General features: G+C 41.9%; 75 protein-coding genes and 1 pseudogene (1 of these 76 cut by a window edge). 18 read left to right on the top strand and 58 right to left on the bottom strand.

Annotated elements, in window-relative coordinates:
* Positions 1–36: 36 nt before the first annotated feature.
* Positions 37–192 carry a hypothetical protein gene (locus PYW33_RS06410; RefSeq protein ID WP_004645309.1) on the bottom strand — a complete coding sequence of 52 codons (156 nt, stop codon included), beginning with the start codon at positions 190–192 and terminating at the stop codon, positions 37–39.
* A gap of 117 nt (positions 193–309) precedes the next feature.
* Here PYW33_RS06410 and PYW33_RS16880 point away from each other — a divergent pair, with 117 nt between their 5' ends.
* Complete coding sequence (locus tag PYW33_RS16880) at positions 310–693, top strand: Arc family DNA-binding protein (protein WP_004645310.1); 384 nt, start codon at positions 310–312, stop codon at positions 691–693.
* On the opposite strand, the gene PYW33_RS06400 is transcribed toward PYW33_RS16880, so the two are convergent.
* The 35 genes from PYW33_RS06400 to PYW33_RS06230 all read right to left on the bottom strand — a co-directional run bounded on the left by PYW33_RS06400 (position 690) and on the right by PYW33_RS06230 (position 20,441).
* On the bottom strand, positions 690–959 hold the full coding sequence (locus PYW33_RS06400; RefSeq protein WP_004645311.1) for a hypothetical protein: 270 nt from the start codon (positions 957–959) through the stop codon (positions 690–692). The two genes, PYW33_RS16880 and PYW33_RS06400, sit on opposite strands and share 4 nt — an antisense overlap.
* A gap of 2 nt (positions 960–961) precedes the next feature.
* Positions 962–1,441, bottom strand: coding sequence for a hypothetical protein (locus tag PYW33_RS06395; protein WP_004645312.1), 480 nt, complete (start codon positions 1,439–1,441; stop codon positions 962–964).
* 132 nt (positions 1,442–1,573) lie between these two features.
* Positions 1,574–2,512: a phage tail tube protein gene (locus PYW33_RS06390; RefSeq protein ID WP_004645313.1), complete on the bottom strand. Its 939-nt coding sequence runs from the start codon at positions 2,510–2,512 to the stop codon at positions 1,574–1,576.
* A gap of 72 nt (positions 2,513–2,584) precedes the next feature.
* Positions 2,585–3,109 carry a Rha family transcriptional regulator gene (locus PYW33_RS06385; protein WP_004645314.1) on the bottom strand — a complete coding sequence of 175 codons (525 nt, stop codon included), beginning with the start codon at positions 3,107–3,109 and terminating at the stop codon, positions 2,585–2,587.
* A 319-nt stretch (positions 3,110–3,428) separates the two neighbouring features.
* Positions 3,429–3,839: a hypothetical protein gene (locus tag PYW33_RS06380; RefSeq protein WP_004645315.1), complete on the bottom strand. Its 411-nt coding sequence runs from the start codon at positions 3,837–3,839 to the stop codon at positions 3,429–3,431.
* A complete protein-coding gene (locus PYW33_RS06375; RefSeq protein ID WP_004645316.1) occupies positions 3,836–4,210 on the bottom strand; it encodes a hypothetical protein in 375 nt (124 codons plus the stop codon). The genes PYW33_RS06380 and PYW33_RS06375 overlap by 4 nt, the downstream gene beginning before the upstream one ends.
* A 176-nt stretch (positions 4,211–4,386) precedes the next feature.
* On the bottom strand, positions 4,387–4,755 hold the full coding sequence (locus PYW33_RS06370; RefSeq protein ID WP_004645319.1) for a hypothetical protein: 369 nt from the start codon (positions 4,753–4,755) through the stop codon (positions 4,387–4,389).
* Entirely contained in the window at positions 4,755–5,132 is a 378-nt protein-coding gene (locus tag PYW33_RS06365) for a DnaT-like ssDNA-binding protein (protein ID WP_004645320.1), read from the bottom strand. The genes PYW33_RS06370 and PYW33_RS06365 overlap by 1 nt, the downstream gene beginning before the upstream one ends.
* Positions 5,133–5,134: 2 nt before the next feature.
* Entirely contained in the window at positions 5,135–5,335 is a 201-nt protein-coding gene (locus PYW33_RS06360; RefSeq protein WP_004645321.1) for a hypothetical protein, read from the bottom strand.
* A 10-nt stretch (positions 5,336–5,345) separates the two neighbouring features.
* A complete protein-coding gene (locus tag PYW33_RS06355) occupies positions 5,346–6,335 on the bottom strand; it encodes a hypothetical protein (protein WP_004645322.1) in 990 nt (329 codons plus the stop codon).
* Positions 6,336–6,352: 17 nt separating this feature from the next.
* A complete protein-coding gene (locus PYW33_RS06350) occupies positions 6,353–7,069 on the bottom strand; it encodes a hypothetical protein (protein WP_004645323.1) in 717 nt (238 codons plus the stop codon).
* A 78-nt stretch (positions 7,070–7,147) separates the two neighbouring features.
* Positions 7,148–7,375, bottom strand: a complete 228-nt coding sequence (locus PYW33_RS06345) for a hypothetical protein (protein ID WP_004645325.1) — start codon at positions 7,373–7,375, stop codon at positions 7,148–7,150.
* Complete coding sequence (locus tag PYW33_RS06340) at positions 7,372–8,493, bottom strand: minor capsid protein (RefSeq protein WP_004645326.1); 1,122 nt, start codon at positions 8,491–8,493, stop codon at positions 7,372–7,374. Before PYW33_RS06340 ends, PYW33_RS06345 begins: the two co-directional genes overlap by 4 nt.
* A complete protein-coding gene (locus PYW33_RS06335; protein ID WP_004645327.1) occupies positions 8,486–9,901 on the bottom strand; it encodes a DUF4055 domain-containing protein in 1,416 nt (471 codons plus the stop codon). Before PYW33_RS06335 ends, PYW33_RS06340 begins: the two co-directional genes overlap by 8 nt.
* Positions 9,902–11,392 carry a hypothetical protein gene (locus tag PYW33_RS06330; protein WP_004645328.1) on the bottom strand — a complete coding sequence of 497 codons (1,491 nt, stop codon included), beginning with the start codon at positions 11,390–11,392 and terminating at the stop codon, positions 9,902–9,904.
* Between the two features lie 15 nt (positions 11,393–11,407).
* On the bottom strand, positions 11,408–11,920 hold the full coding sequence (locus tag PYW33_RS06325; RefSeq protein ID WP_004645329.1) for a terminase small subunit: 513 nt from the start codon (positions 11,918–11,920) through the stop codon (positions 11,408–11,410).
* Positions 11,921–11,924: 4 nt separating this feature from the next.
* A complete protein-coding gene (locus PYW33_RS06320) occupies positions 11,925–12,431 on the bottom strand; it encodes a NinB/YbcN family protein (RefSeq protein WP_004645330.1) in 507 nt (168 codons plus the stop codon).
* Positions 12,412–12,690 carry a DUF968 domain-containing protein gene (locus PYW33_RS06315; RefSeq protein WP_034605837.1) on the bottom strand — a complete coding sequence of 93 codons (279 nt, stop codon included), beginning with the start codon at positions 12,688–12,690 and terminating at the stop codon, positions 12,412–12,414. Before PYW33_RS06315 ends, PYW33_RS06320 begins: the two co-directional genes overlap by 20 nt.
* On the bottom strand, positions 12,629–12,853 hold the full coding sequence (locus PYW33_RS06310) for a hypothetical protein (protein WP_004645331.1): 225 nt from the start codon (positions 12,851–12,853) through the stop codon (positions 12,629–12,631). Before PYW33_RS06310 ends, PYW33_RS06315 begins: the two co-directional genes overlap by 62 nt.
* Before the next feature lie 2 nt (positions 12,854–12,855).
* On the bottom strand, positions 12,856–13,050 hold the full coding sequence (locus tag PYW33_RS06305) for a hypothetical protein (RefSeq protein WP_141278881.1): 195 nt from the start codon (positions 13,048–13,050) through the stop codon (positions 12,856–12,858).
* A 220-nt stretch (positions 13,051–13,270) separates the two neighbouring features.
* Entirely contained in the window at positions 13,271–13,591 is a 321-nt protein-coding gene (locus tag PYW33_RS06300; RefSeq protein ID WP_004645335.1) for a hypothetical protein, read from the bottom strand.
* Positions 13,592–13,712: 121 nt separating this feature from the next.
* Positions 13,713–13,949 (bottom strand): hypothetical protein, encoded by a 237-nt coding sequence (locus PYW33_RS06295; RefSeq protein ID WP_004645336.1) that lies wholly within the window; start codon positions 13,947–13,949, stop codon positions 13,713–13,715.
* Positions 13,950–14,109: 160 nt separating this feature from the next.
* Positions 14,110–14,643 (bottom strand): hypothetical protein, encoded by a 534-nt coding sequence (locus PYW33_RS06290; protein ID WP_004645337.1) that lies wholly within the window; start codon positions 14,641–14,643, stop codon positions 14,110–14,112.
* Between the two features lie 10 nt (positions 14,644–14,653).
* Positions 14,654–15,166, bottom strand: coding sequence for a RusA family crossover junction endodeoxyribonuclease (locus PYW33_RS06285; RefSeq protein WP_004645338.1), 513 nt, complete (start codon positions 15,164–15,166; stop codon positions 14,654–14,656).
* The gene (locus PYW33_RS06280; RefSeq protein WP_004645339.1) at positions 15,159–15,305 is read right to left on the bottom strand and encodes a hypothetical protein; all 147 of its coding nucleotides are present in this window, start codon (positions 15,303–15,305) and stop codon (positions 15,159–15,161) included. The genes PYW33_RS06285 and PYW33_RS06280 overlap by 8 nt, the downstream gene beginning before the upstream one ends.
* Entirely contained in the window at positions 15,298–15,648 is a 351-nt protein-coding gene (locus tag PYW33_RS06275) for a hypothetical protein (RefSeq protein WP_004645340.1), read from the bottom strand. Before PYW33_RS06275 ends, PYW33_RS06280 begins: the two co-directional genes overlap by 8 nt.
* Positions 15,641–15,865, bottom strand: coding sequence for a hypothetical protein (locus PYW33_RS06270; RefSeq protein WP_004645341.1), 225 nt, complete (start codon positions 15,863–15,865; stop codon positions 15,641–15,643). Before PYW33_RS06270 ends, PYW33_RS06275 begins: the two co-directional genes overlap by 8 nt.
* Entirely contained in the window at positions 15,862–16,539 is a 678-nt protein-coding gene (locus PYW33_RS06265) for a hypothetical protein (protein ID WP_004645343.1), read from the bottom strand. The genes PYW33_RS06270 and PYW33_RS06265 overlap by 4 nt, the downstream gene beginning before the upstream one ends.
* Positions 16,536–16,988, bottom strand: a complete 453-nt coding sequence (locus tag PYW33_RS06260; RefSeq protein WP_004645344.1) for a hypothetical protein — start codon at positions 16,986–16,988, stop codon at positions 16,536–16,538. The genes PYW33_RS06265 and PYW33_RS06260 overlap by 4 nt, the downstream gene beginning before the upstream one ends.
* A complete protein-coding gene (locus PYW33_RS06255; protein WP_004645345.1) occupies positions 16,985–18,304 on the bottom strand; it encodes a replicative DNA helicase in 1,320 nt (439 codons plus the stop codon). Before PYW33_RS06255 ends, PYW33_RS06260 begins: the two co-directional genes overlap by 4 nt.
* Positions 18,304–19,050, bottom strand: coding sequence for a hypothetical protein (locus tag PYW33_RS06250; RefSeq protein WP_016807067.1), 747 nt, complete (start codon positions 19,048–19,050; stop codon positions 18,304–18,306). Before PYW33_RS06250 ends, PYW33_RS06255 begins: the two co-directional genes overlap by 1 nt.
* On the bottom strand, positions 19,043–19,213 hold the full coding sequence (locus PYW33_RS06245; protein ID WP_004645347.1) for a hypothetical protein: 171 nt from the start codon (positions 19,211–19,213) through the stop codon (positions 19,043–19,045). Before PYW33_RS06245 ends, PYW33_RS06250 begins: the two co-directional genes overlap by 8 nt.
* Complete coding sequence (locus tag PYW33_RS06240) at positions 19,210–19,902, bottom strand: phage regulatory protein/antirepressor Ant (RefSeq protein WP_016807066.1); 693 nt, start codon at positions 19,900–19,902, stop codon at positions 19,210–19,212. Before PYW33_RS06240 ends, PYW33_RS06245 begins: the two co-directional genes overlap by 4 nt.
* 5 nt (positions 19,903–19,907) lie before the next feature.
* Entirely contained in the window at positions 19,908–20,216 is a 309-nt protein-coding gene (locus tag PYW33_RS06235) for a hypothetical protein (RefSeq protein ID WP_004645350.1), read from the bottom strand.
* Positions 20,217–20,255: 39 nt separating this feature from the next.
* Positions 20,256–20,441: a Cro/CI family transcriptional regulator gene (locus tag PYW33_RS06230; protein ID WP_004645351.1), complete on the bottom strand. Its 186-nt coding sequence runs from the start codon at positions 20,439–20,441 to the stop codon at positions 20,256–20,258.
* Positions 20,442–20,520: 79 nt separating this feature from the next.
* Between PYW33_RS06230 and PYW33_RS06225 the strand changes: the two genes are divergently transcribed.
* Both PYW33_RS06225 and PYW33_RS06220 read left to right on the top strand, forming a co-directional pair.
* Complete coding sequence (locus tag PYW33_RS06225) at positions 20,521–21,201, top strand: LexA family protein (RefSeq protein ID WP_004645352.1); 681 nt, start codon at positions 20,521–20,523, stop codon at positions 21,199–21,201.
* A 49-nt stretch (positions 21,202–21,250) separates the two neighbouring features.
* A complete protein-coding gene (locus tag PYW33_RS06220) occupies positions 21,251–21,520 on the top strand; it encodes a hypothetical protein (RefSeq protein WP_016807065.1) in 270 nt (89 codons plus the stop codon).
* Here PYW33_RS06220 and PYW33_RS06215 read toward each other — a convergent pair.
* Positions 21,498–21,704 (bottom strand): hypothetical protein, encoded by a 207-nt coding sequence (locus tag PYW33_RS06215; protein ID WP_004645354.1) that lies wholly within the window; start codon positions 21,702–21,704, stop codon positions 21,498–21,500. The two genes, PYW33_RS06220 and PYW33_RS06215, sit on opposite strands and share 23 nt — an antisense overlap.
* Before the next feature lie 211 nt (positions 21,705–21,915).
* Between PYW33_RS06215 and PYW33_RS06210 the strand changes: the two genes are divergently transcribed.
* The 10 genes from PYW33_RS06210 to PYW33_RS06165 are packed head-to-tail and all read left to right on the top strand — an operon-like array spanning position 21,916 to position 26,418.
* Positions 21,916–22,263 carry a PWWP domain-containing protein gene (locus PYW33_RS06210; protein WP_004645355.1) on the top strand — a complete coding sequence of 116 codons (348 nt, stop codon included), beginning with the start codon at positions 21,916–21,918 and terminating at the stop codon, positions 22,261–22,263.
* Positions 22,260–23,063 (top strand): hypothetical protein, encoded by an 804-nt coding sequence (locus PYW33_RS06205; protein ID WP_004645356.1) that lies wholly within the window; start codon positions 22,260–22,262, stop codon positions 23,061–23,063. Before PYW33_RS06210 ends, PYW33_RS06205 begins: the two co-directional genes overlap by 4 nt.
* 1 nt (position 23,064) lies before the next feature.
* Positions 23,065–23,571 carry a hypothetical protein gene (locus tag PYW33_RS06200; protein ID WP_004645358.1) on the top strand — a complete coding sequence of 169 codons (507 nt, stop codon included), beginning with the start codon at positions 23,065–23,067 and terminating at the stop codon, positions 23,569–23,571.
* Between the two features lies 1 nt (position 23,572).
* Positions 23,573–24,520 (top strand): recombinase RecT, encoded by a 948-nt coding sequence (locus PYW33_RS06195; RefSeq protein WP_004645359.1) that lies wholly within the window; start codon positions 23,573–23,575, stop codon positions 24,518–24,520.
* A complete protein-coding gene (locus tag PYW33_RS06190) occupies positions 24,517–25,176 on the top strand; it encodes a hypothetical protein (protein ID WP_004645361.1) in 660 nt (219 codons plus the stop codon). Before PYW33_RS06195 ends, PYW33_RS06190 begins: the two co-directional genes overlap by 4 nt.
* A complete protein-coding gene (locus tag PYW33_RS06185; protein WP_004645362.1) occupies positions 25,173–25,403 on the top strand; it encodes a hypothetical protein in 231 nt (76 codons plus the stop codon). The genes PYW33_RS06190 and PYW33_RS06185 overlap by 4 nt, the downstream gene beginning before the upstream one ends.
* Complete coding sequence (locus PYW33_RS06180; RefSeq protein WP_004645363.1) at positions 25,403–25,660, top strand: hypothetical protein; 258 nt, start codon at positions 25,403–25,405, stop codon at positions 25,658–25,660. The genes PYW33_RS06185 and PYW33_RS06180 overlap by 1 nt, the downstream gene beginning before the upstream one ends.
* A complete protein-coding gene (locus PYW33_RS06175; protein WP_004645364.1) occupies positions 25,653–25,814 on the top strand; it encodes a hypothetical protein in 162 nt (53 codons plus the stop codon). The genes PYW33_RS06180 and PYW33_RS06175 overlap by 8 nt, the downstream gene beginning before the upstream one ends.
* Complete coding sequence (locus tag PYW33_RS06170; RefSeq protein ID WP_004645365.1) at positions 25,811–26,125, top strand: hypothetical protein; 315 nt, start codon at positions 25,811–25,813, stop codon at positions 26,123–26,125. The genes PYW33_RS06175 and PYW33_RS06170 overlap by 4 nt, the downstream gene beginning before the upstream one ends.
* Complete coding sequence (locus PYW33_RS06165; RefSeq protein ID WP_004645366.1) at positions 26,125–26,418, top strand: hypothetical protein; 294 nt, start codon at positions 26,125–26,127, stop codon at positions 26,416–26,418. The genes PYW33_RS06170 and PYW33_RS06165 overlap by 1 nt, the downstream gene beginning before the upstream one ends.
* Here PYW33_RS06165 and PYW33_RS06160 read toward each other — a convergent pair.
* The 9 genes from PYW33_RS06160 to PYW33_RS06120 form a co-directional block, all read right to left on the bottom strand.
* Entirely contained in the window at positions 26,411–27,430 is a 1,020-nt protein-coding gene (locus tag PYW33_RS06160) for a tyrosine-type recombinase/integrase (RefSeq protein ID WP_004645367.1), read from the bottom strand. The genes PYW33_RS06165 and PYW33_RS06160 overlap by 8 nt on opposite strands.
* 301 nt (positions 27,431–27,731) lie before the next feature.
* A complete protein-coding gene (locus tag PYW33_RS06155) occupies positions 27,732–27,953 on the bottom strand; it encodes a hypothetical protein (RefSeq protein ID WP_004645368.1) in 222 nt (73 codons plus the stop codon).
* 15 nt (positions 27,954–27,968) lie between these two features.
* Positions 27,969–28,505, bottom strand: a complete 537-nt coding sequence (locus tag PYW33_RS06150; protein ID WP_004645369.1) for a 3'-5' exonuclease — start codon at positions 28,503–28,505, stop codon at positions 27,969–27,971.
* Positions 28,506–28,514: 9 nt separating this feature from the next.
* Entirely contained in the window at positions 28,515–29,288 is a 774-nt protein-coding gene (locus PYW33_RS06145) for a hypothetical protein (RefSeq protein WP_016807062.1), read from the bottom strand.
* A 135-nt stretch (positions 29,289–29,423) separates the two neighbouring features.
* Entirely contained in the window at positions 29,424–32,063 is a 2,640-nt protein-coding gene (locus PYW33_RS06140) for a bifunctional aconitate hydratase 2/2-methylisocitrate dehydratase (RefSeq protein WP_004645371.1), read from the bottom strand.
* Between the two features lie 297 nt (positions 32,064–32,360).
* Entirely contained in the window at positions 32,361–32,630 is a 270-nt protein-coding gene (locus PYW33_RS06135; RefSeq protein WP_004645372.1) for a hypothetical protein, read from the bottom strand.
* Between the two features lie 184 nt (positions 32,631–32,814).
* Positions 32,815–33,516 carry an IS1 family transposase gene (locus PYW33_RS06130; RefSeq protein ID WP_004282341.1) on the bottom strand — a complete coding sequence of 234 codons (702 nt, stop codon included), beginning with the start codon at positions 33,514–33,516 and terminating at the stop codon, positions 32,815–32,817.
* A 119-nt stretch (positions 33,517–33,635) separates the two neighbouring features.
* Positions 33,636–33,995 carry a hypothetical protein gene (locus PYW33_RS06125; protein WP_004645374.1) on the bottom strand — a complete coding sequence of 120 codons (360 nt, stop codon included), beginning with the start codon at positions 33,993–33,995 and terminating at the stop codon, positions 33,636–33,638.
* 113 nt (positions 33,996–34,108) lie between these two features.
* Positions 34,109–34,543, bottom strand: a complete 435-nt coding sequence (locus tag PYW33_RS06120; RefSeq protein ID WP_004645375.1) for an I78 family peptidase inhibitor — start codon at positions 34,541–34,543, stop codon at positions 34,109–34,111.
* Between the two features lie 350 nt (positions 34,544–34,893).
* Here PYW33_RS06120 and xseA point away from each other — a divergent pair, with 350 nt between their 5' ends.
* Together xseA and xseB are read left to right on the top strand one after the other, a co-directional pair.
* A complete protein-coding gene (xseA, locus tag PYW33_RS06115; RefSeq protein ID WP_004645376.1) occupies positions 34,894–36,165 on the top strand; it encodes an exodeoxyribonuclease VII large subunit in 1,272 nt (423 codons plus the stop codon).
* A complete protein-coding gene (gene xseB / locus PYW33_RS06110; protein WP_004278752.1) occupies positions 36,155–36,349 on the top strand; it encodes an exodeoxyribonuclease VII small subunit in 195 nt (64 codons plus the stop codon). Before xseA ends, xseB begins: the two co-directional genes overlap by 11 nt.
* A 230-nt stretch (positions 36,350–36,579) precedes the next feature.
* On the opposite strand, the gene PYW33_RS06105 is transcribed toward xseB, so the two are convergent.
* From PYW33_RS06105 to PYW33_RS06075, 7 genes are all read right to left on the bottom strand, one after another.
* Positions 36,580–36,780, bottom strand: a complete 201-nt coding sequence (locus PYW33_RS06105) for a hypothetical protein (RefSeq protein WP_004278753.1) — start codon at positions 36,778–36,780, stop codon at positions 36,580–36,582.
* A 652-nt stretch (positions 36,781–37,432) separates the two neighbouring features.
* Complete coding sequence (locus PYW33_RS06100; RefSeq protein WP_004278754.1) at positions 37,433–37,720, bottom strand: hypothetical protein; 288 nt, start codon at positions 37,718–37,720, stop codon at positions 37,433–37,435.
* Positions 37,721–37,879: 159 nt separating this feature from the next.
* Complete coding sequence (locus PYW33_RS06095) at positions 37,880–38,020, bottom strand: hypothetical protein (RefSeq protein WP_004645377.1); 141 nt, start codon at positions 38,018–38,020, stop codon at positions 37,880–37,882.
* Between the two features lie 157 nt (positions 38,021–38,177).
* Positions 38,178–38,447, bottom strand: a complete 270-nt coding sequence (locus PYW33_RS06090) for a hypothetical protein (RefSeq protein WP_004278756.1) — start codon at positions 38,445–38,447, stop codon at positions 38,178–38,180.
* Positions 38,448–38,756: 309 nt separating this feature from the next.
* Positions 38,757–38,960, bottom strand: a complete 204-nt coding sequence (locus PYW33_RS06085) for a hypothetical protein (RefSeq protein WP_004278758.1) — start codon at positions 38,958–38,960, stop codon at positions 38,757–38,759.
* Positions 38,961–39,285: 325 nt separating this feature from the next.
* On the bottom strand, positions 39,286–43,806 hold the full coding sequence (locus PYW33_RS06080) for a translocation/assembly module TamB domain-containing protein (protein ID WP_004645378.1): 4,521 nt from the start codon (positions 43,804–43,806) through the stop codon (positions 39,286–39,288).
* 35 nt (positions 43,807–43,841) lie between these two features.
* The gene (locus PYW33_RS06075) at positions 43,842–46,598 is read right to left on the bottom strand and encodes an autotransporter assembly complex protein TamA (RefSeq protein ID WP_004645380.1); all 2,757 of its coding nucleotides are present in this window, start codon (positions 46,596–46,598) and stop codon (positions 43,842–43,844) included.
* 174 nt (positions 46,599–46,772) lie between these two features.
* On the opposite strand from PYW33_RS06075, the gene PYW33_RS06070 reads away from it, so the two are divergent.
* Entirely contained in the window at positions 46,773–48,092 is a 1,320-nt protein-coding gene (locus PYW33_RS06070) for an MFS transporter (protein WP_004645381.1), read from the top strand.
* Between the two features lie 3 nt (positions 48,093–48,095).
* Entirely contained in the window at positions 48,096–48,731 is a 636-nt protein-coding gene (gene coq7, locus PYW33_RS06065; protein WP_004645382.1) for a 2-polyprenyl-3-methyl-6-methoxy-1,4-benzoquinone monooxygenase, read from the top strand.
* A gap of 146 nt (positions 48,732–48,877) precedes the next feature.
* Here coq7 and PYW33_RS06060 read toward each other — a convergent pair whose 3' ends face one another.
* Together PYW33_RS06060 and PYW33_RS06055 are read right to left on the bottom strand one after the other, a co-directional pair.
* Positions 48,878–49,579 carry a DUF1003 domain-containing protein gene (locus tag PYW33_RS06060; RefSeq protein ID WP_004645383.1) on the bottom strand — a complete coding sequence of 234 codons (702 nt, stop codon included), beginning with the start codon at positions 49,577–49,579 and terminating at the stop codon, positions 48,878–48,880.
* 79 nt (positions 49,580–49,658) lie between these two features.
* A pseudogene (locus PYW33_RS06055) lies at positions 49,659–50,424 on the bottom strand (IS5-like element ISAba31 family transposase).
* A gap of 297 nt (positions 50,425–50,721) precedes the next feature.
* Between PYW33_RS06055 and PYW33_RS06050 the strand changes: the two are divergent.
* Complete coding sequence (locus PYW33_RS06050) at positions 50,722–51,423, top strand: VIT1/CCC1 transporter family protein (RefSeq protein WP_004645386.1); 702 nt, start codon at positions 50,722–50,724, stop codon at positions 51,421–51,423.
* Positions 51,424–52,016: 593 nt separating this feature from the next.
* Here the strand turns inward: PYW33_RS06050 and PYW33_RS06045 are convergent.
* The 3 genes from PYW33_RS06045 to PYW33_RS06035 all read right to left on the bottom strand — a co-directional run.
* Positions 52,017–52,454: a 2-amino-4-hydroxy-6-hydroxymethyldihydropteridine diphosphokinase gene (locus PYW33_RS06045; protein ID WP_004645387.1), complete on the bottom strand. Its 438-nt coding sequence runs from the start codon at positions 52,452–52,454 to the stop codon at positions 52,017–52,019.
* On the bottom strand, positions 52,411–52,791 hold the full coding sequence (folB, locus tag PYW33_RS06040; protein ID WP_004645388.1) for a dihydroneopterin aldolase: 381 nt from the start codon (positions 52,789–52,791) through the stop codon (positions 52,411–52,413). Before folB ends, PYW33_RS06045 begins: the two co-directional genes overlap by 44 nt.
* 129 nt (positions 52,792–52,920) lie before the next feature.
* A protein-coding gene (locus PYW33_RS06035) for an ABC1 kinase family protein (protein ID WP_004278767.1) crosses the window boundary here: on the bottom strand, positions 52,921–53,941 show its 3' portion. The gene runs 278 nt beyond the window's last position; the window shows 1,021 of its 1,299 coding nt (coding positions 279–1,299); the start codon falls outside the window, past its right edge — the gene reads right to left on this strand; it ends in the stop codon at positions 52,921–52,923.

Here is a 53,941-nt window from a genome sequence, read left to right as displayed (position 1 = left end):
TGGTAGTGGAGCAAGGTTTTTTTGTGCCTATTGATTTCATGCTTTCGCACTCTTGTGTTTTTCTACCAATAATTTGACTGCTTCATTCATAAGATAAACGATTGATCTTTTATCCTCTTTAGCAATCAGCTTAAGTTCTTTATGTAGTTCGCTGTCTAGCCGACCTTTTACATAAACAAATTCTTCTTTCATTATTTCCTCCTATTTATGCCACAATTTGTGGCGTTTAATAACTATAGCCACACTTTGTGGTAATGTAAATACCTATCATGAAATATTTACCACAATTTGTGGCATTGAGGTTTTTAGATGAGTAATCAAGCTGATCACACTATAGTTCGATTGCGTGTGCCACCTGAGCTAAAACAAAAAATTGAGAAATCCGCTGAGGAAAATAACCGCTCTCAGAGCGCTGAGATGGTCGCTCGTCTTGAGCAAAGTTTTGAGTCTGCCTTTTTTAGTGACGAGGAAAAGGCCCAATACGGTAAGGGTTTTTTATCTGGGACTGCCACTGCTCTAAGCATGCTATACGGTAATGTACTGAACAAGCTTGAACATCAATACACCAATAACCCAACCCCTGAATTACATTTAGAGGTTGAGAAATATAAGTTTTTAATAGAGAAATTAGAGCTAATTGCTGACAATAAAGACAAAAGTCCAATTCTGGATGAGTTTAAAAAAGCACCCTAAGGTGCTTTTCTTTTACTCATCTTCTTATATGCCTCATCAATAAACCGGTTATCCAGATCAAAGATGACTGCATTGAAAATATAACGCTCTACGGGTAACTCATACTGCTCACAATAGGCATTTAAGTCAGCAATGCTTAATGCCAACGGTGCGCCTTGCTCGTATCGACGTGAGCGTGAGATGACGTTGTAGGCTTCAATTAAAGCATTGGCTGTATATGAGTATACAGGCGGATCAGGTAATTCATGCCCCTGCTTTTCACGCAACTTTATTTGGTAGTCACTGAGTCCAGCAAACTGGTTGAGGTATCGGTAGAGTTCTGCAACTTTCCCAAAATTAACTGCCGGTTAACCTCAAACTCTTTAGAGATTTCCATGGCCTTTTTTGAGACAAAAATCATTAACTCAACACCCTGAGTGCCGCCATTTAGGAAAATTTCACCGGCAATTTCAGGAGAAAATGCAACATCCTGCTTCAACTCCTGTTCTCCATTTTCACCGATATGAAGAATATCAAAGCCTTGCCAGTCTTCAATTAAAAATGCTTCTGCTTTGTATTGGAAGAAGTGAAATGGTTTTTTGTTTTCATCGTCAGGCTGTGCGCGATATAGAACCCCAGCCTCTTCATTCTTTGCGAGATAAAGTTCATTATTAGCGCTTTTAATCTTAATGCGCTGCTGCTTATCACCGTCTTTCTTGTAGTCAAACCATTTAGCTGTGTTTGTGCTTGTGCCGATACCAAATGCCATATTTATACCTATACCTTTACTTGATGTTTGGGGTTATAATTCATCTATGGTTTGCTTCCTTCTGCCATAAGGTCGTGAACACAAAAAAGCCCATGATTACGAGTCACGGGCTTTTTGCTTTTCTAAATCTATTTACGCAACTGAACGTGTGATGGTTGGTGCCACTTTGACCTGCTTAAACTCTAGAGCCAGCGTGTGGTCGTCGGTCGCATTGGTGTCCGACATGCCATCATTATCGAGTTCCAATTTAGAGAAATGGAACCCGTAAGCATTGCCTTGAGTATCTTCAATGCCAATTTCCGCAGTCATGGTTTCACGCGATTCAACATATGGAATCCAGGCTTTGGACTGTTCTGTTAAAACTACTGTCGCACTAAGACCAATATTCACTTTGCCTTCAGTGTAGCGGTTTGGAATGATGCTCTGATTACCTAAACATGGGCGAGCTGTCAGGTTGTTATTAATCGTAATACTGAAGGATTCAGCACACGCAGTGCCCACCGTACTCACACCATTGATCTTGAATGTATTCACATTGATAGATGACATGAATGGTGTATCAGGTGCAGCAAGTGGAGCAGTTACAGGGCTTACTGCTGGATTTGCATAGCCTGTAGCGCTAATTGTTGCAGAGCCTGTGATTTTGCCTTCGGTGTCGCCTTGAATGGTTAATTCACCGATACGAGCACCTGAGAACACCTGAGTAAAGTTTAGTTTTTTATCATGCTTTACAATGGTAAAGGTATCTAATTCCATGCCACCAATTTCAAGAGTGGCTACACCAGTTAAAGCATCATCAACAAACACATTACCAGCCACACCTTCAAGCAGAATATCTTGGCTTAAAGCCGATAGTTCATACTCAATGGTGCCAGTCGCTTCACCCGAAGTGGCCATTGAGCCTTGATCAAAGCGAGAATCTACAATTTCATCAGATTCGGTAAGTGAAACAGTTTTCTTTAGTGAGTCAGAGTTTCGACGCAACGTATGCCAGACAGGCACTGCAGGCAGAACATTAGGTGACTCTTCTTTTGCAATGTAGATAACTACATCAGTGCCTTTGGATGACATAATGTGCTCCTTAATTTTAGGCAATAAAAAACCGCCAGGTAGGCGGTGGTTTTGGTTAGATTTAAAATCTGATCAAGATGATTGGAAAAATGGCAACGATGGCTGTAACTCGCTTTCCAGTTGCGCTATTTCATCATCAAGTGGATGCTTTTCTTGTTTCCACGCATTCATATCTCTAGCCGAACAGCTAACTTGCTGCTTCCGACTATTGCGATAACCGACAATATGGTTATATCGCGCCCATTTAGATTGAAAAACTTGGGTTAATTGGTTTGCCATCCAGTTGAAGGCATCAATAAATTGCTCTTTTACTGCATCTGCTTTCTCGCCATTAAAGCCCATCACCAGAAACATCCAGCCATCCTTAGTCATTTGATAGAATTTTCTAGGCTTTCCATTCTGCAAGTCATTGTTTTCAAAGCAAAGCGCAAAATTGCGTTCACGAAATTTCTGTGAGCATTTCATATTTTTTATAGAGCGAAGCACATCAGAGTGTCGTTTTTTGAATGCTTCCGCTACTGCATAACTGGTTGTCTTTGGTTCGCCATTTTCATTTGAGACCATGGCGCGTAAATTTAATGTTGTCATCATGTTCATAAGATTTCCTCTTATATGACCATGTTCAGAAAAAGAAACTGGCAGGCAAGTTGAACATGGAAACGTGCTTTTCGAACCGTCGTTCTAGCCAGTGGTTTGCCTAAAAACAGGCATAAAAAAAGCCCTGCATCGCTGCAAGGCTCATTTTCTCAGTTAAAAAATTGGCTAATTGTCCAATTTTCCTGTTTTGAATTTGGTGAATTTTGGTCAATAAAAAACCCCGCTTATTGCGAGGTTTATGTTTTGGGTTGAGTGATTCCCAATTTAGACAAAATAATATATAAACGGCATTTAGGTCAATTGATACTGCACAATTTTTCTAGTTCACTCGGAACTCAGCTCTGATTATTTTTGCGTAGAAGTTCTTTTCATCCATGCTTTGTGGTGCATGAACTTTGTATATTTCGAGATGAGATACACTAAAAGACTGTAAATGCTTTCGCCATATGTCGCACAACTCAGAAAGCATCATCATGCCGCTACCAAGTGGAGCAAAGCATTGAATTGAAATAATGCCTTGATCCCGAATGCATGGCTTATCACCAATGCCTACAATCTGGCTATCAGCGTATTGAATAAACGCCTTACTCCAAGCCTTATTTTTCGGTGGCTCAAATGGCATGCCATGACTTAGTGGCTTATTCACCATTTCAACGATTAGATTTTCGAGTTTGGCAATTCTTACCAATTCCTGATGAATGGCTGTTTCAGCCTGAGTAAGTGTCATCATTTGTATTTACTCGCTACTGATTGGTAGGACAATGCGTAGACACCATTGGGTGCTTGCTGACTCCACCCATTTTCTAAACGTGTGCCGTATGGACTCAATGTCTGGATATAGACAAGACCGCCTATTTTCGCTGTAGATGCGACTTTCAAACCTTCTGCTAGTGTTGCACCACCCGATAGGTCAAAGCCTTTCTCATACATGCCTTGCGGTCTATCAAGCGTTACTTTGTGCGATGCCCGAAATTCACCATCCATGACAGGCGAGCGCACAATAACTTGCTGCAATGTTTCGCCTACAATCTTTTTGAGATGGTCATCTGCATTCTTCACCACATCAAGCGCAAAATTAGTCGGTTTGTTTTTCCATCCCATTTAACACCTCGGCAGATTCTCAGTTAATTCGCGCTCATCGTATGAGTTGTGAATATAAGCGCCATCTTCATATCTCACACCGCACTTGCAATCAGGATTGAAATCATGTGGTTTTAAATCATTTTGAGGTATCACATGAACTGAATCATGGATTTCGTGTACTTCCCAAGCCATAACTACACCTTTCTAAGCTGACAAGTCCAAATACTATCTGTCGGATCAGCCCCAATATTCACCACTTTAAAATCACCTTTACTGGTTGCCCAAACATCACCAATCTGCGGAATGCCTGTAACTTCATTCTGCAGAACAATTGCTTTTGCATCTTCGGCTTGATAATCAGCAGGCTTCACCAAGTCTTTTTGATATGAGCCAAACAGAACGCCCCGCCCTGAATATGATTCATCACCAACAATGGGATAAGTCTGCGTTTCAAAATCAAACTCACCCGAGTAAATCAGTTTTGTGCAGGTGAAGGTGTCGACAGCATCGGCCAATTTTGTACTGAATGCTTGCGCAACCTTGGCTTGGATTTTATCTTTCATCACTTCACCACAAATGTATTAATTGCAAAGCCTTTTAAAAGATACGGACTCAGCAAGTCATCAATGAATAACATTGTCGAGCTTTTGCCCTGCTCCATACCTGCCACGTACTCTGTCTGAACCTCTACGGTATCTGCTTTGACGCGTTCGGATTTCACTACACCATCCGTACGGTCTTTATATAACTCACCTTTAGCGGCTAACTGTGCAGCATAAGCCCCTGCAAGTAATACATCTTCTGGAATTACTTCAAATTGACGCAAATGCTTAACACGAAGCCAAGCATTCGCCTGAGTAACTGCGAGATTAGCGTCACCCGATCCAGCCCAATCTGGGCCAAGGCTTTGAGTGACTGAATCGATAGTGACGTAATTCATAGTTATTCCTTGGTTGTTTCGGTTCCAGCTGCAGCACCTTCAGTGCCACCGCCATTCTTACCAGCATCATCATCTTTAGGCGGTGTGCTTGAACCTGTAGATGATCCAGATGCTTTGCCTGATACCTTTTTAGGCTGCTGAACTTTAAATCCAGCAACTACATCTTCCCAGCGGGTTTTCTTTTCGCCTTTACCAATAGCCATGTTTAGCTCCTTACTTGGTTAGAATGAATGCCAATGGAATGGCTTTGCGGTCATAGACACGTGTCCAGTTTGCAGCTAAAGCAAGGTCAGCCCATGATGCAGAAATTGCTGGATCTTCTGTACCGTTGCCAGTGATAGTTGCACTGGTGAAGCTGTAGCCGAGCGGGTGAATGAATGTCTTACGACGCGACCAGATTGTTTCTACACCACCACCGTTTGCTTCTTCATCTTTGTAAGAAACAGTTTGAGCATTGTCTGGTTGACCAAAGCCGTAACCAATCGCACCAGCACCCAAAAGGATTGAAAGGTACTGACCTGAAATCATCGGCATGCCGTCATCTTTAACCAAGCGCTTACCTTGATAAGTAGCAATCTGAGTTTTGGCATCTGAATGCTCAACAAACTCGATCAAGTTTTGCTTTTGAAGATCAGCATACTTTTTAGAGTGAACCACTAGAGCGCCCAAGCCCTCATCGCTATCACCCATAGTTGCACCAGCATCAATGATGATGTCAGCATCCAGAGTGCCAACTGCATCTGATACCACCATGTCGCTTGCATGATTGGCCACGTTGTCGGCATACACACCCAAAACGGATGCAATTAGACGACGTTGAACCTGACGTTGCCAGTAGCGGTTTAGTTTGCGACCTACTGCGGCAAGTGGATCTTGTGCGGTTAATTCCTTCACAAGGTTTGCAGCCGCCCAGCCTTCGTTCAGGTGAGCAATGCGGGCTTTCATCACACCAGTATTCAGTGCCAACGGAACAGCTTTGTCAGCCGGGTTGTCGTTGCTGTAGTTTGGTTCGATAGACGCATCCAAATCATTCCAGTATGGAACTTCTTGAATTGCAGTACGCGCATTCAATAATTGGCTAAATTCGTTATTGGTGACCAATACACCTGAATCAGCAAATGCGGTTTTTTCAAGGGAATCACGATCAATGTAGCTTGCTAGAAGGTCGCGGTTATAAATATCTGTAAGGCGAACTGATGCCATAAGATTAATACTCCAAATTATTTATTAAATTCGCCATTGTCTAAAGCAGCCTTGAACCCTGATGGGTCGCGTAATTGCCACTCTTGACGCTCGGCTGTCGTCATTTCATGTGGTTTTTTAGTAGCACCGCCACCTTGACCACCAGAAGCCCCACTTCCTGATGCGTTTGACGCACGAATCAAAGGCTTGAATGCCTCATTCGCACGAAATTCTTTTTCTAAATCTTCAATGCTCAATGCGCTTGGCTTGCCCTGCAAATCAAGAACACGGATTTTGATTTCACCATCTACAGTTTCAACCTGTAGGCGATTGCTGATATGTGGAAGCAAAACGGAATCACTACCTGGTACAGCGAGTTTCGCTGCCAGTTCAGTAGCTTTACTTCCAACTGTTAATTTGTAGACTTGTGCTTCAAGTGCCTGTTTTTCGTTTAACAGCTCGGTTTCGCGTGCTGCAAGCTTTTCACTCCATGACTTTTCCAAGGCTTCGATATTGCCGTTTTTGCGGGCATTTTCTTCAGCTTCTTTTCGGGCCTGTTCTTCCGCTTCTTTGCGCTTTTGCTGTTCCGCTTTCTTTTCAGCAAGCAGCTCATCAACCTTCTTACGTAGGCCCTCATCATTTTGTGGCTGCGGAATACCTTCGATTTTCAGGACGTATTTACCGTCTTTTTCTTCATAGAGTGATTTGACAGATTCCTCGACACCATCGAGATTTTCTAATTCATACTTCAGCATTTTGCTCTCCGAGCGATTGTGCAGTCACAAACTGCGGGCATAAAAAAAGACCCGTTTGGGTCTAGGTTTGGATTTGGTTTATTTGCGCTGATTGCTCAACTCAATATCTTTTTGATTAATTGAGCTTCGCATAACAGGTGTCTTTTTCTTAGGTGGTATCTGGAAAGTTGCAGTCACAATCGTCATCCCATCCACACTACATTCAGCACTAACATTTGACTGTATGCCTATCTCTTGTTTGGTTTCGGCATCTACAAGTACAAATTGATTGGTGCCTTCAATAAGCTTTAATTCAACGTCTTTCATAATCCCAATTCCTTAAACGTCTTTGCATCCAGCGCCTTCAACTCATCCAGCGTGTACATGGCGCCTTGAGGATCGACAAACTTATCAATGCTGTACTTACCTTCTTTGTAGAGCTTGTAGCGTGCTGGACCGAGCCATTCTTTCTGAAAAAACTCATCAGTCTGGTCGAAAAACTTCTTAAACGATGTATTGGCATCCAACTGGCCAATCAGGTCTTTACGTTCATCTTTTGGAATATCCTTGACCTTACGCTCATCCATTACAAACGGACGCTTGCCTGATAGCTTTCCATCAGCATCAACTCCAATGAGAACGCTGCGGCAGTTATAATGCAAAGGCGGTTGCGGATGTGGCTTATCAATCTCATACACCGACTGATCTAGTACAGAACACGTTTTGGACGTTCTCCCGTCCAAAGTACTGACGAATTTCACATGAGTGAATCCAAGTGCCTTCCAGGTATCGTCATATGAGATATTCGCTACATGACTTCGTGCGGTCCGAACAGTACGCTCAATCTCTACCTTGGTCGCATCCCAGATACCACCCACATAAGCGTATTGATTGCCGACCTTGGTTCGCTTGCCACGAATGCAGGTAATGATTTCCTGATTCGTCTGCCCCTGATTGATACCGTCACGAATCGCATATTCAACCTGCTTTCGCGCCTTATCCAGTACAAAGCCAAACATTTCATTAATGAGCTGACCGCCTGCCAATGGAGTAGACTTTGCTTTTTTATAAAGCTGCTCACCACTGACCGAAGCTGCTGCACCTGTCATCAACTGACTAACATAAGATGCTTCATACACCGCCATGCTGACCGCTGACTGGTGGAAGGTTTCTGGCACCTCGACTGAAATCTCTTTAAATCGGTCATTCAGCAGGATTCGGATTTCTTTCAATTGATCAGTAGTGTATTGACCGCTCGCCAATGCGATTCTTTCAGCGTCAGACAGGTTTTCAAGCAATTCCCTTAGCTCGGATACCAACTTGTTAGACAGTCCGTAGAATCGGCTTAAAACTTCATTTACAGCTTGGGTCGATGCTCGATAGCTATAGGCTGAATGTTGGCTTAAAGCATTAAGTATTGCTTTCTGTGCTATTTGGTCATTCATAGTTCACACCTGGTAAAGCACTAGCTGTTTCAGCTTCGATCCGCTGTTCTTCTTCCTCAAAATCAATCTCAGGAACTTTTCCGGTTGTTCGGATTTCATGGAAGGTTTGACGGCTCAATTTGCCTTGCTGGACCAGCTCGTTATAAAACTTCAAGGCATCAAGTGAAAGCTTACCTTTAGCAAAGTCCTGTTTGATCGTGAACTTAGCTTTACCAGATCCAAAGTACTTGGCACACCAGCGCAACACAATTTCAGAGGCTTCATTGAGGTTCGCCACACATAACGACAAGACAGAATATTTCGCCATCGATTCATTGTTGGATTCGGTTGCAGTTTTCACCACTTGATTTTCCTCAAGCAGTTTTGCCCCCAAAGCCTTCATGTGCTTCTCTTTGGCTTCCATTGCCTCTTTGGCAATCATCTGCTCCTCTGCTTGAGCAAAGGTGAATGTCGCACCCGTTGGAAGCATTAAAGGAGTTGTAGAGCCTAGCATTACACCATTTTCTTGCAGCCAATCGCGCCACTCGGTATCAAGGCCAGTCATCACTGGTTGAATCTGGCCACAGAGGAACACACTGTTCTCATACTCAGCTGAGTTGTGATAATGCGCGATATTCATCAATGCCAGTGACTCAAGCGGGATATTATCAATCTCCCAATCATTGGCCACCGATCCAAGCGGGATAAATGGTATCTCATTCCACTTGGCGCCATTTGCATCAGTCGGATAATACGGTTCGCTATCAGCTTGCAGGGTGCCAGTACGATCAGAATAAATCTGAACACAATATTCACCGTTCTGGTCCAGTCGCAATACCCGATAAAGCTGAATCTCTTTTAGGCTAAACTCGTCACTCGGATCCACAATAGAATCCTTCTCAGCAAGGACTACCAAAGCTGTCTTAAAGTGAGCACCTACCTTACGCACACCCCAATTGATAATGCTTAAGGTTTTGTAATGCACGACTGTCGGCAAAATACCTAAACGCTCAACCTCAGCAACCGAAGTCGCACCATCTGTCTGCGGATAATCCACAAAGAGACCGCCACGGCCAGCATCAAGTAAGCCACCCAAAGCGCTTTGCATCAAATGGTAGTAAGACTTGCCAGTACCATCGGCATTGTATTTCAGGAAATCCATACCATCAGGATCAAAGTTCGGATCTTCCGAGAAGGCAATGCCGATTAATTCCTGTTTAGTGTCTTTGGTGATTTCATACAGCACAGCACGATCACGATAAGCCTGATTGCGTAAATCATTCTCGCGCTGATCCTTGCTCACATTGATTTCAGGCAGATATAAAGCACCTGCCTTTTTCACTGCATTTGCACCATCACATAGATCGTGAACGACCTTCCAGCGGCCTTCAAATTCAGCATATTTAGGATGTTTTGAATTGACTGCCATTTAGTACACCGTGCTTAATGAAATAGTTTTAGGTTGAATCTTCTTCGACATCGCTACAGCAAAATATCTAAAACCATCGGCACCATGCGAAGTATGGTCATGCAGAGGTTTATCCTTCCAGCAGCCTTTCTTGTCATCCCACTCTTTGCGATAGTTTTCCAGATGAGAAATACCTTCCTCACACTTGGTTTCATCAAACTCACATCGAGGCAGGATTTCACGGGCCAATTCAATGCCGTCCATGATTCCAATATTAGGAACCACTTGGAAACGAACTGAATATTTCACCCCATCAATCTCATAACCTTCTTTGGCAATATCAAGGCGAGATTTACCATCGTTCATCAATGAGCGGTTTTGAATATCATGTGGAGCGTAATGTGCTGAATAGGTATAGCCGCGATCCTTCAAGACCTTGAAGTAATGACGCATGCCTTCGCCTGAGTTTTCGTAGTAATCAATCACCTGATAATGATCATCACCGATCTTGCGAATGAACCAGATCACCATAGAATCCGATACACCCAAATCCCAGAAGGTCATCACATCCAAGTGTGAATTATCAGGCAACTCACCAATGCGGCCATTCTCGTACAAGAATTTGAATTGCTTCTTGTAGTAAGCGCCCTCTACTGACTGAGCAAAGGCCTCGGATGGAATAGATGGATACTCACGCTTAATATCCTCACCAAGCGTTTTCTCTTTCTGCCAGTACCATTGTTGCTGCTCTGGTGTGGTATGGATGTTGTATTTAGCTTTTAGCTCAGCAAAGTAATCTTTTAGGCGCTGCGGAATCTCAGCTGTAACCGGCAGGGCATAATCATGATTCTTCCACCATGAGAAGAAAAAGAATTTCCAGTCTAGGATGCCAAGTGTTTTACCTTGCAGTTGTAACTTCTCAGCAGTCTGGCAGTAGTCATAGAAATAACCTGACTTACCTTCAGCTGTAGACTCAAGGGTAATCTTTCCACCCAAGCCAACTGCCTCAAAAGCACCAGTGACAATCTCACGGGCCTTATCCGGGTATTTCGCACAGATCTTACCGAACTCGGAAATATGCAATCGCTTTAGCGTTCCACCACGAAATGATGTACTGACCGTGACTGATCCACCTTTGGAAAATACAAGCTCTTCCTTGGTTTCAATGCTTAATGGATTGGCTGCACGTAATGGGTGTGGAAGCTTCTCATAAGCATACTTAACCTTTTCCCGAAACAGACGTTTAGCATCATGCAGGGTATGTGCAATCAAGGCACATTTATCAGACATGAACAGTGCAGCATCCAATTGAATGATGCACATCTCAGTCGTAAAACCGAGCTGACGTGCTTTTAGGATGATGTTTCTCGACCACTCGTTTTCAAAGTACTCTAGCTGCTCAAGTGTCATCTTGAACTTAACTTGTTTGCCGTTCTTATCAGTGATGTAGTAGAGATTATTTAAACGGAAATGTTGGTCAATAAGTTTTGCTCTATGCTCAGGTTTAAGCATATGCCCTCCTTATTTTCAGTCGTTGCTTAGCTCATCCATCAGGTCAGATAGTGATTGAATCTCAAGTTTTCCTGAGTGCTCCACTTTGTCTTTAAATGCGCCCACAGAGACATGCCTACCTAGTAACTCAAGATTCTTCACCTTGTCAGGCCACTTGATCTTTTTAAAACAACCTTCACCATCACTCAGTTCAAGATTCTCAAGATTTACCACGTACTGTCGCCAAACTTTAGGCCATTCATTAACAGGTCGAATCTTCATCTGATCATCCATGATGTCCAGGACATCCATTTGGTCAATTTCGACCAGACGTCTTAAGACATAGGCAGCATCAATTTGGGTTTGTTCAGTACGTTTGTTTTGCGCTTCCTCAATTGCTTTTGCAATGTTAGGTTTTGTGAGGTTTTCGCTTCCAATCTCTTTGGCTGTCTTCTCACTGTACCCAGCACGAATCGCGGCTTGCGTAGCATTTAGGTCTATCAGATATTCTTCGACAAACCTTTGCTGTTTGGGTGTTAGGTTTGCCATATCTTTACTCCATCACATATTTAAGATCATCTGGACAGGTGAGCCTCACACCATCCTTTAAGCACCACATTTCAATATCAGTTAAGAATTCAGCCATCTGCTTTGGCGTGGCTTCCGTGATGCTCATTCGATTTGATACAAACTGTCTTAATGGCTCATAGCCTGAACTTCCTGACTTTTTCAAATCACGCATGACTCTAAATGTTTCTGGATACTCGCCCACATTGTCACGATTAAAAATGATCGACAGGTATTTGTATTTAAAGAATGCAGACGCTTCTTCTTTATCCAGTCCACGCTGTTTGCCGTACTCAGTCATCCACAGCCAGTACAATCTTCTTTGTGCGCTGGATAATGTTTCTTGCTTCTGATCAATGCGAACAACTAAAGGCTTCCCATCACTCAAAGCATCCGCATGATGTCTGTGCATATACGCAATAGCACGGCCTACTTCTTCAAATGATTTAATAACAAGTGTTATGGGTTCTAGCTTAGAAACATTCTTCATCATGCTTACCCATCATCAACTCAGTCTTAACCAACCACTTCTCAAACATGGCTTCACTTTGTTCTCGGTTGCCCAATTCAAAACGATCGAATGCAGCATGGCATTTAAAACAAAGGGGAATTACAAATAGGTCAGAACTTTTAATCCCTCTACCCTTACCATGCTTTGCTGAATTACTGTGAGCTGCCTGTGAGTTTGGATTACCGCACCGGATGCATGGTAGCTTTCTGATTGCTGCGAGTCTTTTGTGGTTGCGCTTCATAGAGATTGATTCTGATGTTTCTTGCCCGCTCTCGGTGGCGTTTAAGCTTTTCATCAATATCCACCATCTCTTTAGCAGTCATCATGCTGCGTGACAGGCTGAGTAAAATATCAATCTGGTCGCAATGCTCTTTTAATTCCCTTTGTGCAGATACTATGTCCATATTCACCGACCTTGACGCTTATATTTGCGTCTCTTTGCCTGACTTACACGGTTAGGCTTTGATTTATGTTTTGCTGGTTGAGTCAAACGCATAGCCCGCGATAATGCACCCAAACTATCGGTAGCTCGATGCATCCCATCACCAACCACCATCATCCCCATGGATGCTAAAGCCATTCCTAAACTCATTCGACTCATTCGCATATTCACCACCAATAAGAAAAGAAAAACCCCTCAACATCTAGAATGCGAGGGGCTTTGTTTGCCGTAATACGTCCGGCGACTGTTACCGAAGTGACAAGGGTTTATTCAACTTCTCTCAAACAATCCCGACACACCTTGATTTCTTCATCATCAATCGTGTAGTCGATCTCAGTGGCACCATGTAGGCCAAATAAGCAAAGGAAAAATTGGAGCATCACAGCACCTCGAATTGATCTCCCTCATACACAAACTGGAAGCCCATACAGCGAGCATCTTCAGTTAATGATGGGAACATTGGTGATTTCTCTTTTGAGCAAATGATGGCTACACATTCAGCCTTGCACTTATCTTCACGATCTACAACCAGAATCATTTCGTTATTATCTTCATCTGGTAGCGACTCAATAACACATGGAGCCAAATAACCAAACTCGTCAGCAATACCCCAGGCGTAATCCCATGCTTTGTCACCAGTTTTGGCAATATGCACATCGTTAAACTGGAATTCATTGTTTTGGTATTTGATTGTTTTCATGATTGGCTCGGTTATTTTTAGAATCTGGGTGGCGGCATTAATTTAAAAACCACTAGAAATTAATAGGACCGCCATAATGCAAAAAGCCCACCTTTTGGCTAGCTTTCCTTGATGCTTAAACCTATTTTTGACATTTCACTTCAAACTGGTATTCGTCTTGAGTGACCTTAATTTTAATATTTTTATATTTTCGTTTGTTTGGATCCATTGCCGAGCCAGCCACTTCCTCAAAAAAGCTACGATCATTCATTAGCTCGCCATACGCTTTATAGCCTAATAAAATCTTTTCAGGCTTTTTGCCTTCAGCCACTAATTTACCGAGAGTATCTTCTAGTTTTTTAACAGTTAAAATCGCCATTTCAATTAGAGCTCAAAAACAAAAAGGCATTATCACTTAATTTTATGAATAAATAATGTCAAAAAAGCCCACCTTTCGATGAGCTTTTTAACACTTGGTCACTTTTGTATAGAACGACCAGTCTATAAAAATACTATCTTATATGGGGCTTATTTGTCAATTAAGCTTTTCTTAAATTTTTCCGATAAATATCAGCATAAAAATCTATCTCATCGCGCATATCTGAAAGCATAATTTCCACCATATTTTCCAGATAAGCATAGTGCTCTCGGTAGGTACGCATCTTCATTTCCGTGATGCCAAAAAAACGTAATTTGTCTTCAGCTTTAAAATTACCCATATCTCGAAGACTTAAGAATAACGCCATCTTTGCCACCTTGAGTGCAAAGGACTTAAGATCAAATCGAATGCGTTGCACATCCTTTGCTAAAGCCTCATAGAGACTAGCAGCTAAATAATGATGCAAAATATTGTAGGCCATTGTGTTATCTCGATAGTCACCCCATACCAAGATTTCACAATATGCCTTTGTTGCCTGATCATCGATTGAAGCAATAGCACCACAGCGATCTTCCCATGTAATTGGCTCCAAACTACCACCCCCTTGACTTGGTTCATAATTCGCAGTCTTTGCTCTTAACTGCTGCCCCAACCATTCAATGTTTGTCATCTTTTCAGCTACCATCGCATTCATCCCTATTCCCTCAAACCCTTAACTTTTCAACTTGAATAATCAGCTTCCCGCCTTTTTCTGATGGCAACCGCTTCACAAGCAATTCATCCACCTGGGAATCATCCAGAATCAATCCACCTTTCGACAAAGCATCGAAGCAAGGCTTAACGATGTTATCGATGTCGCGTATTTTCGCATCAGGTGGCGCGTATTCGATCTTTACGCGAACTCTGCCCTGATACCCTGCCGGCTCGATAAAACGCTTCATAACGTCAATAAAGTGGATTGCACGCTTACTTAATCGGTTGGTCTTGTTGGCCCCACGAATCCAGTAGTGATTCACCGAAGGAGGTGTGATTAAAACTTCACACCAGAGCAGTTCATCATTCATCACACCAAATCCCTTCCCTTCGACCAGATGAGCCGGAACCTTTGGCATTGGATCTGGATTGGATTTCTTCTTCCCCGACTTGGCTGTTACACCAAATCGAGGGCCAATACCGGCTTTTCGTGCCTGTGCTGCGGTGATTCGAAGATTAGTCATTGGCACCTCGCCACATCATCGAAGCAAAGCAAGCCATAAAAATAAGCATCAATACACCTAAAACAGTCGTCTTGAACTCAGCGAAAAGAACAGTATTGCAAATCAAAAGCACTGCGGTTTCTTGTTGGAATTTACTCATGATCACCTCGCAGGGCTTGCTTCACATATCTAGCGAAATCACTCAAGCTATCAATATCACTATCTTCATAAATATCGATCACGCGCTGAACCTCACTTAATTTGGCTTTTAGCTCATCAATCTCACCCTGACGAGCATTCCAGCCTTTGGTGTGCCATTCCTGAGTGAGCTCGACAAATTCATCCTTAGAGCGCTGACGTTGTGTGCTCCACCCCTGATAAGTCATCTGAACCGGCAGCACTCGATAAACATCACCATCCTTATCAAACAGCTTGTCACCATGGATGAATCGCATGTTTGTGTAGAAGTCTTGATCCTCAAACCACTTTTCAAAATCACTCATGCTCAATCACCTTCGTATTCGGGCTGATATGATTAGCAATGTCCGTGCAATGGTCAGTTTCCTCATCCGACCACTGCTTTACATTCACATCAAAAGGCTCTGATTTTTGTTCTGAGCAATAGGTGCAGATAAGTTGACGTTTGGTGTCCCCAATCTTGGAAATATTTTCCCAATCATGGTCACATTCCTTTAATTCTGTTTTCTCGATTAAGTTCATGCTGCTTTCCCTCGCTTATTAACTAACGACCACTGGTTTTCCTCTTTTTTAAGTGACGCAATCAATTTGCCTGCATCGCGCAAACTCAAATATGATTGGAATTGGCAGTAGGATAGAAAATCCTTAAAGTGAGCTTGTGCAATCATTCGGACTTGTGACTGCGTTAATTCAAATCCCTCTGGAATACCTTGTTTTTCCCAGTTCTTAATCATTTCCTTTTGCAGCCCTTCCCACTCACCCATAACTGTCTTGATACCATCCACAAAATGCACTTTAGCTGAGCATCCACCCATCAACTCTGCATGTGTCATCGGCGGCAAGGTTAATGCAAATGGCACTGTTAGCATTTCGTCTGTTTCCAGATTGTAGAAATGCGAGTCAATGCCGATCTCCCAAGATTCAGGCGTTTTAATCAATTGCTGCTTGAGCGCGATAATTAAATCCTGTTCTTCATAAGCGCCAATCGTCACATGGGCAGGCACATAAGCATCGTCAGGCAAGTTGTTTTCTTCTGCGTAATCATTAATTGCCTTATTCACATGCTCAACAACAAAGTCCATCTGAAACTCATACAGCACATCGCAGGCTTTCCAATTCGCCCGAAATTGAGCTTCTTTTGATACCCTGATCTGACCCAACTTATTCGGGTTGTATTTCTTATTGCGCTTTTTCATGCAGCCTCCCCTTGTTTGGATTGAATTTCCAGTTCCTCAACCTGTGCCATGACCGCTATAATCTTTTGGTGTTCATCCTTGGTTAAGCGAGCACCTCTTTTTGATGTGGTAATGCTGCCGCGTATGCGATAAAGCGGAATACCTGTCAGTTCAGCCAAATATGTGCGTCTTGGTTTTAATGTGGCGCTTGAATTGCACCACTTGATTAAGCGATTGACTTGCAACGATGAAGCGTATGAAGAAGGCGTTTCAACCGTTGAGCGCTGTGGGCGTGGCTTAAACTCCGTACCTGGCAATTTCTGAACCTGACCACCAGACTTAAGGAATTTTTTAACGTCCCGGGTAAGTGTTTTGCGCAGCTTCTCTTTCTCAACCGGAACCGCTGTTGACTTACGTGCCACGCTTTCAGCTTTTACGTGTTCTAAAAATTCTGATTTATTGATGTTCACACCCCACCCCCTACTTGCTCTTGAGCCACACTTGCAAAGCGACACACATCCAATTGATCCTGAACCAACACGATCCCCTTCTTGCCATGACGGTTTTTAGTCACAAGCACCTCAGTCACACCAGTCGGCATTAAGTCCTCTGATTGCAGCTTTGGGTGTAGCAAGACGATCTGGTCTGCATCCTGTTCAATCTGACCCGATTCTTTAATGTCTGAACTCTTTGGGCGCGAGCCTTTGTCTGCATCACGATTCAACTGCACTAATGCAATCACTGGGCATTCAAATTCCTTCGCCATTGATTTAAGTTCACGGCTGATTGATGCCACCTCCTGAATGCGGTCTCTTTGGCTTGGATTGCGAAGTAACTGCAAGTAGTCAATAACGATGCACCCAAGTCCTATCTTCTTGTAGCGGCGCTCTGCTTTGCGTACATAGGTACGAACTTCGCTTAATGTCGGCTTTTGCTTCGGTTCGATCCAGATTGGCAATTTTGCATAGGCAGCTTGCGCATTGGTGAAGTCCTGCATCACACCTGACGACATACGAGCGTTGTGCAGCTCGTCATAAGGGATCAGACTCAAGGCACTAATCATTCGATTAACCAAAGTCTCTTTATCCATCTCAGCCGATACAAACAGCACACCTTTGTTTTTGATTGCAGTATCCAGTGCCAGCATTTGAGCCAAAGTCGATTTACCTGAACCCGGTCTACCACCAACGACACACAAATGCCCTTTTTGAACCGTACCAATGAGGTTGTCCAAAGTAGGCAGATTGAACCTCACACCTGACGGCTTACCCTGTGCCAGTGCTTCGGCTTTCTCGATCATCTTTTTCAAAGCACTATCAATGGAGTCTTCAAAGCTTGAACCTAAGTTATTCTGATCCTGATTGTCTGATCCACTAAATAGTCCCTCTGCTTCAGCAAAGACATCATCCAGATTTAAGTCATGAGCAATCATGGCAATCTTCTTGCCAATTTCCTCAACCTTGCGGTGTGATTTCAGTTTATTAAGTTCAGATACATAGCTGCCCAAGTTATAAAAACTTGATGGCGATTCAGACATGATCGTCATCAGATAGTCAGAAGCATCAACCAGAGATTTACTTTGATTGAGTTTCTGTTCAACCAGTACAGCGTCATAAGGTCTTCCAGAATCAGCCAATTCGGAAATAGCTTTGAAAACCTCTTGATGCTTTGTTGAGAAGAAGCAGTCTTGAGTTAAGTCACCTGCCACAGTTTCATAAGAGTTTTGAACTGTCATCAATGCAGCAAGTACACATTGCTCGATTGCGATGTTATGAATATCAGACATTACCAAGCCCCTTTGACTGTTTTAAGGTTTTGAGGTGCTGGTGCTGCTTGATTAAATACTGGTGCTTGAGTTGTCCAGTAATCGTTCTCCCAATTCTTTTGATTTAGCCAGGTAGTCGGTGCTGGAATAAATTCACCATCCTGTTTAATCCAAGATTGATCTTGTTTTTGAGCATTTAGAATTTTGATCAATGTTTCAGTAGTCACAACTGATTTGTATTTCTCAAAAGTTTTAAATGTTCCAGACTTGTCTGATTTACGCTTACAACGTGGATATGATTCCCAGAATTTTTCAAAGTCTTCTGAGTACACCCCTTGCTTTAAAGTTGCTTTAAAAGAAGTTGTTTTAATAGATGCGGTTTTTCCGACAAGATTGGATTCTGATTTTCCGACAAGATTGCTATCTTTCTTGTCGTTTTTTCCGACCTTAGATTCTTGATTCGGTTTTTCAGAGTCGAGAACTCCATCACACAATTTGTACTCAGTAACCGACTTATATTTGCGTGTAGCTTCAATAATTCCCTTGTCTTCAAGTAAGCGCAATGCAGCAATAACAGCATCTTTTTTATAGCCAGTGCTGCGTTCAAATTCAGCAATACTAATTGCGCGAGTATCAACACCCCAGCCGCGTGTACGTCTTACAAGGTAGACATACACAGATAAAGGCGCACCCTTAAATTCAGCCAAAGTTCCACCATCAATACAGGCATTAGGGAGCATGAAGGCATTAACAATAAAATTACTCACAATCTCCCCCTTGTTTAAATTCAACGTACTCATCCTGCACTTCTTCAATGTGAAACATATCCAGATCAGCGTCATATAAATCGGCAACTGGGCAATAGCGCGAGGTGAAATTCGGATTTTCACGCTCGTACTGGTCAACGAATTGGCGGGTTAAGTGGTTCATGCAGCACCTCGCAAATTGAACTTAGCCCACTCTCCAGCAGTCCACTCGACACCTTTTGGTGTGAATAGAGATCGTGTGAATGTGTGGTTGCTCTCGCTGATACCTGTGTTGTTGTGGAATCGCTTTGCATCTATGTGGTTTTGATATGCCAGCCACTCACCATTGAGCTTGTACATAATCTTTTCTTTTTTTAAGAAGTCGCGGAACTTGCGCTCGTTTGCACCTAGTAGTTTTGCTACCTGGCGGAATGTTTTATTGCCGTTACCTGCAACGTATTTATCAACGAATGCGACTTTTGGGGCTTGGATTTCTAACTGCTGCTGAAGAACCAATTTCTGCTGCTCAGACTCAAGAGCCATTTGCAGGATTTCCATTTTGGATAGTTCGCGGTTTTTGCCTTCCAGTTCATACCAGCGCTTAACAATGGCGGCTGTAAACTCAGGACAAAGCTGAGCAACCACAGTAATTGAGTCTAATTTTCCTTGCTCGCCAGAAAAAACATAAAAAGTTGTTGGCCGGCCTGCTGTGGCCTTTTCCCCCATTGGGGGTAAAGTAATAACACCACGCTCAGCCAGTCTTTCAACTGACTGCTTAACTTTGTCGTGGCGAGATTGAACAAGCTCAGAAATATCCAGAGTGTCCATTGATTGCTCGGAATTTCCGAACTGTGTTAATATTGGCATGTTCATATTGGTTAGCCCCTTTGTTGAATATCAAGCTCATCTGTTCCCGCAGATGGGCTTTCTTTTTGGTGTACCAAAGTGCCCGAAGTACACTTTGACCGATTACGCGCTCTTGCCATACGCTCGTACTTAGCATCTTCAGCTAGTAGGGCTTTCGCTATGACCTCACGCACCCAGTTACACGAATCCTGCTCATTGGTTTCGCTAGCAATAGCGATTGCATCAAGCATTTCATGTGTAAATTTGATTGTTTTCGGAACGGTGTATTTCCCGCCCAAATATCCTTTTTCGATTGCTTCTTTCAAATCATCGACTCCCATTAGTGGATTCCTTGCAATTTCTAAAACTCATAAACTTACCTATACAGCTTCTTTGCTATGTGTGATTGGTTGCTTTCCAGCCGCTAAATCTCGAATTTGGTATTCACGTGCTAAGGGGATTTTTTGGTTAGGCCATTGGTAAACGGCAGGCGGCTCTATTCCAAGTAGCTTTGCCAGTTCAACGCCATTAACCCCAAGCAACTCATATGCTTCTTGTTTGGTCATTGGTATTTACTCAATAAAGTAAGATTTCTTAGTATTTAATCAAAGAAAACTTATAAAAGCAATATGTAAGATTACTTATATGGAAAAAACAACTATTGGTCAGCGCATACGTGCGCTTAGACGTTCGAAAAAATTAACTCAAGCGCAATTAGCAAAGATTGCTGGAGTGAGTTCGCCCGCTGTAACTGAGTGGGAAAAAGATAGTTATTTGCCTAAAGCAGGATCATTAGAAGCAATGGCAAATCATTTTGGGGTAACGACTGAATACATACTGACTGGCAAAGGTGATCCTAGCGCCACGCAAAAAGAGCAGTCCAATGTGGTTCCTGTGGCACCACGCATGGCCCCTGTCTTGTCATGGGTTCAGGCAGGTACGATGACCAATGTCGAATCTGTTGACATGTCCCAGGTGGAAGAGTGGCTGCCAATTCCAGATGGTGATTGTGAAAAATGCTTTTACCTGAAAGTTCAAGGCTTGAGTAACTACCCAGAATTCCATGAAGGTGATTACATTCTTGTAGATCCGACCCTGCCATTTTGTGACATGAACTCAGGGGATATTGTTGTTGTTAGAAAGTTTGATGACGCGACTTTTAAGCGCCTGGTGATTGAACCGGACGGCACTAAATACCTACAGGCGATTAATCCTGAATTTAAACCAAATATTATTCCACTTGATGAAAATTGCGAGTTTGTTGGCGAGGTAGTGGATTGTATTCGCTACGTTTATCGAGCTAAGAAGAAACCACGTAAGAATTAAAAATAAAAGCCGCATACCCGAGCGGCTCTTGGATCGGGTGGAGAACTATATGGCCTACTATTCTGTAACTTACGATTTAATAAAATCTAAGGATTACAATAAAATGTACGAAGGCATAAAGGCTGTTTCTAATGATATTTGGGTTAGGCCCACAAGATCACAATGGATAATCCTGACAAATAAAACTGCGGGTCAAGTTCGTGACTTCCTTCAAAACTATATAGATTCTGATGATGTTTTATTTGTTATTGAAGTTGATAAAAGCTCTTGGGCCTCTTGGAATGTTGATAAAAAAATTACTGATTGGTTGAACTCGTAAGACTTTTATCACCAATACTCCCCAAACCAAGGTAGTAATCATCTTGATCTTTGATTGCTCGATCAATCCACTCTTGATTTGCGTTTACTGCAACGTTCTCTAGGAGTGTGATTGAGCCTTCATATAGCTTAATGCGCGTTCCAGCAGGAATGATGCCACGTTCTAATTCTTGATTCTTATCCATAACAAACTCCAAATAACCCACCCTGTGTGGGTTTTCTTTTGTCTATTAAATCATAAAAAATAAGTTTTCTAAAAATAAAACTAACATTTCTTATATTTCTGCTTGACACTAAAACTAAGTTTTCTTATATTTATCTCACAAACAAAGAAAAGCCCCAGCGTTGCTGTAACAACCTGGAGCATGACCCATCACCCTACTGAGTGAGACTATTATGACAACTAAATCCAATATTCTCAAGTCTGCATTCATTGCAGCATCAATCAGCGCGGGGATAGCAGTAGCTTACGCTTTCCAGCCTGCCAAAGTTGCTGATGATAATCCTCAAGTGGTTATCACCGCTCAAAAATATGAAGTGCTTAAACGCGCTTGCCATGAAACCTGCATTGCTACTGTCAAAGCCGACGATTACAGCATCTATGTCGAGTATGCCTTAGATGATGCATCAGTCGAGTTTCTGGACATTCTAAGCGTGGTGCATTTTGACAAGACTGTGAATGCCTATGTTGATCGTTATGAGATTGAAAAGATTAATGCTGCGATTGTTGGGGGTGTGAAATGATGAAAGCTAATGTTGAGTTAATCACTCCTGAAAAAGCTGAAATATACCTCAAGCAAAATACCAGCAACAGGAAGCTTCGTAAGACTTGGGTTGAGTCACTGTCACAAGCCATGATTAAAGGGCAGTACTCGCTTACTCATCAAGGAATTGCTTTTGATGTTAATGGCGTCTTGATTGATGGGCAGCATCGCTTATCAGCAATTGTTAAGTCTGGCGTTGCTCAGCATGTTTTGGTTGTAACAGGTGTCCCTGTTGATGCTTATAAAAATGTGGACATTGGTGTAAAACGCACACACTCAGACACAACCAAGCTTGAAAGCAACATTACTGAAGTTATCAATAAGATTTCAACATTCATATATGGCGAAAAAAAACTTACTGCTGATGATGTTCTTAATTATTACTCAGTGTTTGGTGACAGCATAGACCCATTTTTTTTACTGGCAACACCTTCAGCGAAGAAAACAGTGTCTGCGTCACCTGTGAGAGCTGCTGCGGTTTTGCAGATATTCCTAAAACCAAACGATGCTGAAGTAATTGCAGAGCGATATACAAAACTTGTTTTGCAAGATCAAACCATGTCGCCAGTGCTTTGGGCATTAAGCAAGTCTATCCAAAACGGGACTGTCACAGTAAATGGTAAGAGTGGAGCTGGTCAGCCAGACTTGTTTTGCAGGGCGTTTATTGCATTTGATTCAGGGTGTCAGGAGTACACAAAAATTCAAGTGTCCGACCACAAGATTACCCTAGATAAAATTAGAACAGCTATTGAAAAAGCTCGCATCGAAAGGGGGGTGTGAAATGAACACTTACGCTCAATTCTGTGGATGTGGTGCGGCAATGCGCCCCATCAACCACATCGGAAACCAGTCCTTATTTCTGTGCCGTGATGGTCATAGCACCAAGGTAATTGATTGCAAGGTAAATGAAGATTTCACCCGTGATTTGTACTTTTCAGACCTACCGAGTTTCAAGGTGGATTCTGATATTTCAATTGAAGATAACGTGCTGATGTTTGGTTTATATCGCCAGATTGGTGAAAACCTGTGGGCAACGGCCGACTGTTCGGTGGCTGTACTGCCTCACACGATGACTGAAATGCGCAGTCCGGATGGTGATATGCGATTTGCAGAACCGGTGGATATTGATTCATGGTTGGTCGTGAAAGATACGCCTGTAACGCTGCTGGATGTTTGGAACTTTGAAGCTGAGGAAGGTCAGACATTTACGCTGAATGATGAGCAGATTAAAGAATTACAGCGTCTTGTGAATGAGTACGCGGAACAACTATTTGAAGAGGTGGTTTGAGATGAATGCACCAGTGAAAACAGAAGATCAGGTTGCTGCTCCTGCGAACATTAAACAGTACGTTAGTGATGCAAAGATTCGTCAAAAATTTGAAGAAATTCTAGGGAAAAAAACTCAAGGATTTTTAGCCTCTGTAATGCAGGTTGCGAATCAAGGTTATTTGAAAAAGGCTGAACCTGCGACGGTAATTAACGCTGCAATGATGGCTGCAACTTTAGACTTGCCAATAAATAATAATCTCGGCTTTGCTTACATCGTTCCATTCAACACGAAGCGTAAAAACCCTAATACAAACAAATTTGAGTATGTAACAGAGGCTCAATTTCAACTTGGATATAAGGGATTCATCCAGTTGGCACAGCGCTCAGGTCAGTTCAGCCGTATCGCTGCAACCCCTGTTTATCCAGGCCAGTTGGTTTCTGCCAATCCATTACTTGGTTATGAGTTTGATTGGACTATACCTAATTCAGGTGAAGCGATTGGCTATGTTGCTTTCTTTAAACTGCTGAATGGTTTTACTGCTGAACTGTATATGAGTAAGGCTGATGTTCTTAAGCATGCAGGAAAATACAGTCAAACCTATAAATCTGCTGAAGAAAAGAAAAGTAAGGGCGAGTGGGGTTCAAGTGTCTGGCATGACCAGTTTGAAGCTATGGCTCTTAAGACTGTGACCAAGCTGCTGTTATCTAAACAGGCACCACTTTCTATTGAAATGCAGACAGCACAACTTGCGGATCAGGCGATTGTTCGTGATGTAGAGACCAATGATTTTGATTACATCGACCATAATGAGTCAGTAGGCGCAATTGAAACCAAGATGACTGTTCCAGATGCTGAGTTCCCAGTGCTTCTTGAGCAAATCAAAGGTGGTGCATTCGAGAAAGATTATGTGCTGAGTGAATACGCGCTGACAGATGCGCAACGTCAAGCTGTGGAGGTGCTGCCATGAAGTTATTTCGCTGTTCTTCCTTAAGCAACTTGATTGGCACACCAAAGCTGAAAAGCGAAGTGCTTACAAGCGATGCTAAAAACTCTATTCGCAAGATTGTGAAAGAAGACCTTTATGGCTTCCGCTCGTTCACTGGCAACCAGTACACAGCCAAAGGAAATCTGCTTGAAGATGTGGCGATTGAAATGTCTGGAAAGATGCGATTTCGCAAGCTTACAAAACATGTTGGTCGGGTCAGTAATGACCTGATCACTGGTGAGTGTGATGTGCTGGATCTGGAGCGCAAGTTGATTATCGACACGAAGTGCACCTGGGATATTGGCACCCACCCCTTCTTTGTTGATGAAGCCATGGAGAAGGTTAAAAAGGCAGGCTATGACGTTCAGATGCAGGCATATATGTGGCTGTATGAGTGCGAAGTTGCTGAGGTGGATTTCTGGTTATTTCCCACTCCACTGGAACTCACAAAGGATTGGGATGATCGGGAGCAGTTGATCGACATGGTTGAGAGGATCGACATTCGTGAACGCCTGACCACTGTAGCCATTGAGCGTGATGAGTCAATCATCCAGAAGATCAAAGACAAGATTCCGCACTGTCAGGAGTATTACGTAAAGCTTATGGCTGAACGTAGCAAGGGAGTGAAAGCAGCATGAAAAAACCAACTCTAGTTCATCCGCTCATGACTGAAGCATTCATTATCTGGCTGCTTAGTATTGGCTACAGAGCAACGGTCAATCAGCATGGTGTTCGCTTCTTTTGCGAAGTGGTGAATAAGAACTTCCCGCGTGATGTGGTGATTGCAGGGACTGGCCGATTGAATAAGCCAGCAACTCAATTGTTTGAAGAATTTAAGAAATATAAGCCGTTTGAGGTGGCGTGATGGATATTCAAGATAGAGCATTTAAGGAATGGTTTGCTCAATATGATAACAATATTGAGTATGCGTCAGAAAAGATTGCATGGGATGCGTGGAAGGAAGCCAAAGCCCAAGCGGTGCCGGAAGTATTAAGGAAATTCTGCAATGAGCACAAAGACCCTGCTTGGCGTGGTCGTTTGACTGAATATGATAAGGGTTACTCAGATTGCTGTATTGCTGTTTTAGAGATGATCGAAGCACAGGAGCCAGCCAATGACTGAAATTCAACAAGCAAATGTCGACGAAGAATTAGAGATCGATAAGCAAGTAAATCTGATGGATCAGTTCATCCAAAGCGGTGAATTTGATAAGGCTTTTAAAGATGTGTTTGGGTTGCCTGAAGCTGTAGTGAAAAGTCTGGGAGAAGTGTCTTGAAAGCAAATGAGTTTGTTAAAAAGTTTGGGTGGGAATACGCGAAGCATATTTTGACTGATGATGCTCCACTGGTAATGGACTTAAATTATACCAACCTAAAACGCCTTGTCGAAAGTCATGAGTTGGTTGTGCAGTATGGTGGCTTAGAGGATGCTAGAAGTCACTTAGAGAGCATAAGATTTAATATCGCTACAAAAACATGGTTTGGACAGGCATTGCTAAACTGGTCCATGTATGCAGATAAGTTAGAAAAAGCCATCGCAGATGTTGAAAGTTGTCTTAAGGTAGATAAGAAATTGGAGGGATTGTGATGGGAGCATTAAAATACACAATCACGGTTGAAGCTGATGTAGAGCCTCAGCTTTATCTTGGACAGAACATCTTTGGCGGGAAAATTGTTCAGCTTAAGATGGAGGATTTGCCGGCTTTGGTTCCGGTGTCGTGGTTGGTTGAAAAATACGGATTAGCCAAAACCACAATCATCAAAAAGCTGGAAGGTTATAACCAAGGAACTGAAGGTAAGCATCTTTATGAAACCAAGGTGGCCATGATGATCTTATCAAAGCCACAAAGAAATAAACGCGGAGCAAAACGGGTCAATTAGACCCGTTCAGCATCTCACTGATTTCGCTTGCTGTAGGGTTGTAGTAAGTATTAATCAAAATGCCGGCAGTCTTGTGACCGGTAATTTTCATTAGAATTTCAATTGGCACCTTTCTTAATTTAACCAATCTGGTAATCCCTTCATGTCGGGTATCGTGGAAATGTAATTCTTTGATATTCGCCTTTTTCACCCTTTTACTAAACGTATTTTGAAAAGTGCTGCTGCTTATATCAATTAGCTTGTCGGATCCATTGTCTGGAATTAGTTTTAATAACTCTTTCGCACTATCCATCAATGGCACATCACGCGAATGGCCATTCTTTGTGTCAGGCAGATGGATATAGTCTTTATGGATATTCGACCTTTTAATGGATAGTATCTCCCCTTGCCGCATAGTTGTTTCAATAGCAAAAAGAAAAGCCCAGGCAATAAAATGCTGTATCTCGGTTGGGGTCTGCCCTCTCTCATAATTATGAGCCTCTAGCACCAAATCAATTTCAGCATTGCTTATGCGTCGATTTCTCGATTTTGGCTGAGATGGTTTGCTAACCATGGAGAACGGATTGCTTTCAATAAGGAAAAGCTCTTTCTGGGCATAAGTGAAGATAGCTGAAAACAAAGATATATCGCGAAGTACAGTACCAACACTCACGCTTTTTAATCTTGAGTTGCGCCAGTCAGTCAGAATTTGTGGCGTAATGTCGTGCACTGACATTTCCGAGATAACAGGATAAGTATCAAGAAATTGTTTAATTGAAATCCTGATGGTTCTGCTGGACTTCTTGTGCCTTCCAATTTCCTCATAGTACTTATGCATTAGTGCGGAAAATGGATAATGTTGTTTGACTTCGCTTTGATTTTTATTTTGCTCAGTTTTTAATTCTAGAATTTTGAGCATGGCCCATTGCTCACATTCCTTTTCAGTGTCTCGCGTAGCACTGATGCGCTTACCGTTAAACATCAGCTCAATGCGGTATGACTCTCCACGTTTCCTTGCTTTTGGTAGTTTCATTTCTGGCGTAATCTTGGCGTAAATAGTCTTTCATCTTAACTTATTTTTCGTCCAAAACGTCCAATATGTTCAATTAGAATGGGTTTAAGAAGAAGTTTTTAAGGTGGATCATGTTATTCATTTTTATTTAATTTGTTGTTTTATATAGTCTTATTAAACAACCCCATGGAATATTATTATAATTCAGCTATTTGGGATAGCACTTAACCATGGGGCTTTTTATTGTCTGAATATTTTAAAACGGATATAAAAATGGGCTGACGATAACGCCAACCCATGTCTTTCTTTATCGAATTAAATATTATTTTGTCTCAATGTCATAAACCCAATTTCGTGCCTGTTTGTCTGTGGTCGTTTCACAAACATAATAGTCGTGATCCCATGAATCAGGATGGAAGATTTCCTTTTTGGTATAAGTGACATTTTTGCCTTTTTCGACACAGATAAAACTGTCACCTTGGTCTTTGACTTGGCTTCCGTTGAGGAAGCCACCGATACAGAGGAAGCGGGATTGTTTGGGCATTTCTAATCAGCCAAGTTAATAATCTACTTTAGACATTAATTTTTTAAATACATTATAAGTAATTTGTACATCCTCTAGAGCATTGTGATATTGGCTTCTAGAAATTCCAAAATGTTGACAAGCATCATCTAAGGATCTTAAATTAAGGTATCCCTTTTTTTCACAGTAATAGAAAAACATAGACTGTAGATCTAAATGTCTATAGTTGAGTTTATCGAATTCTTTTTGAAAATTATTTTCATAACACATACGCCTAAAAAAACCAATATCGAAAGACATATTCCAAGTTACAAATCTAAAATCATATCCAAATTGATGAAAAAATCTTTTTAATACCATAGCTTGAGTCGGCTTATTTCTGAGAAAACTCTCATCTAATCCATGAGTTTCTTTAGCTGAATTAGAAAACTTCAGTGTTTCAGGAATATGCATATATGAATGAAATCTATCAAGAATTTTTAGATTCTTATCTACTAGTATTGCACCAATCTCAATTGGTTGATCATAAAACTGATTAATACCTGTAGTTTCTAAATCTAGAACACAATACATTATATAAACCTAGGTAGGATAAATTTGTGATAACTCATTAGTCGAGATCATCGCATCTTTTTCACGAGTTACTCTTTGATATAAACAATTAGAGTCTGTGGTTTTTCTTGCAAAAACAGTAATTGGCTTAAACGTTTTTTCAGAGAAAGCTTTATTAGGAACAAAATATATTTTATCATCAATTTTATAATAGCTATAAGTAAAACATCCTTTTGTGTACTTATATATAAATAATTGTGCCCTTTCATGTGATGGAATATCTTGATGCCATTTAATTAGATTCGTTACAGTAGTATCAATCAGTTCTTCAAATCGCCCCGGTGGGTATTCCCAATAATTCTGATATGATTTTAAGAATGGGTTTTCTTTATCTGCTAACATAAAAGTTATTACATTATTTTTTTTGGCTAATGCTTCTTTAATAAGTGAACTATTACTATTTAAAAAAGTACTTCCATACATGAAGAAAATTTCAATATTTTTACAATTTCGAAATTCTTTTTTTAATTTCTGTTCTACTTTTGAAAAATCATCAAAATAATCTAATATGCCAGATTTCTTATAATGTTTAGTTGCATCAAAAATTACCTTATTCCACAAAAAAGAAACAAATATACTTGCTGCTAAAGCAATACTTACATTAGTTATAATTCCAAATATTTCTTCGCTGAAACAATCTTTGAATAGATTTAGTAGACCTGCAAACAAAACAGCGAAAAAACAACATAAAAGAAATCCATGCACTAACCGGACTTCCTCAAACCATCTCATGAAAGCATTCATTATTGACCGACCAAAAAATAAGGGCTGATTACTCAGCCCTTATCTTATACCGCTTATTACTTAATTTTCAAAGCAAATCATAGATTTGCTCTTGCGCTAGGGAAAAGCCTTTCGACTTTTCTTAACCCTAGCTCATTAAGTCAACTGAGCAGCAGCAATTTTCTTCGTATCAACGTCTTTAGCGGCGTTAGTATATTCGCTCATCTTGTCGAAGCTTAAGTATTGATAGATGTCAGCTGACATGCTGTCAATTTGAGCTGCGTACTGTTGGTATTCTTCTGGAGAAGGCAATTTACCCAATACAGCAGCAACAGAAGCAAGTTCAGCAGAAGCCAGGTAAACGTTAGCACCTTGACCTAAACGGTTCGGGAAGTTACGCGTAGAAGTCGATACACAAGTCGTGTTCGGAGCTACACGTGCTTGGTTACCCATACATAATGAACAACCTGGCATTTCAGTACGCGCGCCAGCTTTACCATAAATGTTATAGAAACCTTCTTCCATCAACTGATGTTCGTCCATACGCGTAGGTGGAGCAATCCACAAACGAGTTGACAACGCACCACCTGGAACTTTCTCAAGTAACTTACCAGTCGCACGGAAGTGACCGATGTTCGTCATACAAGAACCAACGAATACTTCGTCAATTTTCGCGCCTTGAACATCAGAAAGAAGTTTCGCATCATCTGGATCGTTCGGGCAGCAAAGAATAGGTTCTTTGATGTCTGCAAGATCGATTTCATACACTTTCGTGTATTCAGCGTCAGCATCCGCTTTGATCAGGCTTGGGTTAGCCAACCATTTTTCCATGTTCTCAACACGACGAGCCATAGTACGCGCATCGCCATAACCTTCAGAAATCATCCACTTCAACATGGTGATGTTTGAACGAAGGTATTCAGCAACTTTCTCTTCAGAAAGCGTGATAGAACAACCAGCAGCAGAACGTTCAGCAGAAGCATCAGAAAGCTCGAATGCTTGCTCAACAGTCAGGTCAGTTTCCATTTCTGTTAAGTCGATCTCAAGGATACGACCAGAGAAGATGTTTTTCTTACCTTTCTTCTCTACAGTTAGGTCGCCTTCCTTAATTGCGTAGTAAGGAATTGCATGTACAAGGTCACGTAGCGTGATACCAGGCTGCATTTTACCCTTGAACTTCACAAGTACAGATTCAGGCATATCAAGAGGCATAACACCAGTTGCTGCAGCGAACGCTACAAGACCAGAACCCGCCGGGAATGAAATACCGATTGGGAAACGAGTATGCGAGTCACCACCAGTACCAACGGTATCTGGAAGAAGCATACGGTTTAACCAAGAGTGGATAATACCGTCACCTGGACGTAGAGAAACACCACCACGGTTCATGATGAAATCAGGAAGCGTGTGTTGCATTTGAACGTCAACTGGTTTTGGATACGCAGCTGTATGACAGAAAGATTGCATAACAAGGTCAGCAGAGAAGCCTAGGCAAGCCAAGTCTTTCAATTCGTCACGAGTCATTGGACCAGTTGTATCTTGCGAACCCACAGTAGTCATCTTAGGTTCACAGTAAGTACCTGGAAGTACACCTTGACCTTCAGGAAGACCACAAGCGCGACCAACCATCTTCTGAGCTTGAGTGAAACCTTTACCAGTTGCAGCAGGCTGAACCGGAGTACGGAACATTGTAGATACTGGAAGACCTAAAGCTTCACGCGCTTTAGTCGTCAAACCACGACCTACGATCAGGTTAATACGACCACCAGCACGAACTTCGTCTAGAAGTACTGGAGTTTTAAGTTCAGCTTCAGCGATTTGTGCGCCGTCTTTGAACGCAGTTACTTTAGCAGCAGCGTGATCGATCTTAAGAACGATTTCGTCGCCCATGTTCATGTTGGCAACATCGATCTCGATCGGTAATGCACCCGCATCTTCCATGGTGTTGAAGAAAATCGGAGCGATTTTAGAACCTAGGCAGTAACCACCGTCTTTTTTGTTCGGGATGTGCGGGATGTCGTCACCGAAGAACCAAAGTACAGAGTTAGTTGCAGATTTACGAGATGAACCTGTACCAACAACGTCACCCACGTAAGCAACCTGGTTGCCTTTCGCGATCAGTTCTTTAATCTGGTTAAGTGGACCCACTTCACCAGGAACTTCTGGATTGATTCCGTCACGTACGTTTTTCAACATTGCATTTGCGTGCAATGGAATGTCTGGACGGCTCCAAGCGTCTTGTGCAGGTGACAAGTCGTCAGTGTTGGTTTCGCCAGTTACTTTGAAAACAGTCAGTTTGATTTCTTCAGGAACGTCTTTACGGCTAGTGAACCATTCAGCGTCAGCCCAAGACTGCATAACTGCTTGAGCATTTGCGTTACCAGCTTTTGCTTTATCAGCAACGTCATGGAATGCATCAAATACAAGAAGCGTTTTTTTCAATGCTTCAGCTGCAAGTTCAGCAAGCTCAGCATTGTCTAAAAGTTCAACTAAAGGCGCTACGTTATAACCACCAAGCATAGTACCTAGTAAGTAAACAGCACGTTCTTTAGAAACGAGTGGAGAGGTTGCTTCGCCTTTTGCCAATGCAGCTAAGAACGCAGCTTTTACATATGCAGCTTGGTCAACACCTGCTGGTACACGGTTTTCAAGCAAATCTACCAAGTATGCTTCTTCACCAACTGGCGGGTTTTTTAGTAGTTCAACTAATGCAGCTGTTTGGGCATCGTCAAGTGGCTTCGGTGGGACTCCGAGTGCGGCACGTTCTTCAACGTGTTGGCGGTAAGCTTCTAGCACAGTGTTATTCCTCTTTTTTAAAAAATTACTTATGAATTCCTGCTTATTCCAAGCTTCATAAATAATATGGACTCCGAAATTTTACTAAATTTCCAGTTAAAAGTTAATGCAACTCAAGTGTTTCTTCGTGATGCTCGTTATTTTATAACTAAATGATGCTCTTAATGATTATTCCATAATCAGTTCCAGCTTACACCACACGAAACAAGCCCATGAATAGGCCCTTTTAACTGAATTTAATGCATAAAAAAGGCAACCCTGATGTTGCCTGATTTGAAGTTAAAAAGATACTCCACCTTAGTGTACAGTGGTCGAGTTTAAATACTGCTGATATGAGTCTCGGCAGCCTTGGAATTTCACCACGCATTCATCTTCATAGGTGCTACTGTGATTATTGCTGGCAAAGGAAATATCAACCTGATAAAGCTTTTTATCTTGTTCTAGTATCTTCTTTAAAACGACTTTGTCACCGACGCTGAGTACATAGCGACTGCCGCCAATAATGACCACGCCCTCTTCATCTTCCAGCAGCAGATCAGAATGATGCAAATATCTTACGACTTCCATATTGTGCTACTCCTCGGTTAATTGGAGTTAAATTCATTATTCAATATAAAGATAAGTATTTCTATATTTTAGATTTAGAAATTGTCACAACGTGTACATTTTGCTTAAGCTATTTTTATTATTTAGTCTTTTGAAGATGCTTATATTTAAATACGTTGGTGGTGTTTCAAAAAGTATGCTGGCATTAAACGAATCCATTATTGATATAAAAGAACACTAAATCAAAGGCTTTGAAATGATTTTCAAGCTTTTTGGAGAAGTTGCAGCTTCTCCTAAAGCCTCGCCTGATTCGATGCCGTAATCGACAATTATTGCCTTCTATACCCACAGTGAAAAATTTACCAATCAACTGTTTGCATTCTTTAAAGGTCGTAACAAAGCTATCCCAATGGTCACTTGATATACATGTATAGCTTACACCTAACTGCTTCAATTTTAATTTAAGTCGTTTTGCAGTGGCTAAATCTCGGTTACCCCATACATAAGCAACAATTTCACCTGTTTCTCGATGATAGGCATAAATTAGCCATTGTTTATTTTGCTTATGACCAACAAAAGTCCAAAACTCATCTACTTCAAGGGTTTCATAATGACTTTGCTGTGCTCGAAGTTGATATTTTGATTGGCTAAGTGTCCGTAGAACTTTACCGATACTTACTCTTTCAATTTCTGCTATATCCCTGACACCACTGCCTCGCACCATGAGGTGTAATATTTTGGTTTTGATACCTGAGTGACAGCCTTGATAACTGAGAGCATGATCACCAATAAATTGACGTCTGCATATTTTACATTGGTAATTTTGCTTACCATCTACTTTTGTGCCATTTTTCTTTATACTGTCACTTAGGCAGGCTGGACACTTGATTTCTAGAGTTATTCGCATTTCTCTATTTTATCAAAATCCAACCTGCTTTTTTTCAGCATACTTTTTGAAACACCACCAATACGTTTAATGGGAAATATGGGTTGGATAATTTTATCCAGATATAAAAAAACCGTTCCTTAGAACGGTTTGTAATCTGGTAATTCATCATGCGGTGTCGCAATACACTTTGCAGTAAATTCAGCGCGGACTTTTTCACGGGCTGCTTTTACATCTGCCTTAATCTCTTCGGCTGGAATTGCATAGACTTCATCAATAATATTCAGGATAAAACCTTTGGTGGTTTCGTCGTCGATCTTGTTGGCATGCTCGATTGCTTTTTCTTTCTCAATCGCATTCTGACGATCCAGCATAATGGTACGCGCCGCATTACCGACACTTCGACAATAACCTTGCCACTGCTCTTCAGGGGTTAAGGGTTTCTTCTCGGCACAACCGGCAAGCGCCAGCATAAACGATAAAGCCAATAACTTTTTCATGAATTTCTCCTTCCGAGGGGCAATATAAAAGATCGGGGAAGATTTGTCATTTCAAAATGCCAGTTGTAATGAATTAAAAAAAGCCCATCAATGGGCTTTTTCATTTTGTGTAATTAACCGCATGAAGCCTCGATAATCTTTTTACTTGCAGGATCTACAGTTACAGTCACTCGTTCTTCACGATAATCCATCGTCACCGCTTGACCCGGTTCGACCATACGTACGATTTGTGCCTTAGTTTTCTGCTTGATTTGCGCTTCAGTCAAATTGGACTGACCGACCAACGCTGTCGCCTGATCAGCAATACATTTAGGTTGATTCATATGCAATAATTCCCACTCCTCGACCACCTGACCATTCTTTAAATGGCAATATCCCACCTGATCATTGCTTTCAGTACGAATTTCAAGCTTGCCACCCTGATTGACACAATAAGCGCTTGCAGGATTCGCTGAACCTATTTTAGGAGCTTCCGTCTCAGATTGCGGCGTGGTGGTACATGCGCTTAGAGCGACAGCCAGCAAACCGAACAGCATTGTTTTTTTCATGAGAGCCTATTCTTCTTCAATAATTCTTCACCAATTTAGCATATTTCCTTGTCCTTGCCAGACACAAGTCTGTGTACATTTTTAACCGTACTTTTTCATTAAAGAATAGAAATAGGACCTTTGTGAATTAACGACTTCAACGCTATAAATTCTCTCAATGAACAAGATAAACAGAAGAGAAGAACCTCTCCAAAATACGAAAATCCCAGACGAATCGCCTGAACTAAGTGATTATGCATTTCAATAGCATTGCATTGTCATTACACAAATCAAATATGACTTCATTTTTAGATTTGTGATCTGTGCTGGATTGATTTAATATTTGATTGAATTTTAAACTTTCTATTGGCATGACAAACGACCCTCAACTCTCCCTCAAGGAATATCTTGCTACGGTTCAGGAAGTAGTCAAACTCACTTTCGATACACCAGTATGGGTCAAAGCCGAGATTCGTAATCTAAGCATTAAAGCCGGCCATTATTATCTGGAGCTGGCAGAAAAAGAAGCAGATAGCGATCAGGTGATTGCCAGTTGCCGAGCGACCATCTGGAAATTTAGTGCCCAGAAAATTGTCACGCAGTTTGAACGTGAAAGCGGAATTGAGTTAAGTCGCGATCTGAAAGTGCTGATTAAAGTCAAAGCCAATTTCGATCCGCAATATGGCTTTTCTTTAAATATTGTCGAGATTGATTCGGGCTATACCCTTGGGGATATTGCCCGGCGTTATCAGCAGATTGTTGAGCGGTTGGCGACTGAAGGACTGATTCAGCGCAATAGAAACTTGCCCAGCCCTTTTGACCTGAACCGGATTCTGGTGATTGCTCCCGAAAATGCAGCAGGCCTGGGAGATTTTAAAAAAGATGCCGATGCACTGCAGCGTGCGCAAGTGTGTGAGTTTATCTATTACAGTGCGACTTTTCAGGGAAATACTGCCCCGCAAAGTATTATGTACAGTCTGGCACAAGCACTTAAACAATGGGCACAGACTTATAGTACAGCACCGGATCTGATTGTGATTATACGAGGTGGTGGCGCAGTCAATGATCTGGCTTATTTGAATGATTATGATCTGGCTGCACTGCTTTGCAAGCGTTCGGTGCCGGTCTGGGTCGGCATCGGACATGAAAAAGACCGCACCATTCTGGATGAGATTGCGCATCGCTCCTTTGATACTCCGAGTAAAGTCATTGCAGGAATCCGCAATCATATCTTTGAACTAACCCAGGATGTCCTGAATTATCTACAGCGCATTCAGCGTTTATCTCAGCAACAGATTCAGGCTTATCAAAATCAGAATGATCAATTTTTGAAACTGATTCAAAGTCTGGCCAATAACCAGATTATGGATGCGCTGCAACGTCTGCAACAGATCAAGGCCAATACTGCCAGTCTGGCCCAACAGCATACCCTGCTCATCAATCAACAGCTCGATGCCCTGATGCGGGAAACGCTACTACAAAATCCTAAACATGTTTTATCCAAGGGTTATGCCATCGTGCGCCAGCAAGAACATATGGTTGCCTCTATTCAACAGATTCAGTCCAGCGATCTGGTTGAAGTCGAATTACATGACGGCATTTTTTCAGCACAACTTATACAGGTACTTCCTCATGAATCATGATACTTTGAGCTTCCAACAAGGCTATGACATCTTGAAAAAGAATGCGGAACTGCTCGAATCTCAGCAAGAACCGGATATTGATAACTTGATGAAAATCGTGGAAGAATCCATGACTGCCTATAAAGCTTGCAAGGCCCGGGTTGAAGCGGTTCAAACTGCTTTAAATGAGACGTTTAACGATTAATTGCACCCCATTTTAAATATCTTATTAGGCTATTTTGCTAGATTGAATTGACATAAAAGCTCTCATTAATGAGGGCTTTTTTATTAAGTGAAAAAAAATCATTTCAATGAATAATTAAATTTTCTAGATGGGGTTTTTGATAAATCCGCTCAATTCCATATGGGAAAAATTGTATTTTCATTCTCATCCACCAGACGATAAAAAAGCCCAATATTAAATTGGGCTTTTTATTACTCTTCAACTTCTATCGGATCACCGTCTTCAGGGCGAATATGACGCGTCCCATCATCCGCAGGATCAACACTAGAACCATCTTTGGTAATAGCATTGTACATTTCATCCTCTTTCTTATCATCGATAAATTCTTCATCTTCGAAATCTTGAGGTTCACTATCGTTGTCGAAGTTTAAAGGCTTTTCTTCATCTATCATGGCGATCCATCACTTATTTAACTAATAAAATATCATGCTCAAATATTTGAAAGATTCATTCAATAGTCAACGATGATCATTTGTGTAACTGAATAAACACAATAGTCATTGGAACATTATTTTCTACCGACAAAAAAAATGCCTCCTTAGGGAAGGAGGCTGAAATTGGAAAGAAACTACAGCGATAGAATCTATTCATGCATTATATATAAACTTATAATTTATACATTAGCATAATATTACATTAATTTTTCAATTAAAAAGCCCACTTACTTTTTCAAATAAGCGGGCTAGTGCTGTAGTCATTTTCTTCATATTATTTGCGTTTTCTTGTTTTCGCAAAACGAATATAGCACTGTGAATTTACCAATAAAGTATAGAGAGTATTAATAAACTGTTTTCTTACATTTGCTTTAAGTTACTTTTCGTTCAATAAGCTATACATATTAAAAAAGCCCATCTTTCGATAGGTCTTCCCCTTTTCACTTTTGCGCTGATTCAGGTATGTTGTCAAAGTGAGCAACGACTAGAGAATAAGCAAGCTATTGATAAAAATATATAAATACACCATTAACATATAAAAAAATTATAGTTTTATAAAAAATAACTATACTTGTTGAAGTAATTGGCGATTTTAGCTTTCAACGACACCTTATAGCTGACTTAATTTGCTAGACATATAAGTTAAAAATAACGTCTTATCCTGAAAATCAGGCATTTCAAACACCCAAAAAATGTAATTTTTAGATCTCAATTTAAGTTTTACATTCACGGCCTTTACTTGAATTATTACATCCTCATGCTGCATTTCTGCGAATAATTCTAAAATCAGCGCAAAGAATCTCAGTTTGTTGACTGTGTTGTATTTTGTTGGTTTATATATTCTCAAGGCTTCAGAATATATAAGCTCGCACCATTCATTTCCATCTTCATCATCCATTAGCTCTCATTTAATTATTTAAAATAGATCACGAGGTAGGTTTATAACATGGTGGCTATAATTAAACTGCTTTTAATCTGAATATTAGAATTATAAATTTTTAGAAAATAAAAAAGCCCATCTTCCGATGAGCCTTTTTGGAAAATATATCGTGAAGAACTAAGCTGCAAATTCTTGCAGTACAAATCGTTTTACACTTTCATCAAAGTCAGGTTTTGAAAGAGCAAGCTTGCCATTTTTCATAGTTTTATAACAATAACTCGCTGCTACTCCCATACCAACCAAAGTCAACAACTTCATTGCTCACCTCTTTACTGGGAAGATTTGAATATAAAGTTATCATTCAAATTTGTAGTTTTCCAACTCAGTTTCGATTGTTTTCTGTACTACATGTTAATGAATGTATGAATAATAAATGAAAACCTGCCGCATGATGCGTTTGCTTAAAGTCCTTCAACTAGTGGTTAATTTGCGTATCTATCCAGTTAAGGAAATTTTCCTTATTACTGAATTCTGGCATAGACCCTAAATTTATAGTCTCTTTAGCCCCAAATTTTCCAGCGACAGTATTCGGTGCTTGAACTCTGAAATCCAGAGGATCACTTTCATGTAGAGTTCTAAAATATTCTACCGCTTTATCAAATTCACTTTTATCCTTAAAACCTGGTCGTTCCTTTAAAAAGTCATAAACTTGTTCTAGAGCTGATAGATAATTATTTTTAGGCATTCTGTTTTCTCTAAAATGATGAGTTTTATGATGAAGACCTATTTTGAATGAATAATGATAAGAATATTCCCTTATTTCTTAGAGTTTATGTAAATCATGATGATTTGAGAGTTAAATCCAAATTCTGGAATAACCTGATAAAAAAATGAGCGTAAACATACACTCATTTTTACTACATTTTCTAGTGCATGCTTAACTGACTGGCATTGCTTTAAAATAAGGCCTGTTTTTTTGAACTAAGTGCAAATGCCGGCTGCTCTATCAGCAAAGATTAGATGCACTTTAAATGCGCCAGTTTAAGGTTCAAGCCTAATTAACGCTATGAATATCAAGTTCATCATTGGTGGTCAATACAACAGAAGCCAAAATTGGGATGCCCAAAATGAAAGGTACAGCGAAAATCCATAGAACTACGGTTACGTCCGGTTTAAAGAAAAATTGAATGGCTAATGCAGTCAAAATAAGTACAGAAAATAGAATCGCAGCAAAACGGATGATAAATTTAGTCGACATGCGAAGATGCTCTTATGCGTGAAATCGTATTTTCAATATACACCTATTTTTATTATGGGTTTATTGATTTTCAGTCTGTTATTGCATGTTTTAATTGATTTTCTATATGTGATAGCTGACTTATGCGACGAGCAGTTTTCTTCAGCATAAAAGCTAACCCTAAATTCTTTCTCTACTCGCGATTTATTGTCGTATATGTATAGAGATTGGATTCAGACATCAATGCTTCTGCTGGCCTATAAATCAATCTACTTTATAGCCAATAAAATCTTTGTCCTGTCTCATCATAAAAAAGCCCTAAAATTTTAGGGCTTTTTTATTCGGATTAGAATCGCCAGTTATAGAACAAGTCAATCGCACGTTCTAAAGACTGACTCGCTTCTAAATACAGACGCTGATTTACCTGATAACGTAAAGTCAGCTTATTCACCGGTGTAAACACGCCGACTCCATAACGAAGATATAAATCAGGCGTAATATAACCAGTCACAGAAACCTGGGTATCATCTCCTGTACCTTGGGCATCCAGAGCTAGACCAGTTAAGCCAAAACTGCGCCCGATCTGGTTGGTCAGTGCGCGGGTGCCACCCAAGCCCAGACTGATCCCCGCAGCAGCGATCGTATTATTTACATCAGATCTAAATCCTTCAGCCTGGCTTAAACCAGATACACCTTCATTGACACGACCGGTAATCAAGGCATTCAAGGCTTCCTGTTCTGACAAGCCCGCATCATTATAAATCTGAATACTGGGACTCGATGCAGTCCCTGTTACGCGCACTCCCACTGTACTACCCTGAACCGATTTATTGGCATCAATGTCCAGTGTCGGATTGGTGAGTTCACCATTAAAACGTGCGATAGCACGATTCAGGTCCAGACTTTGGCCATAGGCTTCGATTTTTACTCGTTGTGATACCCCGATTGCACCATTGGCACGCATTGCAGTTTCCAGACCACGCTGTGACAGATTGACTCGACCTAAGAGTGGAATACGACTGTCAAAGCCTTGGAAAATCACCTGGTTCCCTAAAGAAACAGCGACATCTGCCCGGATATCCCAAGGACGTGCCGACTTCAAGATCGCCAGCTGATCATCACCTTCACGTACGACCCGTACATCTGAAGATAAACCGACTACAGGTTCTGAGGCTTCAGGCATTGAAATCAGCGCACGCGGTACATCAACTGTGCCACTCAGACTCAGTTTTTTATTAAATGGATACATGTCCAGAGTCAAATCAGGTGTCACCACAGCAGTAATTAATGGGGCCTGACGAATCAGCAGATTGTCACCTTGCAGTTTTAACTGCACTCGCGGATCGCCTTTCCAGTCGACCGATCCGGTTAATTTACCCACACCACGACCACTGTTAAATGCGCCATTGATGCTGGCCGAATTCTGACGTATGGATGAATAGAGCTGTACATTGGTCAAATTCACCGGTAGGGAGATCATGCTGATTGAAGCATCTTTGACACGAACCTCACCTTCAAGCAAAGGATCCGTTAAAGTTCCGCTAATTTTTCCGGCATAAGATAAAATCCCGTCCAGATTACGGATGTCCTGAATAAATGGCTTAAAGACTTTGAGCCGTACCTGGTTAAAGGCAATTTCGCCACGCATCGGTTTACTGTCACGGTATGGATCAATGATGACATTGGCATAGCCGGTTCCAATATCTGGTGTTTTAACATCTAGCCGAAGTTGCAAGCCATCTGCCACACTTTTTGCCACCAGACCGACTTCATCATATTTCAGTGTAGAACCCAAATAATCCGGATCTTCAGAAGATAAGCCCACCACACCATTACGCGTCACCAGACGTGCGTCAATTTTAGGTTTGGCACCTTGCGCCCAGGCAGCCTTGGCATAACCATTGACTTTACCCGTCAACGCCAATCCATCAGGCAAGAATGCACTGAAATCTTCCAGATCAAGGTTTTGGGTAATAAAAGAGGCACTGCCACGGTTTTTGTTGACCCGAATCGGCTGATCAAAACACAACTGGCTTTGCTGACTCATCCAGCAATGAGCACCGATGAACAGATCCGATTGAGCACTGTTATAAATCACGGCTGCATTCTGACGCTGTACCAGACGGGCACGTAAAGAGTCGAAATCACCTCTTTGAATTTGACCCAGCCAGTTATTCTGGGCATTAAAACCGCCGGCAAGCTGCACAAAGAATTCGGACAAGCGGTTTTCGGCCTGCACTTTGAGAATGTGTGCAGCACGGGTACCGGCCAGTGAGATCTCACCACGTACAATCTCGCGTGAACCGCTACGCAGACGATCCATGGTTGCAGTCAATAAGGTTGGTGTGCTTTGCGATGTCGGCAACTGGCCGCGAACACGAACTTTCTGCACGCTAAACAAGTTTTTAAAGGCAAAATTATCAATAGACAGGTTAGCCGAAGCCTGTAAGCGAGGCTGTGCCTGCATATTGATATAGCCCTGCGCCCGACCTCTTAAGCCTGGATACAGCTCAAACAGCGCCGGTGCATTGACTTTGAGTTGCAGATTCTGCGCATTACCAGTCGCCTGAATCTGGTTGCTGGCATAAGACAGGAACAAGTTATTGGCTTCAAACTGCTCTGGGACAAAACCACGCTGGTTTGAATTAATGATGACCGATAAATTACCCTTGCCACGTACCGGTTTGTTATTCAGCATACCGGCCAGATTCAAGCGTTGAATCTGAATGCGTTTTAAGGCATCTGACCACACCCCTTGAGTTTGCACATTGCCTGACAATTCACCTTTCAGTTTGGCATTAAAATATTGCGGCTTAAAGCGGATTAAGGATGCGTTGATATCCCAGCCAATGCCATTCGCCAGATTGACCAGACCGTTGGCATTAATCTTGCCAGCCACACCATCATGACGAAATTCATTTATCTTCAACATTTCTGGTGTGCCTGAAACGCGCAGTTTCAGCATACCCTGACTGGCTTTAAGCTGGCTGGCATTTAAAGCACCATCATAATTGACCGCATAACCTTTAAAACCACCACCCGCTTTTTCATTATGGAATAACAAGGCAATGGTGCTGTTTCCGGTCAAACGTACGGTTTCATTTTGCTCCGCTAGTCGTCCGGTCAGGTCGACACTATTCAGTTTAATAATCTGCTGATTCGGTTGCGCATAACCATTGGCTTTAACCTGGCCATTCAAACGATCTACCGGTGAAGCTGCGGCAATACTTTGAGTATTCAAATTTTTGGCATTTAATACCGCGGTCCATTTTAACTGACGTTTTTCCTGTGGCAGTTCAATCCGTGCATTGCCGCTTAAGCTGCCTGCTGCATTGGCGCTGTAATTAAAGCTTGGGACATTCAGGATATTTTTGTTCAGATTGAGCTTGGCTTGGTACATACCTGCAGGCAGAAGTCCTTCTTCATGCTGCTCGACTTTAGTGGCCACATGAATATTCTGCTGACCTTCAACCAATGCCAATTTAACATCGCCAGACTCACTGCTGAGCCAGCCCACATAAGGTACGGCGCGATCAATATTTTTCCAGGCAACATCCAGCAGCATCGGCTGCGCTTTATTGTCTTTGACCGGGTTTTGATCCAACTTCAGCTTCCAGCTTTCATAACGGTCGAAATCAACCAGTCCAGTAAGGTGCAGGCCATTTTCCAGGTTACCCGCAGAAGCAATATTCGCATCCAGACTTGGCGGCAAGAAATCTTGTACGACTTGCGGAATGCGCTCATGTTTAGGATCAATCCCGTTCAAACGCCCAGCCAGATCCCAGCTGACCCGATCTTTCCAGCCCACTGTCCCGGCAAGGCTAACTGCGCCTTTCATCAACTGACCATTTAGGTCGGTAATATTCAGCTGATTGACCAGATCGGTATACATCACCGCACTATACTGACCTTGTGGAATATTTTCCCCAATCAGGTCAGTCTGGACGTTCAGGTTCAGACGCTTGATATCGCCATTAAACTCGGCAATACCGTCTTTGGTAAACAGTTTCTGTTCGGCCAGAATAGGCCAGTGATAATCCTTGAACTTCAACTCGCCGCGCATCGGTACCTGAGGACGCATCGGATGCACGATAACCCAACCCGTTAATAAATCAGGTGTATTGGTCGCTACGCCAGCCTGAATCGTGTCCAGTGTTCCGCGTGCCCGCACCTGAATATCATGAATATTCAAGCTGTCTCTTAAAGAAGGCAGATTGACGATGCCTGTGGCATCTAGAGGATATTTGCCTTCAAACTGCATTTTACCCGTGGCTTCACGTACCGACAGATAGCCCATGTCCATACGGGAATCTTCAAAATTTAATTCGGTACCAGACCAGAGTGCCTCATTTAGTTCAATATTATAGAAATCGACTGCATTGGTCTGGGTTTTAATCACCAGATGATCGAGTAATAGATGATCAACGCGCAAGATAAAAGGCAAACGGATAGCATTAAACTTGAACGGTTCGCCCGTTGAAGGTCGCTTGTTAATAATTTGCAGATTGAGGACATCGGCTTCAGTCAGATGAATTTCTTTTTTGACAATCGCGCGCCAACCCAGCTTGACATCAGCACGATCAATTTTGACATCGACTGGTTTCAGGCTGACCAGCACATTTTTAAGAATAATTCCGCGCCATAAATTGCCGCCTTCATATTCATATTGAATAATTTGCTGGCGTTCCAGCACCTGATCCAGCAGAAATTTACTGCCCTGATTGGTCGAAAACAGTAGAGCCAACACAGACAGCAGAAAAATCAGCGAAAAAAGCACCGACAATAGGATGCTTCTGAATATACGGCGCTTTTTCGGCACAACGCTATCTTGTGGTTCTTGTTCTGGCTGTGGTTGGTTCTCGACCATGATCTACCCAAATAACTATTTTTTAAAATGATGTTTTATAACTGTGATCCAATAAAGAAATGTAAACGAATCGGATAATTGTCATCAGACAGTCCAGTCGCAACATCTATACGTATTGGCCCAATCGGTGAAGCCCAACGCACACCCACACCCGCGCCATATTCGGTCGGATTACTGAATTCTTTATTATAGGCATTTCCGGCATCTGCAAAGACCGCAGCACGCCAGCCTTCCTTAAACTGATAATTATATTCTAATGAAGCCACGCCCAAGGCCTGACCACCTACTTTAAAACCGTCAATTTCCGGAGAAAGGCTCTTATAATCAAAACCGCGGATACTCTGGTCACCCCCGGTAAAATATCTCAGGTTATACGGCACTTTGGCAAAATCTTCAGTAAAGATATAGCCTGCATCGGCACGACCCACAAACTGATGGTCTGCATTTTCACCCAATGAATAGATAAACCGCCAACCTGCATTCACAATGGCCATATCGGCATCAGAGAGTAAAGCCTCACTGCCCAGTTCAATCTTATAGGTCTGCTTAAAACCTTTGGTTGGGTTGACCCGACGATCGCTCTCGGTACGTGAAACTTCATAACCGACTAATAGCGATTGCTGCTCATCTTCGGTATTAAAGCGAAAAGCTTCTGGAATCTGGTTAAAATCGACAGAACCATCCTGCTTCAAACGATCCAGACGATAACGTGCGCCAAAAGTCCGCTGCCAGCTACCACGTGGATTCTTGATAATCCGGTCTGCACCTAAGACTGCCGATTCAATCAACAGGCCTTCACCCTGTGCGACGCCTTCACGCTCTTCACGCTCATAACCACCCACAATACTGACATAATCATTCAGCGGATGGTGATAGGGAATATTATAACGTCCATCAATCGACTGACGGATGCCAGATAACTCCATGTTGGCATCAAACGAATGTCCGCGCTTGTTCACAATGGCACGACGATATTGACCACGTAAGCGGATATCGGTATCTGTGCCATAACCCAAACCCACTTCAGCACTATTTAAACGGTCTGCATTTAAAGTCACAATCACTGGAATCTTTTTCTCTTCCCGTGCCTGTACTTTTAAACGGTCCTGTTCATTCTCTTTGGTTTGCTGCTCAACCCGTAAAGTTCTTAAATTTGCGCTTTCCTGATCGCGGCTACCGGCAAACTGGTCTTCATCTACGACATTCTGGGTCACTTCCTGAGAAGAGGATACCGAGCGAGCTGGTTGCATAGTAGCAGCCTGATCTTCAGTCCGTTTCTGTTCTTCAATCAGGCTTTGAATATCGGGTGCCAGTTCCAGCTCTTTATCAAGCGGATCAGGGCGAATCGCATCCACCAGAGTATAGTTAAAATAACGTGAGTTGGTCAGGTTATTGGCCAAGCCATTCACCCGCCAGAAGGTATAATCTGCACCATCTGTCCAGGTGACCAGACTTTCCAGTACGTCTCGATCCAGCGGAAATTCCTTTTCAGGATCGCTCATTCTGAACTCGACATTGCCTAATTTATAACGTTCACCCGTTTCAAAACGCAGATTCACATCGGCGGTGTTTTGTGGCTGAGCAATCTTTACATCATGCAGACGCCAGAATGAATCAAAATAACCATTGTTATTGGCTGCTGTGGTAATGCGTGTCTTGGTTTTTTCATAATTGCCATGATTGAAAATATCGCCTTCTTCCTGTTCAGGTAAAAGACTGATGACCTGGAATTGCGGCTGTTCGGCGCCCTCTCCAGTAAATTCAATATTTTGACTGCTAATCAGGACAGGTTCATTCGGGGTCACAAAAACCCGAACCCGACTGTCAGAGAGTTTTTCAAATCTGAACTGAGCATTATAATAGCCCACCGCTTGCGCTGCCTGTCTGGACAAGGTGCGTAATTGCGGCAAAGCCGAATTAAAGTCGCCAAAAGACTCTTGGGTAAAACTGGATAATTTGGCTTTGACATTATTTCTTAAATTCAGATGGCCTTCAGGCACATCTTTACGATTCAGCATACCGTTACTTTGCGCCACACCTTGCCCATTTATGATCACCACATCTGCACTAATGCGGGGAACTCTTGCGGTCATGATCTGACGTGGAGGACGGATTTTATAAAATAGTCGTTTGAACAGATTCGGACGTTTATCATCCTCAGCGACAAGCTGACCTGGCACTTCTGGCAAGGTCAATCCGGCTTCATTATTTTGTACAATAATCTGGCTGTCAGCCTGAATCGATTGCATCAACTGATCGACATTAACCGGCGCCTGATTGATTTCCAGCAGTTCTTGCTGGCTGATATCGGCCACCACCGTTTCGCTGGTCTGAGTATTGCGATAGTTTTGTGCTTCCTGTTTGGCTTGCTCGGCTACCTGGTAAATTTCATTCGCCATGTTCTGATCAATAGTCTGTACTGGCAGATCTTCCAGATCATCAAACTCGATCGGCGTAAATTCACCCAGACCAGATCCTGCATTTTGCTGTTGTTCCAGCATCAACATGCTGTCAACTGGTACTTCCGGCTCCAAGGCTTCTTCGATTTTTTCTTCTGCTTCAGTTTCAGACGTGGCCACCCCCTGACGAATCGCTTCTTTAGATAGCTCGTCCACCATTTCTGCCTGAGAAATGGCTACGGGTGTTTCTGGCTGTTCGGTTTGTGCCATGCTCTGATGGGATAACATCATAAAAAAGATGCTCATACACAGCTGCATACCACTATGCTGTGGTATGAGAGGCCCCATACTGCGATTTAGCATCGTTTTTTTAAAATTTTTCTTTGCAGGCATAGCAAACTCTAAACGAATACATTCTTTAATTGATTATTTGACCGAAAAATATAAGCTAAGGAGCTTAATTAATTGGTTTTTACCTTTACATGGCTGAAAGTATCTTACATGATTTTTCTCAATGTTTACGCATAACTGACATTTCTTAATAAAACTTAATGTAGCACGGCCTATATGAACAAAAATGAACATTTGTTAGCTTCTCGGCGCTTTTTACCGATGTTTCTGACGCAGTTTTTTGGTGCATTAAACGATAATGTATTTAAACAGGCGTTACTGCTGGTCATTACTTATGGCTGGATTCAACAGCAATCGGCCAGCATCAGCACTTTAAATAATCTGGCGGCTTTACTGTTTATCTTGCCCTATTTTATTTTTTCAGCCACGGCCGGTCAGATTGCCGACAAATACGAACGTTCACAGCTGATTCGCTATCTCAAGCTTCTGGAAATTGCCATTATGTTGCTGGGAACTGTCGGTTTCCTCATGGGCAATTTATGGATTCTGTTATTTGCCCTGTTCCTGATGGGCACCCATTCCACTTTCTTTGGCCCGATCAAATATGCGATTTTACCTGAAGTCCTGAAACCGAATGAACTGATGTCCGGCAATGCCCTGTTTCAGTCCGGAACTTCTCTGGCAATCCTATTCGGTATGATTCTGGGCGGTGCAGTCATTGCAGCTTCCGCCGGCAACCTGATCTGGATCAGTTTAACCGTCATCAGCATCGCCTTGATTGGTTATATATCCAGTCGCTATATCCTGAAACAAAGTATTCCCGCGCCTGAGCTGCAAGTTGACTGGAATTTCTTCCGCACCAGCTTGCAGACCTTGAAATATGCCAAAAGCTTACCTCTGATTTTTACCATTTTACTGGGCAACTCATGGTACTGGTTTTATGGTGCAACCTATCTGACCCAGATTCCTCAGCTGACATTACAAAATCTGCATGCATCTGAAAATGTCGCCAGTCTGCTCTTAACCTTTTTTTCTGTCGGAATTGGTCTGGGTTCATACTTATGCCGTAAAATTGGTGGCAGCCAGGTCAATATCAAGATGGTGCCTTTTGGCGCGATCGGTCTGGTGATCTTTGCCCTGTATCTGGCCGCGAGTCTGGCCTTTGTTCCGGAGCGTACAGGTGCATTAATCGGCTTGGCAGATGTCTTTCAGCAAGGCTGGAGCTATTATCATGTGATGCTGGCCGTCACCTTGCTCGGAATAAGTGGTGGTTTTTATATTGTTCCGCTCTATGCGATGATGCAGGCGCATTCGCCTCGCTCACATCGTGCGCGGGTGGTTGCAGCAAATAACATTTTGAATGCCGTTTTCATGGTATCTTCTGCTATATTCTCGATTATTATTTTAAGTGTTTTAGAGCTTGATCTTAAAATACTTTTTTGTATTACCGCAGTATTGAGTGGCCTGTTTACCTTATGGCTGCTTTTCCGACTCAAACCTATGATCAAAACTGCGAAAGCACCCTTGGAGGATTAATTCATGCGTCAATATACAGGTGTCGATAAGCTGATTCATTCTTTTGATCAGGCATTACGCAGTCTCGTCCCGGGCACGACATCGGCACGACGTGAAAATCCGGCCCAACCGGTAGAAACACAATTAACGGTCAGTGATGCACGTCATGTAGCAGGTTTAATGCGGGTCAATCATAGTGGTGAGGTTTGCGCACAGGCACTGTACCATGGTCAGGCGATGACGGCTAAACTCCCGAATGTACGTCGTGAAATGGAACAGGCAGCGATTGAAGAACAGGATCATCTGGCCTGGTGTGAAGACCGCTTAAAAGAACTGGATAGCCATACCAGCCTACTCAATCCGGTCTGGTACGGTCTTTCCTTTGGTATGGGCGCGATTGCCGGAATCGCAGGTGACAAATACAGCTTGGGTTTTGTGGCTGAAACAGAACGTCAGGTCAGCATGCATTTACAGCATCATATTAGCCAGTTGCCACCGCAGGATGAACGTTCTCGTCGTATTCTAGAACAGATGAATGAAGATGAACTGCATCATCGGGATACAGCGTTAAATGCTGGCGGTGTAGATCTACCCGTTCCAGTTAAGATCGCCATGACAGGCATTTCCAAGTTGATGACCAAAACCAGTTATTTTATTTAAATAAGACGGTTTTAGTTTGAGCCCACTCATTTGTGGGCTTTTTAATATGGGTCAAATCTTGAGCGAGATAATAACAACTCAAGGCATATGGCGATCTTATTACTTATAAGCTCTATAAAATAATAGAGATTCCCCCACAGCATCCTTTAATCTTTTTTGCTCATTTCAGAAAGCAGGTCCAGCTGGATTTCCTGAATTTGCGCCAGCCGTTCCCATTGATGTAGCAGCAGATGATCTAATTTTTCATGCAAGTATTGGATTTCCAGCTCGGCTTTTAAATTGATCTGATAATCATTTTGCGAACGTAAGCGGTCTTTTGCTTCCTGTCTGTTCTGGCTCATCATAATAATAGGTGCCTGAATCGCCGCAAGACAGGATAGGATTAAATTCAACAGAATAAAAGGATAAGGATCAGCAGGTCGTGTCACCATCACCACAGTATTTATCGTAATCCACAGGCCCAAGAAGATTGCAAAACAAATCAAAAAGGTCCAGCTTCCACCAAAAGTTGCAATTTTATCGGCGAGCCTTTCTCCCAAGGTCCACTTTTGCTCTAAGGTCGTTTCCACATTTTTGGTAATCAGTTCATGCTGATGCATGCTATCAATCACTTCAAACTCAAGATCAGTCACTTCACCCTTTTCCGAACTTAATAATGAATGTACATACTGTATACGGTACTGGGTTAAATCTGCCTGGCAAATATAATCTTGCGGTGTCCAGCCTGGAATATCTTTGGCAATCTCTTCGGTAATGACTTGTCTGACTGTTCCCATCGGGGTGAGATTTTTCAGAAGAAAGTGCTTGCCGCATACCAAGCATTTATGGCTTTCATGTTTTTCTTTCATGATAATTCTCTTTTTAAACCAACTCACTCAGCTATTATTTTGTTCGATATGTTTGATTTGCTTTAGGGTCTGTTGACATTTACTGTTCATAATTAACCCTATAAAGGTAGCCATAAAAATATACAGGCTAAAGCAACAGAACTTTGATAATTTCTTTTGAGCTTGTCATATCGAGTAGCTATTCCTCTAAATTGCTTTAATCTACAAAACATATTTTCAACTAAATGCCTGATTTTATATAAATACCAGTCCATATGGTCATTGTTCGATTGGCTATTTGTTTTCTTTGGTATATTCGCTTTAGTCCCTGTTTTCCTGATCTGTTCACGCAGTGGTTCTGAATCATAGCCTTTATCTGCACATACCACTTTTGTCTCTTTTAAATCTAATGTTGATATTAAATCAGGTGCAACTTTAACATCATGTGTGGTTCCATCGGTAATCATGAAATCAATAGGATTGCCATGTGCATCAACAATCAAATGTATTTTTGAGGAGTTTCCTCCTACACTTTTAGAAATAGATTGATTCGCTATGCCGGCAGAATGTTGATGAGCACGTACATGAGAGCCATCAATAAAAATCCACTCCATATCGGGGCATGAGGCTAGTAATTTGAATAATCTAAGTAACTTACCGCTGCTTGACCAACGATTAAAACGTTTGAAAATAGAGTTTGAATGACCAAAACAGCAAGGAATATCTCGCCACGGACAGCCTGTTCTAATTCTATAGAGAATAGCTTCAATAAAATTGCGTAAATTTGAGTTGTGGTGAATGGATAAATTACGCAGAATAACTTTCAACTTTTGCCAGTGTTGATCTGTCAGCATGGTACGAGGCATAGCGAATAGTAAAATTGGGTTTGGCGATTTGATTTTACTACTTCGCTATTTTTTTAAGCTAAAAGTGTCAACACACCCTAGTCATTTTTACCATTCGTAAATCAATTATGTATCAAGTGCGTCTGATTTCTTGAACTTATGAATCTCACTTCGATTTTATCTTGGATTGATAAAATGCTCAGCCAAGCGCACGATGAGCTGATCATTCAAGATAATTTTCAGATCGATTCAATCCTACTATCTATACATGACTTAAATTTAATATAATCATGATGATAATAAAAAAGGGGCTTCATTGTGCGCCATTCATACCATCTTGAAAAACATTATATCGAACGCGCGGGCTGGCTTCGTGCAGCTGTACTGGGGGCAAATGACGGGATTATTTCGGTCACCAGTCTGGTGGTGGGTATTGCAGCCAGTGGAGCATCCACAGAAATTTTATTGGTGACCTGTGTTGCCGGATTGATTTCTGGAGCCGCATCAATGGCGGCCGGTGAATATATTTCGGTTAAATCCCAGCAAGATATTGAAACCAATGATCTACTCATGGAAGAGCGCGAACTCCAGCGCCATCCCACCCATGAGTTAAATGAGCTCAAAACGATTTATATACAGCGTGGGTTGGAACCTGCTTTGGCACAACAGGTCGCTGAACAGCTGACCAACCATAATGCCTTGGATGCCCATGCTCGAGACGAAATTGGTATTTCAGCACATACCTCTGCCCAACCTTTTCTCGCTGCATTTTCTTCCGCCATGGCCTTTACGGTAGGTTCATTATTCCCTTTAATTTCAATCATGATTTTACCGGAACACTATCTGGATAAAGGCGTCATGCTGATTGGCGTTTTAAGTTTGGGGATGATGGGTGCACTGGCAAGCTATGCCGGTGGAGTAAGTGTCTGGAGAGGTGCTGTTCGGGTGATGCTCTGGGGAATTATCGCCATGTTATTCAGTGCATGGATCGGATCATTATTTAATGTGTCTGTTGCCTAAATATGTGTTTATTTTTTAGCTAGACAAAGAATAGGATTGAGCGGCTCTTGTATTAACATCACTGAAAAATGTTTTTTCAAAAACTAGCCGCTCTAACAAAACTTGAGTTTAATTAATATATGTTCGGTTTTAATTTAGATATTTAAAACCTAAGATCTATGCATGAGAGGTATTGTTATGGAAACTACGATCATTCTTGCCATCTTGGCGATCATTATCATATTGCTGATCATTTTTTATAACAAGAAAAAGTGAAAGAGCGATGAGGCATTTTTACTGCTTTGAGGGTTTTTACTGATCTTAAAATAAATTCCAGAGCTTTAAATCAATCAAATATTAATTTCCCGTCGGAAAACCATGAAATCCCCATTGGATCACATAAAGAATCCCAAGGATTAAAATCACCGAAACCAAGATTTCTAATATTTTCATTTTTAAATGAGCTCTATACTTAAGCACCTCATCTTATCTGAATTTTTCTTTTCATCTAAAACAAAAAATTGAATCATAAAAAAAGCCTGATCTTGTTTGATCAGGTTGGTTAATCATTCTTACTGGATAAAATTTATGAGCAAAAAATTAGGTGATTTGATTTAAATCAGCTGTTCAACTGTTGGGAAGCTATGTGATCCATGTTCGAACATGGCATCATGCCAGATATCAAACATGGGCACTTTCACATCCAAAGCCAAAGGCAATTTTTTTTCATTAAACTGCATATGTTGAAGATCGGATCCCCAGGCAATCAAATCAACATCCAAAGTAATCTGATGGGATGGACGTACTCGCCCTAATGCCTGTTCCAGCTGTTTGAGCAGCTCAATCAGGTCTTCACTAGACACCGAACTTCGCAATAAACACGCTGCATTCCAGTAATCTGCGCCGATGCCATCACGGCAAGGAATCATATAAATGGGAGAAAACTGGACTTCTCCCCATTCGGAAATACGTTGCTGTGCAGCTTGAAAATGTTGCTGAGGATGACAATTACTCGCTAATGCTAGGGCGAAAATCGTTTCGGTGGCGTTCAAGACGTATCCCTACAGAATTGGCTTGCGCGATAATGGCAGGCTTACGGATCGTAATATTAATCGATTCAATTGCTGTAAAGGTAGTAAAAAGTGCATTCAGCACTAACTTTGCTGCATGTTCAATCAATTCAGGCTTGGCGTCTTGAATGACTTTGCTGGAAATCTCACAAATTTCTGCATAATTCAGCGTATCTGCAAGTGCATCTGAGTTTGATGCCTGTTCTAAATCGGTTTGAATGGTCAAATCCAGCATTAGAGGCTGAATAATTTGACGCTCCCAGTTAAAGCAGCCCACGACTGTCTCAACCTTTAAACCTTCAATAATAATGGCGTCCATTGGATTGCTCGAAAATTTAGTACTGGCTGCATCCCTCTCAAGCTCCTTTACAAAGGGAGGAGCTTTTAAAGTCCCCCTTTTTTAAAGGGGGATTTAGAGGGATTTTTCCAAGTCTAGATGAGTTTAAGATTAATGCTTTAACAGCAGATTCGGATCCATGCTTTGCACCATTTGCAAACGCTGATCGGCATAGATGTCGGTATACGGCGCAAGAATTCGCATGAAACGGTCGAAATACAGCATTTGCTTGAACAGCAAGGCAAAATCGCGCGGGAACCGGATGCCATGACGTTCACCCACAGCCACCATATCCATCATGATATCGTTCAGGTCAGCAGGGTTGGACGTTAACAATTCCTGCGGATCCGCCATCAATACACCGCTAAATAAACGTTCCAGATCAGCAGCCAAGACTTTGGTGTCAATCTGCACAGCGGTCATGCCCATTTTCAGCATGTTTTGCGCCATCAGCTCATAATTGGTATGTTGCAATGAATCCATAAATGCCATACATGCCGTCCATACTTCAGGCTTAAGCTGACCCACAATACCGAAATCAATAAAACCGACACGGCCATCTTCGAGCAGCATCAGGTTGCCTGCATGCAGATCGGCATGGAAACTGTTACACATCATCAAGCTGCCAAACCAGGTATTCATCGCGGTAATGAGTACTTGAGATGGATCTTTAGATACTTTTTTGACCACTTCAAAATCTGTCAAAGGCACACCGTATAAACGCTGCATGGTGAGCACACGACGGGTCGAATATTGATGATAAACCTTAGGTGCAGTGGCTGCCTGATTGTTGGTGATATTCAGGTAATTGACAAAATCATCCAGATTCTGGGCTTCCTCGATAAAATCGACTTCACGCACCATACGGGTTTTGATTTCTTCGACAATGTCAGCCAGTGAAGCAAACTTGACTTTCGGGACTGCTTTTTCCAGCAACTTGGTTGCCCAATGCAGCACATTCAAGTCAGTGTACAAAATGGTTTCTACGCCCGGTTTTTGTACTTTAATCACCACATCTTCGCCAGACACCAGTTTGGCCGCATGCACCTGTGCAATAGATGCAGAGGCTAATGGCGTTTCATCAATCGATGCAAAGATTTCATCCAGGTTACGTCCTGCAAATTCAGAGGCT

The sequence above is a fragment of the Acinetobacter lwoffii genome (genome assembly GCF_029024105.1).
In the GTDB taxonomy this organism is placed as follows: Bacteria; Pseudomonadota; Gammaproteobacteria; order Pseudomonadales; family Moraxellaceae; genus Acinetobacter; species Acinetobacter lwoffii.
This window is presented reverse-complemented; position numbering and strand designations above follow the sequence as displayed.

Coding starts and splice junctions, on each gene's coding strand:
- PYW33_RS06410 (WP_004645309.1), bottom strand. CDS start 192: ATGAAAGAAGAATTTGTTTATGTAAAAGGTCGGCTAGACAGCGAACTA.
- PYW33_RS16880 (WP_004645310.1), top strand. CDS start 310: ATGAGTAATCAAGCTGATCACACTATAGTTCGATTGCGTGTGCCACCT.
- PYW33_RS06395 (WP_004645312.1), bottom strand. CDS start 1,441: ATGGCATTTGGTATCGGCACAAGCACAAACACAGCTAAATGGTTTGAC.
- PYW33_RS06390 (WP_004645313.1), bottom strand. CDS start 2,512: ATGTCATCCAAAGGCACTGATGTAGTTATCTACATTGCAAAAGAAGAG.
- PYW33_RS06385 (WP_004645314.1), bottom strand. CDS start 3,109: ATGAACATGATGACAACATTAAATTTACGCGCCATGGTCTCAAATGAA.
- PYW33_RS06380 (WP_004645315.1), bottom strand. CDS start 3,839: ATGATGACACTTACTCAGGCTGAAACAGCCATTCATCAGGAATTGGTA.
- PYW33_RS06375 (WP_004645316.1), bottom strand. CDS start 4,210: ATGGGATGGAAAAACAAACCGACTAATTTTGCGCTTGATGTGGTGAAG.
- PYW33_RS06370 (WP_004645319.1), bottom strand. CDS start 4,755: ATGAAAGATAAAATCCAAGCCAAGGTTGCGCAAGCATTCAGTACAAAA.
- PYW33_RS06365 (WP_004645320.1), bottom strand. CDS start 5,132: ATGAATTACGTCACTATCGATTCAGTCACTCAAAGCCTTGGCCCAGAT.
- PYW33_RS06360 (WP_004645321.1), bottom strand. CDS start 5,335: ATGGCTATTGGTAAAGGCGAAAAGAAAACCCGCTGGGAAGATGTAGTT.
- PYW33_RS06355 (WP_004645322.1), bottom strand. CDS start 6,335: ATGGCATCAGTTCGCCTTACAGATATTTATAACCGCGACCTTCTAGCA.
- PYW33_RS06350 (WP_004645323.1), bottom strand. CDS start 7,069: ATGCTGAAGTATGAATTAGAAAATCTCGATGGTGTCGAGGAATCTGTC.
- PYW33_RS06345 (WP_004645325.1), bottom strand. CDS start 7,375: ATGAAAGACGTTGAATTAAAGCTTATTGAAGGCACCAATCAATTTGTA.
- PYW33_RS06340 (WP_004645326.1), bottom strand. CDS start 8,493: ATGAATGACCAAATAGCACAGAAAGCAATACTTAATGCTTTAAGCCAA.
- PYW33_RS06335 (WP_004645327.1), bottom strand. CDS start 9,901: ATGGCAGTCAATTCAAAACATCCTAAATATGCTGAATTTGAAGGCCGC.
- PYW33_RS06330 (WP_004645328.1), bottom strand. CDS start 11,392: ATGCTTAAACCTGAGCATAGAGCAAAACTTATTGACCAACATTTCCGT.
- PYW33_RS06325 (WP_004645329.1), bottom strand. CDS start 11,920: ATGGCAAACCTAACACCCAAACAGCAAAGGTTTGTCGAAGAATATCTG.
- PYW33_RS06320 (WP_004645330.1), bottom strand. CDS start 12,431: ATGATGAAGAATGTTTCTAAGCTAGAACCCATAACACTTGTTATTAAA.
- PYW33_RS06315 (WP_034605837.1), bottom strand. CDS start 12,690: ATGAAGCGCAACCACAAAAGACTCGCAGCAATCAGAAAGCTACCATGC.
- PYW33_RS06310 (WP_004645331.1), bottom strand. CDS start 12,853: ATGGACATAGTATCTGCACAAAGGGAATTAAAAGAGCATTGCGACCAG.
- PYW33_RS06305 (WP_141278881.1), bottom strand. CDS start 13,050: ATGAGTCGAATGAGTTTAGGAATGGCTTTAGCATCCATGGGGATGATG.
- PYW33_RS06300 (WP_004645335.1), bottom strand. CDS start 13,591: ATGAAAACAATCAAATACCAAAACAATGAATTCCAGTTTAACGATGTG.
- PYW33_RS06295 (WP_004645336.1), bottom strand. CDS start 13,949: ATGGCGATTTTAACTGTTAAAAAACTAGAAGATACTCTCGGTAAATTA.
- PYW33_RS06290 (WP_004645337.1), bottom strand. CDS start 14,643: ATGAATGCGATGGTAGCTGAAAAGATGACAAACATTGAATGGTTGGGG.
- PYW33_RS06285 (WP_004645338.1), bottom strand. CDS start 15,166: ATGACTAATCTTCGAATCACCGCAGCACAGGCACGAAAAGCCGGTATT.
- PYW33_RS06280 (WP_004645339.1), bottom strand. CDS start 15,305: ATGAGTAAATTCCAACAAGAAACCGCAGTGCTTTTGATTTGCAATACT.
- PYW33_RS06275 (WP_004645340.1), bottom strand. CDS start 15,648: ATGAGTGATTTTGAAAAGTGGTTTGAGGATCAAGACTTCTACACAAAC.
- PYW33_RS06270 (WP_004645341.1), bottom strand. CDS start 15,865: ATGAACTTAATCGAGAAAACAGAATTAAAGGAATGTGACCATGATTGG.
- PYW33_RS06265 (WP_004645343.1), bottom strand. CDS start 16,539: ATGAAAAAGCGCAATAAGAAATACAACCCGAATAAGTTGGGTCAGATC.
- PYW33_RS06255 (WP_004645345.1), bottom strand. CDS start 18,304: ATGTCTGATATTCATAACATCGCAATCGAGCAATGTGTACTTGCTGCA.
- PYW33_RS06245 (WP_004645347.1), bottom strand. CDS start 19,213: ATGAACCACTTAACCCGCCAATTCGTTGACCAGTACGAGCGTGAAAAT.
- PYW33_RS06240 (WP_016807066.1), bottom strand. CDS start 19,902: ATGAACATGCCAATATTAACACAGTTCGGAAATTCCGAGCAATCAATG.
- PYW33_RS06235 (WP_004645350.1), bottom strand. CDS start 20,216: ATGGGAGTCGATGATTTGAAAGAAGCAATCGAAAAAGGATATTTGGGC.
- PYW33_RS06230 (WP_004645351.1), bottom strand. CDS start 20,441: ATGACCAAACAAGAAGCATATGAGTTGCTTGGGGTTAATGGCGTTGAA.
- PYW33_RS06225 (WP_004645352.1), top strand. CDS start 20,521: ATGGAAAAAACAACTATTGGTCAGCGCATACGTGCGCTTAGACGTTCG.
- PYW33_RS06220 (WP_016807065.1), top strand. CDS start 21,251: ATGGCCTACTATTCTGTAACTTACGATTTAATAAAATCTAAGGATTAC.
- PYW33_RS06215 (WP_004645354.1), bottom strand. CDS start 21,704: ATGGATAAGAATCAAGAATTAGAACGTGGCATCATTCCTGCTGGAACG.
- PYW33_RS06210 (WP_004645355.1), top strand. CDS start 21,916: ATGACAACTAAATCCAATATTCTCAAGTCTGCATTCATTGCAGCATCA.
- PYW33_RS06205 (WP_004645356.1), top strand. CDS start 22,260: ATGATGAAAGCTAATGTTGAGTTAATCACTCCTGAAAAAGCTGAAATA.
- PYW33_RS06200 (WP_004645358.1), top strand. CDS start 23,065: ATGAACACTTACGCTCAATTCTGTGGATGTGGTGCGGCAATGCGCCCC.
- PYW33_RS06195 (WP_004645359.1), top strand. CDS start 23,573: ATGAATGCACCAGTGAAAACAGAAGATCAGGTTGCTGCTCCTGCGAAC.
- PYW33_RS06190 (WP_004645361.1), top strand. CDS start 24,517: ATGAAGTTATTTCGCTGTTCTTCCTTAAGCAACTTGATTGGCACACCA.
- PYW33_RS06185 (WP_004645362.1), top strand. CDS start 25,173: ATGAAAAAACCAACTCTAGTTCATCCGCTCATGACTGAAGCATTCATT.
- PYW33_RS06180 (WP_004645363.1), top strand. CDS start 25,403: ATGGATATTCAAGATAGAGCATTTAAGGAATGGTTTGCTCAATATGAT.
- PYW33_RS06175 (WP_004645364.1), top strand. CDS start 25,653: ATGACTGAAATTCAACAAGCAAATGTCGACGAAGAATTAGAGATCGAT.
- PYW33_RS06165 (WP_004645366.1), top strand. CDS start 26,125: ATGGGAGCATTAAAATACACAATCACGGTTGAAGCTGATGTAGAGCCT.
- PYW33_RS06160 (WP_004645367.1), bottom strand. CDS start 27,430: ATGAAACTACCAAAAGCAAGGAAACGTGGAGAGTCATACCGCATTGAG.
- PYW33_RS06155 (WP_004645368.1), bottom strand. CDS start 27,953: ATGCCCAAACAATCCCGCTTCCTCTGTATCGGTGGCTTCCTCAACGGA.
- PYW33_RS06150 (WP_004645369.1), bottom strand. CDS start 28,505: ATGTATTGTGTTCTAGATTTAGAAACTACAGGTATTAATCAGTTTTAT.
- PYW33_RS06145 (WP_016807062.1), bottom strand. CDS start 29,288: ATGAATGCTTTCATGAGATGGTTTGAGGAAGTCCGGTTAGTGCATGGA.
- PYW33_RS06135 (WP_004645372.1), bottom strand. CDS start 32,630: ATGGAAGTCGTAAGATATTTGCATCATTCTGATCTGCTGCTGGAAGAT.
- PYW33_RS06130 (WP_004282341.1), bottom strand. CDS start 33,516: ATGCGAATAACTCTAGAAATCAAGTGTCCAGCCTGCCTAAGTGACAGT.
- PYW33_RS06125 (WP_004645374.1), bottom strand. CDS start 33,995: ATGAAAAAGTTATTGGCTTTATCGTTTATGCTGGCGCTTGCCGGTTGT.
- PYW33_RS06120 (WP_004645375.1), bottom strand. CDS start 34,543: ATGAAAAAAACAATGCTGTTCGGTTTGCTGGCTGTCGCTCTAAGCGCA.
- xseA (WP_004645376.1), top strand. CDS start 34,894: ATGACAAACGACCCTCAACTCTCCCTCAAGGAATATCTTGCTACGGTT.
- xseB (WP_004278752.1), top strand. CDS start 36,155: ATGAATCATGATACTTTGAGCTTCCAACAAGGCTATGACATCTTGAAA.
- PYW33_RS06105 (WP_004278753.1), bottom strand. CDS start 36,780: ATGATAGATGAAGAAAAGCCTTTAAACTTCGACAACGATAGTGAACCT.
- PYW33_RS06100 (WP_004278754.1), bottom strand. CDS start 37,720: ATGGATGATGAAGATGGAAATGAATGGTGCGAGCTTATATATTCTGAA.
- PYW33_RS06095 (WP_004645377.1), bottom strand. CDS start 38,020: ATGAAGTTGTTGACTTTGGTTGGTATGGGAGTAGCAGCGAGTTATTGT.
- PYW33_RS06090 (WP_004278756.1), bottom strand. CDS start 38,447: ATGCCTAAAAATAATTATCTATCAGCTCTAGAACAAGTTTATGACTTT.
- PYW33_RS06085 (WP_004278758.1), bottom strand. CDS start 38,960: ATGTCGACTAAATTTATCATCCGTTTTGCTGCGATTCTATTTTCTGTA.
- PYW33_RS06080 (WP_004645378.1), bottom strand. CDS start 43,806: ATGGTCGAGAACCAACCACAGCCAGAACAAGAACCACAAGATAGCGTT.
- PYW33_RS06075 (WP_004645380.1), bottom strand. CDS start 46,598: ATGCCTGCAAAGAAAAATTTTAAAAAAACGATGCTAAATCGCAGTATG.
- PYW33_RS06070 (WP_004645381.1), top strand. CDS start 46,773: ATGAACAAAAATGAACATTTGTTAGCTTCTCGGCGCTTTTTACCGATG.
- coq7 (WP_004645382.1), top strand. CDS start 48,096: ATGCGTCAATATACAGGTGTCGATAAGCTGATTCATTCTTTTGATCAG.
- PYW33_RS06060 (WP_004645383.1), bottom strand. CDS start 49,579: ATGAAAGAAAAACATGAAAGCCATAAATGCTTGGTATGCGGCAAGCAC.
- folB (WP_004645388.1), bottom strand. CDS start 52,791: ATGGACGCCATTATTATTGAAGGTTTAAAGGTTGAGACAGTCGTGGGC.